At 70.6% G+C, this 57,290-nt stretch carries 53 protein-coding genes and 1 pseudogene (2 of these 54 cut by a window edge); 34 read left to right on the top strand and 20 right to left on the bottom strand.

Annotation, left to right across the window (positions count from 1 at the left end; genetic code table 11):
* Positions 1-444, top strand: the 3' portion of a protein-coding gene (locus KK087_RS04400; RefSeq protein ID WP_214564321.1) for a type 1 glutamine amidotransferase domain-containing protein. It extends 99 nt beyond the left edge of the window; only the last 444 of its 543 coding nucleotides appear in the window; its start codon lies beyond the left edge, outside the window; it ends in the stop codon at positions 442-444.
* 35 nt (positions 445-479) lie between these two features.
* Here the strand turns inward: KK087_RS04400 and KK087_RS04395 are convergent, their stop codons facing one another.
* Positions 480-1,097, bottom strand: a complete 618-nt coding sequence (locus KK087_RS04395) for a molybdenum cofactor biosysynthesis protein (RefSeq protein ID WP_214564320.1) — start codon at positions 1,095-1,097, stop codon at positions 480-482.
* A 226-nt stretch (positions 1,098-1,323) separates the two neighbouring features.
* Here KK087_RS04395 and KK087_RS04390 point away from each other — a divergent pair, with 226 nt between their 5' ends.
* Genes KK087_RS04390 through KK087_RS04375 form a run of 4 tightly spaced genes read left to right on the top strand, consistent with a single transcriptional unit; the run spans position 1,324 to position 3,962 of the window.
* On the top strand, positions 1,324-2,907 hold the full coding sequence (locus KK087_RS04390; RefSeq protein ID WP_214564319.1) for an AlkA N-terminal domain-containing protein: 1,584 nt from the start codon (positions 1,324-1,326) through the stop codon (positions 2,905-2,907).
* Positions 2,904-3,416, top strand: coding sequence for a methylated-DNA--[protein]-cysteine S-methyltransferase (locus KK087_RS04385; protein WP_214564318.1), 513 nt, complete (start codon positions 2,904-2,906; stop codon positions 3,414-3,416). Before KK087_RS04390 ends, KK087_RS04385 begins: the two co-directional genes overlap by 4 nt.
* A gap of 28 nt (positions 3,417-3,444) precedes the next feature.
* Complete coding sequence (locus KK087_RS04380; protein ID WP_071250100.1) at positions 3,445-3,705, top strand: type II toxin-antitoxin system prevent-host-death family antitoxin; 261 nt, start codon at positions 3,445-3,447, stop codon at positions 3,703-3,705.
* A complete protein-coding gene (locus KK087_RS04375; RefSeq protein ID WP_071250103.1) occupies positions 3,702-3,962 on the top strand; it encodes a type II toxin-antitoxin system RelE family toxin in 261 nt (86 codons plus the stop codon). Before KK087_RS04380 ends, KK087_RS04375 begins: the two co-directional genes overlap by 4 nt.
* Before the next feature lie 4 nt (positions 3,963-3,966).
* Here the strand turns inward: KK087_RS04375 and KK087_RS04370 are convergent, their stop codons facing one another.
* Together KK087_RS04370 and KK087_RS04365 are read right to left on the bottom strand one after the other, a co-directional pair.
* Entirely contained in the window at positions 3,967-4,560 is a 594-nt protein-coding gene (locus tag KK087_RS04370) for a TetR/AcrR family transcriptional regulator (RefSeq protein ID WP_214564317.1), read from the bottom strand.
* Between the two features lie 9 nt (positions 4,561-4,569).
* Positions 4,570-5,136 (bottom strand): hypothetical protein, encoded by a 567-nt coding sequence (locus KK087_RS04365; RefSeq protein ID WP_214564316.1) that lies wholly within the window; start codon positions 5,134-5,136, stop codon positions 4,570-4,572.
* 211 nt (positions 5,137-5,347) lie between these two features.
* Here KK087_RS04365 and KK087_RS04360 point away from each other — a divergent pair, with 211 nt between their 5' ends.
* From KK087_RS04360 to KK087_RS04350, 3 genes are all read left to right on the top strand, one after another.
* Positions 5,348-6,169 carry an alpha/beta fold hydrolase gene (locus tag KK087_RS04360; RefSeq protein WP_214531066.1) on the top strand — a complete coding sequence of 274 codons (822 nt, stop codon included), beginning with the start codon at positions 5,348-5,350 and terminating at the stop codon, positions 6,167-6,169.
* Between the two features lie 18 nt (positions 6,170-6,187).
* Positions 6,188-7,060 carry an HAD family hydrolase gene (locus KK087_RS04355; RefSeq protein WP_214564315.1) on the top strand — a complete coding sequence of 291 codons (873 nt, stop codon included), beginning with the start codon at positions 6,188-6,190 and terminating at the stop codon, positions 7,058-7,060.
* Between the two features lie 238 nt (positions 7,061-7,298).
* Complete coding sequence (locus KK087_RS04350) at positions 7,299-8,774, top strand: APC family permease (RefSeq protein ID WP_214543375.1); 1,476 nt, start codon at positions 7,299-7,301, stop codon at positions 8,772-8,774.
* Positions 8,775-8,906: 132 nt separating this feature from the next.
* Here KK087_RS04350 and KK087_RS04345 read toward each other — a convergent pair whose 3' ends face one another.
* Positions 8,907-9,659 (bottom strand): LysE/ArgO family amino acid transporter, encoded by a 753-nt coding sequence (locus KK087_RS04345; RefSeq protein ID WP_214564314.1) that lies wholly within the window; start codon positions 9,657-9,659, stop codon positions 8,907-8,909.
* A 70-nt stretch (positions 9,660-9,729) separates the two neighbouring features.
* On the opposite strand from KK087_RS04345, the gene KK087_RS04340 reads away from it, so the two are divergent.
* Positions 9,730-10,644, top strand: a complete 915-nt coding sequence (locus tag KK087_RS04340) for a LysR family transcriptional regulator ArgP (RefSeq protein ID WP_214564313.1) — start codon at positions 9,730-9,732, stop codon at positions 10,642-10,644.
* Here KK087_RS04340 and KK087_RS04335 read toward each other — a convergent pair.
* On the bottom strand, positions 10,635-11,414 hold the full coding sequence (locus KK087_RS04335) for an Fpg/Nei family DNA glycosylase (protein WP_214564312.1): 780 nt from the start codon (positions 11,412-11,414) through the stop codon (positions 10,635-10,637). The genes KK087_RS04340 and KK087_RS04335 overlap by 10 nt on opposite strands.
* Before the next feature lie 50 nt (positions 11,415-11,464).
* Positions 11,465-16,222, bottom strand: a complete 4,758-nt coding sequence (locus KK087_RS04330; protein WP_214564311.1) for an ATP-dependent helicase — start codon at positions 16,220-16,222, stop codon at positions 11,465-11,467.
* A gap of 160 nt (positions 16,223-16,382) precedes the next feature.
* Between KK087_RS04330 and KK087_RS04325 the strand changes: the two genes are divergently transcribed.
* Complete coding sequence (locus tag KK087_RS04325) at positions 16,383-17,057, top strand: PadR family transcriptional regulator (protein WP_027466765.1); 675 nt, start codon at positions 16,383-16,385, stop codon at positions 17,055-17,057.
* A gap of 154 nt (positions 17,058-17,211) precedes the next feature.
* On the opposite strand, the gene KK087_RS04320 is transcribed toward KK087_RS04325, so the two are convergent.
* Complete coding sequence (locus tag KK087_RS04320; protein WP_214564310.1) at positions 17,212-17,832, bottom strand: alpha/beta hydrolase; 621 nt, start codon at positions 17,830-17,832, stop codon at positions 17,212-17,214.
* A 73-nt stretch (positions 17,833-17,905) separates the two neighbouring features.
* On the opposite strand from KK087_RS04320, the gene KK087_RS04315 reads away from it, so the two are divergent.
* A complete protein-coding gene (locus KK087_RS04315) occupies positions 17,906-18,448 on the top strand; it encodes an NUDIX hydrolase family protein (RefSeq protein WP_214564309.1) in 543 nt (180 codons plus the stop codon).
* A gap of 88 nt (positions 18,449-18,536) precedes the next feature.
* On the opposite strand, the gene KK087_RS04310 is transcribed toward KK087_RS04315, so the two are convergent.
* Together KK087_RS04310 and KK087_RS04305 are read right to left on the bottom strand one after the other, a co-directional pair.
* Positions 18,537-18,740 carry a CsbD family protein gene (locus KK087_RS04310; RefSeq protein WP_111234610.1) on the bottom strand — a complete coding sequence of 68 codons (204 nt, stop codon included), beginning with the start codon at positions 18,738-18,740 and terminating at the stop codon, positions 18,537-18,539.
* 280 nt (positions 18,741-19,020) lie between these two features.
* Positions 19,021-20,628 carry a DEAD/DEAH box helicase gene (locus tag KK087_RS04305; RefSeq protein WP_214564308.1) on the bottom strand — a complete coding sequence of 536 codons (1,608 nt, stop codon included), beginning with the start codon at positions 20,626-20,628 and terminating at the stop codon, positions 19,021-19,023.
* A gap of 289 nt (positions 20,629-20,917) precedes the next feature.
* On the opposite strand from KK087_RS04305, the gene KK087_RS04300 reads away from it, so the two are divergent.
* Positions 20,918-21,751, top strand: coding sequence for an endo alpha-1,4 polygalactosaminidase (locus KK087_RS04300; RefSeq protein ID WP_214564307.1), 834 nt, complete (start codon positions 20,918-20,920; stop codon positions 21,749-21,751).
* Positions 21,752-21,866: 115 nt separating this feature from the next.
* Here KK087_RS04300 and KK087_RS04295 read toward each other — a convergent pair whose 3' ends face one another.
* From KK087_RS04295 to KK087_RS04280, 4 genes are all read right to left on the bottom strand, one after another.
* Positions 21,867-22,226: a GntR family transcriptional regulator gene (locus KK087_RS04295; protein WP_225558240.1), complete on the bottom strand. Its 360-nt coding sequence runs from the start codon at positions 22,224-22,226 to the stop codon at positions 21,867-21,869.
* A gap of 10 nt (positions 22,227-22,236) precedes the next feature.
* The gene (locus KK087_RS04290; protein ID WP_214564407.1) at positions 22,237-22,809 is read right to left on the bottom strand and encodes a DUF1684 domain-containing protein; all 573 of its coding nucleotides are present in this window, start codon (positions 22,807-22,809) and stop codon (positions 22,237-22,239) included.
* A 132-nt stretch (positions 22,810-22,941) separates the two neighbouring features.
* Positions 22,942-23,424, bottom strand: a complete 483-nt coding sequence (locus KK087_RS04285; protein ID WP_214564306.1) for a hypothetical protein — start codon at positions 23,422-23,424, stop codon at positions 22,942-22,944.
* Between the two features lie 69 nt (positions 23,425-23,493).
* Entirely contained in the window at positions 23,494-24,132 is a 639-nt protein-coding gene (locus KK087_RS04280; RefSeq protein ID WP_214543368.1) for a GNAT family N-acetyltransferase, read from the bottom strand.
* A gap of 90 nt (positions 24,133-24,222) precedes the next feature.
* Here KK087_RS04280 and KK087_RS04275 point away from each other — a divergent pair, with 90 nt between their 5' ends.
* On the top strand, positions 24,223-24,828 hold the full coding sequence (locus KK087_RS04275; RefSeq protein WP_214564305.1) for a 2-phosphosulfolactate phosphatase: 606 nt from the start codon (positions 24,223-24,225) through the stop codon (positions 24,826-24,828).
* Positions 24,829-24,864: 36 nt separating this feature from the next.
* Positions 24,865-25,173, top strand: a pseudogene (locus KK087_RS04270) (DUF427 domain-containing protein); the annotation flags it as partial.
* Positions 25,174-25,202: 29 nt separating this feature from the next.
* On the opposite strand, the gene KK087_RS04265 reads toward KK087_RS04270, so the two are convergent.
* The 6 genes from KK087_RS04265 to KK087_RS04240 form a co-directional block, all read right to left on the bottom strand.
* Positions 25,203-26,462, bottom strand: a complete 1,260-nt coding sequence (locus KK087_RS04265) for an Nramp family divalent metal transporter (protein WP_214543365.1) — start codon at positions 26,460-26,462, stop codon at positions 25,203-25,205.
* Positions 26,463-26,880: 418 nt separating this feature from the next.
* Positions 26,881-27,576, bottom strand: a complete 696-nt coding sequence (locus KK087_RS04260; RefSeq protein ID WP_214529472.1) for a CGNR zinc finger domain-containing protein — start codon at positions 27,574-27,576, stop codon at positions 26,881-26,883.
* 47 nt (positions 27,577-27,623) lie between these two features.
* Positions 27,624-28,115, bottom strand: coding sequence for a SprT-like domain-containing protein (locus KK087_RS04255; RefSeq protein ID WP_307859971.1), 492 nt, complete (start codon positions 28,113-28,115; stop codon positions 27,624-27,626).
* A complete protein-coding gene (locus KK087_RS04250) occupies positions 28,112-28,942 on the bottom strand; it encodes a hypothetical protein (RefSeq protein ID WP_214529471.1) in 831 nt (276 codons plus the stop codon). The genes KK087_RS04255 and KK087_RS04250 overlap by 4 nt, the downstream gene beginning before the upstream one ends.
* Positions 28,943-29,083: 141 nt before the next feature.
* A complete protein-coding gene (locus KK087_RS04245) occupies positions 29,084-29,884 on the bottom strand; it encodes a cell division FtsX domain-containing protein (RefSeq protein WP_214564304.1) in 801 nt (266 codons plus the stop codon).
* 110 nt (positions 29,885-29,994) lie between these two features.
* Positions 29,995-30,837, bottom strand: coding sequence for a spermidine synthase (locus tag KK087_RS04240; RefSeq protein ID WP_214529468.1), 843 nt, complete (start codon positions 30,835-30,837; stop codon positions 29,995-29,997).
* 335 nt (positions 30,838-31,172) lie between these two features.
* Here KK087_RS04240 and KK087_RS04235 point away from each other — a divergent pair, with 335 nt between their 5' ends.
* The 3 genes from KK087_RS04235 to rpoC all read left to right on the top strand — a co-directional run bounded on the left by KK087_RS04235 (position 31,173) and on the right by rpoC (position 39,602).
* A complete protein-coding gene (locus KK087_RS04235) occupies positions 31,173-31,772 on the top strand; it encodes a hypothetical protein (RefSeq protein ID WP_214564303.1) in 600 nt (199 codons plus the stop codon).
* A gap of 415 nt (positions 31,773-32,187) precedes the next feature.
* On the top strand, positions 32,188-35,676 hold the full coding sequence (gene rpoB, locus KK087_RS04230; RefSeq protein WP_214529465.1) for a DNA-directed RNA polymerase subunit beta: 3,489 nt from the start codon (positions 32,188-32,190) through the stop codon (positions 35,674-35,676).
* 44 nt (positions 35,677-35,720) lie between these two features.
* Positions 35,721-39,602 carry a DNA-directed RNA polymerase subunit beta' gene (rpoC, locus tag KK087_RS04225; protein ID WP_214529463.1) on the top strand — a complete coding sequence of 1,294 codons (3,882 nt, stop codon included), beginning with the start codon at positions 35,721-35,723 and terminating at the stop codon, positions 39,600-39,602.
* A gap of 129 nt (positions 39,603-39,731) precedes the next feature.
* On the opposite strand, the gene KK087_RS04220 is transcribed toward rpoC, so the two are convergent.
* Entirely contained in the window at positions 39,732-40,127 is a 396-nt protein-coding gene (locus tag KK087_RS04220; RefSeq protein WP_214529461.1) for a VOC family protein, read from the bottom strand.
* Between the two features lie 410 nt (positions 40,128-40,537).
* On the opposite strand from KK087_RS04220, the gene KK087_RS04215 reads away from it, so the two are divergent.
* The 17 genes from KK087_RS04215 to fusA all read left to right on the top strand — a co-directional run.
* Positions 40,538-42,205 (top strand): GspE/PulE family protein, encoded by a 1,668-nt coding sequence (locus KK087_RS04215; protein ID WP_214529459.1) that lies wholly within the window; start codon positions 40,538-40,540, stop codon positions 42,203-42,205.
* Positions 42,206-42,225: 20 nt separating this feature from the next.
* Entirely contained in the window at positions 42,226-43,803 is a 1,578-nt protein-coding gene (locus tag KK087_RS04210; RefSeq protein ID WP_284730928.1) for a type IV pilus twitching motility protein PilT, read from the top strand.
* Positions 43,803-45,035 (top strand): type II secretion system F family protein, encoded by a 1,233-nt coding sequence (locus KK087_RS04205; protein ID WP_214564302.1) that lies wholly within the window; start codon positions 43,803-43,805, stop codon positions 45,033-45,035. The genes KK087_RS04210 and KK087_RS04205 overlap by 1 nt, the downstream gene beginning before the upstream one ends.
* 185 nt (positions 45,036-45,220) lie before the next feature.
* Complete coding sequence (locus KK087_RS04200; protein ID WP_214564301.1) at positions 45,221-45,688, top strand: type II secretion system protein; 468 nt, start codon at positions 45,221-45,223, stop codon at positions 45,686-45,688.
* Between the two features lie 71 nt (positions 45,689-45,759).
* The gene (locus KK087_RS04195; protein ID WP_214564300.1) at positions 45,760-47,097 is read left to right on the top strand and encodes a prepilin-type N-terminal cleavage/methylation domain-containing protein; all 1,338 of its coding nucleotides are present in this window, start codon (positions 45,760-45,762) and stop codon (positions 47,095-47,097) included.
* Complete coding sequence (locus KK087_RS04190; RefSeq protein ID WP_214564299.1) at positions 47,097-47,759, top strand: PulJ/GspJ family protein; 663 nt, start codon at positions 47,097-47,099, stop codon at positions 47,757-47,759. Before KK087_RS04195 ends, KK087_RS04190 begins: the two co-directional genes overlap by 1 nt.
* Entirely contained in the window at positions 47,756-49,651 is a 1,896-nt protein-coding gene (locus KK087_RS04185) for a pilus assembly PilX family protein (RefSeq protein WP_214564298.1), read from the top strand. The genes KK087_RS04190 and KK087_RS04185 overlap by 4 nt, the downstream gene beginning before the upstream one ends.
* A complete protein-coding gene (locus KK087_RS04180; protein WP_214564297.1) occupies positions 49,648-50,511 on the top strand; it encodes a prepilin peptidase in 864 nt (287 codons plus the stop codon). Before KK087_RS04185 ends, KK087_RS04180 begins: the two co-directional genes overlap by 4 nt.
* 59 nt (positions 50,512-50,570) lie before the next feature.
* Complete coding sequence (pilM, locus tag KK087_RS04175) at positions 50,571-51,623, top strand: type IV pilus assembly protein PilM (RefSeq protein WP_214564296.1); 1,053 nt, start codon at positions 50,571-50,573, stop codon at positions 51,621-51,623.
* Complete coding sequence (locus tag KK087_RS04170) at positions 51,620-52,396, top strand: PilN family protein (protein ID WP_214564295.1); 777 nt, start codon at positions 51,620-51,622, stop codon at positions 52,394-52,396. Before pilM ends, KK087_RS04170 begins: the two co-directional genes overlap by 4 nt.
* 1 nt (position 52,397) lies before the next feature.
* The gene (locus KK087_RS04165) at positions 52,398-53,093 is read left to right on the top strand and encodes a hypothetical protein (RefSeq protein WP_214564294.1); all 696 of its coding nucleotides are present in this window, start codon (positions 52,398-52,400) and stop codon (positions 53,091-53,093) included.
* A gap of 161 nt (positions 53,094-53,254) precedes the next feature.
* Positions 53,255-53,878, top strand: coding sequence for a CBU_0592 family membrane protein (locus KK087_RS04160; protein ID WP_214564293.1), 624 nt, complete (start codon positions 53,255-53,257; stop codon positions 53,876-53,878).
* Between the two features lie 27 nt (positions 53,879-53,905).
* Positions 53,906-54,433, top strand: a complete 528-nt coding sequence (locus KK087_RS04155; RefSeq protein ID WP_214564292.1) for a DUF6121 family protein — start codon at positions 53,906-53,908, stop codon at positions 54,431-54,433.
* Between the two features lie 36 nt (positions 54,434-54,469).
* Complete coding sequence (locus KK087_RS04150; protein ID WP_214564291.1) at positions 54,470-55,621, top strand: hypothetical protein; 1,152 nt, start codon at positions 54,470-54,472, stop codon at positions 55,619-55,621.
* Positions 55,622-55,849: 228 nt separating this feature from the next.
* The gene (rpsL, locus tag KK087_RS04145; protein ID WP_017885540.1) at positions 55,850-56,218 is read left to right on the top strand and encodes a 30S ribosomal protein S12; all 369 of its coding nucleotides are present in this window, start codon (positions 55,850-55,852) and stop codon (positions 56,216-56,218) included.
* A gap of 5 nt (positions 56,219-56,223) precedes the next feature.
* Entirely contained in the window at positions 56,224-56,694 is a 471-nt protein-coding gene (rpsG, locus tag KK087_RS04140) for a 30S ribosomal protein S7 (protein ID WP_017885539.1), read from the top strand.
* An 87-nt stretch (positions 56,695-56,781) separates the two neighbouring features.
* Positions 56,782-57,290: the 5' portion of an elongation factor G gene (gene fusA, locus KK087_RS04135; RefSeq protein ID WP_214529442.1), read on the top strand. It continues 1,609 nt past the right edge of the window; the window shows 509 of its 2,118 coding nt (coding positions 1-509); it begins with the start codon at positions 56,782-56,784; the stop codon falls past the right edge of the window.

Genomic DNA, 57,290 nt, shown 5'->3' with positions numbered 1-57,290 from the left:
GGCGCCTCGGTGACCGTGGCGGCGAAGGAGACCGGCACGATCCAGACCCTGGTCGGCGACAAGGACCCGGGGCAGACGCTCGACCCCGACACCACCATCGCCGGTGTCGACGCGAAGGACTTCGACGCCCTCGTGATCCCCGGCGGCACGATCAACGCCGACACGCTGCGCCAGGAGTCCCGCGCGGCGACGCTCGTACAGGCCTTCGCCGAGGCGAGCAAGCCGGTCGCGGCGATCTGCCACGGCCCGTGGACGCTCGTCGAGGCGGGTGTGCTGTCCGGCAAGACCGTCACCTCGTTCCCGTCGCTGCGGACCGACCTGCGCAACGCCGGTGCCGAGTGGGTCGACCAGGAGGTCCAGGTCGACGGCGGCTTCATCACCTCCCGCACCCCGGACGACCTGCCGGCGTTCGTCGACGCGATCGAGAGCGCCCTCACCGCCTGAGCGTCGGGCAGCCGCCGCGCCGACCGGCGACCGTGTCAGTCGAGCGCAACGGGGCGGGCCGTGCGGAGCACCGCGGGGCCGAGGGTGAGCACACCGTCGGACTCCGGGTCGCACCGCACGCCGCCCCGACCGCGCATCGCCCGGAAGGCCCCGGGTGCCACCTCGTGGTCCATCCAGGCGCAGGGATTCGCCGCGCGGTAGCCACGGAACCGGACGGCACGACCGAGGGCGTCGCTACCGTCGCCACCGGGGAGCAGGCTCTCCAGCGAGAACGGCTCGCCCCGCAGCGCCTCGACGTCGGCACCCCGCAGGAACACGTTCCGCCGGGTCGCAGCGGGGTCGACGGTCGCCCCGATCGCCGTGCCGACGGCTTCGAGCCCCTCCAGGCTGATCACCGTGACCGAGGCGTGCACGTGCGCCCGGGCCGCGAAGTACCGGTCGCCGACGATGCCCAGCCCGGCCCGCAGCTCGATCCGGTCGCGTGACTCGTCCGGATCGTCCGCTCCCACGGGCCGTGCGCCGTCCGTCGGGCGTCCCTCGTACCGGTGCCGCGGCGAGACGAGCAGCAGCGCGATCTCGACCTCGGTCCGGAACGGCAGGTCGTCGAGACCGACCCGGTCGCCGGGACCGGCCACGTCGTCTGCGGGAGTCATGCGGCCAACGCTAGCCGGGCCTCCAGATCGAGCGGTTCTGTGTGGACACGGTGAGACGCCGTCGTGTCCCTGGGACGCCGCGCGCTCCGCGAGACGCCGCGAGATTCGGAGGCGTCTCGCGCACATGGAGGCGTCAGGATGACACGCCGGCGTCTTCTGCCCGACCGCGCACCGCCCCGTCCGATTCCCGCCAGTCGACGTCGGCGGCGCATGTCAGGCTGAGCCCATGACCAGCCCGGACACCGACGCGCAGCCGGACGCGCTGCACGCCGAACGGCACCGCGCCGTCGCCTCGCGCGACGCACGCTTCGACGGCCAGTTCGTCACCGCCGTGCACTCCACCGGCATCTACTGCCGACCGAGCTGCCCGGCACGCACGCCGAAGGTCACCGGCGTCACCTTCTACCGGACGAGCGCCGCGGCGCACCTCGCGGGCTTCCGTGCCTGCAAGCGCTGCCTGCCCGAGGCGACTCCCGGCAGCCCCGAGTGGGACCTGCGCGAGGACGTCGCCGGCCGAGCGATGCGACTCGTCCTCGACGGTGTCGTCGAGCGCGACGGCGTCCCCGGGCTCGCCGCGCGTGTGGGGTACTCGGAGCGGCAGCTCAACCGCATCATGACGGCCGAGCTGGGCGCCGGGCCGAAGGCGCTCAGCCGGGCGCACCGGGCGCAGACCGCGCGGACCCTGCTCACCTCGTCCGACCTGCCCGTCGCCGACGTCGCGTTCGCCGCGGGGTTCGCCAGCGTCCGACAGTTCAACGACACCGTGCGCGAGGTCTTCGCCGTCACCCCGACCGAGCTCCGCGCACGACGGTCCGGGCGAGGCGACGGTGCCACGGACGGTGCACTCCACGTCCACCTGCCGGCACGGGCGCCCTTCGACGCGCAGGGCCTGCTCGACTGGCATGCGCTGCACGCCCTGCCGGGAACGGAGCAGGTGGACACCGACCCCGCCGGCCGGGTCACGTCGTACGGACGGCTGCTCGACCTGCCTGGAGGCCCGGGCTGGTTCAGCGCGTCGGCCGCAGTCCCCGACACGGCCGGGCGGGGCACCGGCATCGACCTGCGCGTGCGGGTCACCGACCTCTCCGACCTGCCGGCGCTCGTGGCCCGTGTCCGAGCACTGTTCGACCTCGACGCCGACCCGGTCGCCGTCGACGCCGTCCTCGGAGCCGTCCCCGAACTCGCCGAGCGCGTCGCCCGGGTGCCCGGCCTCCGACTCCCCGGCGCGGTGGACGCGCACGAGGTCGTGTTCCGCACCCTGATCGGCCAACAGGTCTCGGTGGCCGCGGCGCGCACCGCGCAGACCCGGCTCGTGGCCGCACTCGGTGCGCTGGCACCGGACGCGATCCGGCCCGGCGGGCTGCTGTTCCCGTCGGCGGCGGTGATCGCGGCCCGTGGGCACGAGGTCCTGCGTGGTCCGGCGGCGCGTGTCGACACGATCCTGCGGGTGGCTGCGGCGCTCGCCGACGGGTCCCTCGTGGTGGACGGGGCGCAGTCCCTCGGCGACCTGCGCGACGGGCTCCTCGCGGTGAAGGGCATCGGGCCGTGGACCGCCGACTACGTCGCGCTGCGGGTCCGGCACCACCCCGACGTCTTCCTCCACAGCGACCTCGCCGTGCGGAACGGTGCACAGGAACTCGGCCTGCCCGGTTCGGCGCGTGAGCTCTCCCTATGGTCGGAGCAGGTGGCCCCCTGGCGGAGCTACCTCACGATGCACTGCTGGCGACCGATCGTCGACCGCGCGATGACCGCGACCGCCAGCCCTCGTGCGCCCCGTGCCACCAAGGAATCCCGGAAGGACGACCGATGACCGACGCAACCATCCAGACCCTGGACACCCCCGACGGGCCCTTCACCGTGCTCGAGGACGGCGAGGGCCGGGTCCTCGCCGCGGGGTGGACCGACTCCGTCGAGCGGATCCTCGCCCGCCTGGCCGACCGGCACCGTCCCGACCGCGTGCTCGACGGCGTGGTGGCCTCGGCCGACGCGGTCGACGCCTTCTACTCGGGCGAGGTCGAGCACGCCATGCAGGTACCGGTCCGGCAGTTCGGCACCGAGCTCTTCACCGAGGGGTGGCGACAGCTCCGCCGGATCCCCGCCGGCGGCACCCTGACCTACACCGGGTTCGCGGCGGCGATGGGCCGGCCCGACGCCGTGCGGGCGGCGGCGAGCGTGTGCGCCCGGAACGCCCCGGCGCTGTTCGTCCCGTGCCACCGGGTGCTGCGCTCGGACGGCACACTCGGGGGCTTCGCCTGGGGGCTCGACGTCAAGCGGTCCCTGCTCGAACGGGAGTCGGTCGGTACCACGGCACTCGTCTGAATTGTACAAAACGCTCTAGAATGTACAGGTGAGCGAAGTGTCGATCTCCGAAGCCCGTGGCCGTCTGGCGTCGATCATCGACGACGCCCGACACGAACCCGTCTACCTGACCCGGCGCAACAAGCGCGTCGCGGCCGTGGTCGACGCGGCCGTCCTCGACCGGTTGCTCGAGGCGGCTGAGGACTTGGACGACCTGAAGGCGGTGGAAGAGGCCCGACTCGAGAACGAGCGCATCGGCGGCGAGAACGTCAAGTGGGAGGACCTCAGGCGCGAACTCGGTCTGGGATGACCTACGACATCGAGTTCGAACCGAGTGCGGGGCGTGCCATCCGCAAACTACCGCCACATGCCCGACGACTCGTCGAAGGGGTTCTCGCGATCCTGGCTGACGAGCCACGTCCACCCGCGGCTCGTCGACTCGTCAACAGCCCGGAATGGCGTGTCCGGGTCGGTGACTACCGCGTGATCTACCTGATCGACGACGGGCGGCTCGTGGTCGTCGTCGTGCGCGCCGGGCATCGGCGTGAGGTCTACCGGGGTCGCTGAGGCATCAGGCGATCGCGCCGCGCAGGCTGTCCACGTGCAGTTCGACGAGCGCCAGGACGCGCTCGGGCGCACGTGCCGTCGGATCCCACGTGTGCTCGATCGCCAGCCCGTCGATCAGCGCGTGCAGCCGGTCGGCCTCGTCGGTCAGGTCGCGATCGGCGCCGAAGCTGCCGTCCTCACGCAGGACCTCCAGCGCCCGGGTGCACACCCGGCGGACCCCGTCGTTCAGCCGTCGGGCGCTCGCGGCCAGGTGTTCGTCGGTACGCGCGAGCACGCCGAGCTGCACCTGCGCCAGGATCTCGGTCGTGCGCTCGGCGTCGAGTGGCAGCACCTGGGCGAGGACGTCCAGCGCGCGGGCACGGCCGGTCGAGCGCAGGGCCGTGAGCCGAGTGATGACGCGCTCCTCGATGATCGTCAGGCAGTGCTCCCGCAGTGCGTGCTGCGTCGGGAACACCCGCCGGAGTGACGCCGGGGCGATGCCGGCCTCGTCCGCGACGTTCCGCACCGACAGGGCACCCAGGCCGTCCCGCTCCAGGATCCGCAGGCAGGCCGCGGCCACCAGGGATCCCCGTTCCTCGAGGTCGACACGGCGGGGCACCGGGTCAGCCTACGGCCGGCTCGACGGTCCGGCCGGGCTCGCGGCTGCGGTGGCGGTCCGGCGCGGCCAGATCGTGTAGCTGATCGCCCAGAGCAGTTCGATGCCCAGGATCACCCCGAGCAGCGCGACCGTGCCCTGCAGTTCGCTCGTGCGTTCCGGGTCCCCGACCACGAGGACGAGCGCACCGATGACCCCACCGGCGATCAGCACAGCGAGCCCGGTCCGCAGCACGTCGCCCCAGCACCGGGCCGTGTGCCGCCGTCCGCTCAGGCGTTCCGGTGCCGGGCCACCGGCGAACCGGTGCGTGAACCGGACGTCGGCCCAGGCGATCATCCGGTGCCCGTACGCGACCGAGAAGCCGATGTAGATCGCCGCGAGTCCGTGGTGCCACGACGCGGTCCCGCCACCGAGCAGGTCGACGGTGACGACCGCGAGCAGCACGAGGTCGATCACGGGCGCTGCGACGAGCAGCGCCGCCCCCAACCGAGGACGTCGCAGCAGGTACCGGGTGGTCAGACCGCCCAGGATCGCCACCCAGAAGGCGATCTCGCAGACGATGATGGCGATGAGCGTCACGGGGTCCCCGATGCAGTGGCGTTGGCGTATGAGTACAGGTGTACTCAAACAGCATGGCACGGCGACCCACGCGGTGTCGAGCGGCGGTGTTCTGCCCCTGGAAGCGGGGGGAGACACGGACTCCCACGCCTGCGACACTCGGAGGACCGGTAATCCGCACGGTCCCCTCCGAGGCCCGACGCATCGCCGTCGACAGCCCGCAAAGGACCCCATGCTCCCTCCCGTCGACCGAACGGTCGTCTCCTCCGACGGCACAGCCATCGCCGTCTCCGAGGCCGGGGACGGACCGGCGGTCGTCGTCGTGGGGGGCGCCTTCGACCACCGGGGGACCCCGTACCTCGACCGCGTGGTCGCCGAGCTCGGATCCGCCCACCGCGTCGTGACCTACGACCGCCGTGGCCGCGGTGCGAGCGGCGACTCGGCGTCGTGGGCGATCGAGCGTGAGGTCGACGACCTGCGCGCCGTCGTCGAGAGCATCGGCGCACCGACCACCGCCGTCGGCATCTGTGTCGGCGCCGGTGTCGTGCTGCACGGGCTCGCCACCGGACTGCCCGTCGACGGTGCCGTCCTGTGGGAGCCGCCGTACCGCGCCTCGGTCGACCCGCACGCCGACGACGTCGTCTTCGCCGACCTGCTCGACGAGCACGTCGGTGCCGGCCGCCGCGCCCAGGCCGTCCGCGGCTTCCTGACCCAGGTGCTCGGCGTCCCGATGGGCCAGGTGACCGCACTCCGGCTCAAGGGCTCGCTCTGGAGGTCCCTCGTCGTCGACGCCCACGTGCTCAGCCGCGATGTCCGGGTGCTGAACGGCCTCGCCGTCCCCGAACGGGTCGCCGCCGCGGTCGGGGTCCCGGTGCTCGTCGGTGCCGGTGGCGACGGCCTCGAGTGGATGCGCCGTGCGGCCCGTGCCGTCGTGGACGCCGTCCCGGGGTCGGAGTACGCCGAGGTGCCCGGACAGGGACACGTGCCCGACCCGAAGGCCCTCGGGGCGCTGGTCGACCGCGTCCGCGACCGGATCGTCTCGCCCAGCAGCTGACTGCGAGAGGATGGACGGGTGAACGCACCCCGCCTCGGTCTCCTGCTCGACGTCGACGGGCCCATCGCCAGCCCGGTCTCCCGCACCATCGCGATCCCGAGCATCGTCGCGGACCTCGTGGCGCTCGCCGCCGAGGGCATCCCGATCGTCTTCAACACCGGTCGCAGCGACGCGTTCATCCGCTCCGAGGTCGTCGGCCCGCTGCTCGCCGGTGGGCTCGCCGAGGGCGGGCGGGTGCACGCGGTCTGCGAGAAGGGCGCCGTGTGGTGCTCGATCGGCCCGCAGTACGACGGCGGCATGGGCGAGCTGACCGTCGCCGAGGACCTGGCGCTGCCGCGTGACTACGCCGACGAGATGCGCGAGCTGGTCCGCGCCGAGTACGCCGACCTGGTGTTCTTCGACGAGACGAAGCGCGCCATGGTGTCGATCGAGCAGCGCGTCGAGGTACCGAACGCCACGTACCTCGCCCGCCAGCCGGAGTTCGACGCGAAGGCGATGGCCGCGCTCGAGCGTCGGGGGCTCGGCGTCCGACGCCTCGACGACGTCCGACCCGATGCTGACGGTGCCGTGCAGTGGCGGATCGACCCGACGATCATCTCGACCGACGTCGAGTCCGACCGCAGTGGCAAGGACCTCGGCGCCGAACGCTCGCTCGAGCTCCTCGCGCAGGACGGCGAACTCCCCGTCGCCTGGCGCACCATGGGTGACTCCCGGAGCGACTACGCGATGGCGGACTGGCTGCACGAGCACGGCCACGACGTCGCGCACGTCGACGTGCGTCCCGCCGACGGTGTGCCGGTGACGCCCTACCCGGTACTCACCGCGCCCGACGGCGTGATCCACGACGAGGCCGGCGCGCGGTTCCTGTCGGACTGGCGCGCCGGCCGCTGACGCAACCCGTGGCCCGCTGACGCAACCCCTGGCCGGCTGACGCAACCCGCGGCCCGTTGACGCAACGCGCGGCCGTCGACGTGACCGCAGGTCGACCGCAGGCTGCGCGCCGGACCGGTGCCGGGCCTCCCGTCCGTCGCCGGACCGAGCCACCGTCCGGCCGGACGCTTTGCGTGACACGCTGGCACACCAGTACCCTTCCGAGGTCCGCCGCCCAGCCGATGACGGGATCCACCCCATGGCAACGAAGCTCCGCATCAAGTCGATCGAGGCCTCCCTGGCCGATTCCGAGGAGCAGGGCAGGTCCCTGAAACGCTCCCTGAAGACGTTCGACATCGCCGCGATGGGGATCGCGGTCGCCGTCGGTGCGGGCATCTTCTCGGTCGGCGCCAACGCCGCCGCGAACTTCGCAGGGCCCGGCGTCATCATCTCCTTCCTGCTCGCCGCCGTCACCTGCGGCCTGGCGATCATGTGCTACGCCGAGTTCGCGTCGACGATCCCCGTCGCCGGCTCCGCGTACACGTTCACCTACGCCACGATGGGCGAGCTGCTCGCCTGGATCGTGGGCTGGGACCTCATCCTCGAGACCCTCACCGCCAGCGCCGTGATCGCGAAGTACTGGGGCATCTACCTCAGCGAAGCGTTCGGGGTCTTCGGCGTCGACCTGCCGAGCACGATCCAGCTCGGCCCGATCCCGTTCACCTGGGGGCCGGTGCTCATCGTGGGCATCTTCACGGTGCTCCTCGCCTTCGGTACCCGCCTGTCGTCGCGGGTGTCGGCCGTCATCACGGTCATCAAGGTCGCCATCGTCGTGTTCGTGATCGTCGCCGGTGCGTTCTTCGTCAAGGCAGCGAACTTCACTCCCTTCATCCCGCCGGCGGAGCCGACCAAGGGTGCCGAGGGCAGCGTGTGGACCCAGTCGCTCGTGTCGTGGTTCACCGGTGCGGAGCCCGCGCAGTACGGCGTCTTCGGCCTGCTCGCCGCGGCGTCGCTGGTGTTCTTCGCCTTCATCGGGTTCGACGTCGTCGCCACCAGTGCCGAGGAGACCGAGAACCCGCAGAAGACGCTGCCCCGCGGCATCTTCATCGGCCTCGGCATCGTGACGCTGCTCTACGTCGGCGTCAGCATCGTCATCACCGGCATGGTCTCCTACCAGCGCCTGGCCGAGGAGGACACGCCGTCGCTGGCCTCGGCGTTCACCATCGTCGGGCTGCCGTGGGCCGCCGGCATCATCGCCATCGGTTCCCTGATCGGGCTGACCACCGTCGTCATGGTGCTGCTGCTCGGTCTGTCCCGCATCGTGTTCTCGATGAGCCGCGACGGCCTGCTGCCGCGCTGGTTCTCGAAGACGAACCCGAAGACGCAGACCCCGGTGCGCGTCCAGGTGGTCGCCGGTGTCGTCGTCGCCCTGCTGGCCGGGTTCACCGCGGTCGACAAGCTCGAGGGCATGATCAACATCGGCACACTGTCCGCGTTCGTCCTGGTGTCGATCGGCATCATCGTGCTGCGTCGTTCGCGGCCGGACGCCCCGCGGGCCTTCCGGGTGCCGTGGTCCCCGGTGCTGCCGATCATCTCGGCGGTGCTGTGCTTCTGGCTGATGCTGAACCTCGAGGTCGAGACCTGGCTCCGGTTCGTCGTCTGGCTGGCGATCGGCTTCGTCATCTACTTCGGCTACAGCCGTCGCCACAGCCGCGTCGGCCAGGGCATGCAGTAAGGGCCGTTCCGCGGGTCGGCCTGGCCCGCTGAACACCGGTGTTCGCACGTTGCACACCCGCAGACCGCGGAGCGACGTGTGGACACCGGTGTTTTGCATCCACCGCCCGCCGCGCCGCCCGCCGCCGCGCCGCTACGCGCCGACGAGCAGCAGCACGCCGAACGCGAGCATCACGACGGCGACCAGGCCGTCGAACACCCGCCAGGTCAGCGGCTTCTCGAACAGCGGCCGGAGCAGCCGCCCGCCGAACCCGACGCCGGCGAACCACAGGCAGCTCGCCGCGACGGCACCGATCGTCCACAGCCACCGGTGGTCCGCGCCCTGCTGGTTCGCCACCGACCCGAGGAACACCAGCGTGTCCAGGTAGACGTGCGGGTTGGCCCACGTGAAGACGAGCATGGTCAGCACGGCCGTCCGCATGGTCACCACCTGGCCGGGAGGCGCGGTGCGCGTCCGCCCCGTCGCCACCGTCCCGGCACGGTCGCCACCACTGCCCGCAGCAGCCCCTGCGCGGGCGGCGTCGCCACCGGCTGTCCGCTCCGGAACACCGTCGTCGGCGGCCTCGTCCGCGACCCGCATCGCATCCCCCGAGGGCCGCAGCGCCCGCCGCGCCGCGAGCACCCCGTAGGTGAGCAGGAACGCGGCACCGACGAACCGGATCACCAGCAGCGCCACGGGGAACCGCTCGACCACGGCACCGACGCCGAGCACCCCGGCGACGATGAGCAGCGCATCCGACAGGGCACACACCACGACCGCAGCGGCCACCACCCGGAGCCCGGCACTGACGGCGAGGCGGAGCAGGTAGGTGTTCTGCACGCCGATCGCGACGATGAGGGCGAGCCCGGTGCCGAGGCCGGAGAGCAGGGGGAGGAGTTCCGTCACGTCCCCGACGCTAGGCCCCGGGCGGCGTCCAGTACAGCTCATGTTCCTGCACCGCCGTAAGCTCAGCTGCATGCCACGGTTCCAGCGCGAACACCTCGAGACCCTGCTCGCGGCCGTCGACCACGGCACGCTCGACGCCGCGGCCCGCGCGCTGGCGATCACCCCGTCCGCGGTGTCCCAGCGGATCAAGTCGATGGAACAGCAGGTCGGACGGGTCCTGCTCCAGCGCACCACCCCGGTGCGCCCGACCGCCGACGGCGAGGTGGTCCTCCGGCACGCGCGACAGGCCCGCCTGCTCGACGAGGAGACCTCCCGCGCACTCGGCGGCGGATCGTCGCTGGTGCCCTCGATCCCGCTGGCCGTGAACGCCGACTCGCTCGGCACCTGGTTCCTCGACGCCCTCGCCCTCGTGCGGGCCGACACCGAGGTGGTCTTCGACCTGCACCGTGAGGACCAGGACCGGACCGCCGAGCTGCTCCGCGCCGGCACGGTGATGGGTGCGGTGACGGCCGAGGCGGACCCGGTGCAGGGCTGTTCGTCGGTGCCGCTCGGCATCGACCGCTACCGGGCGGTGGCATCGCCGACCTTCGTCGCCCGGTACCTCGGCGACACGCGGACCGAGCGGCGGATGCTCCGACGGCTCGACGAGGTGCCGCTCGTCGACTACGACCGTGACGACGACCTGCAGCAGGGGTACCTGCGCCAGGTCCTCGGGCACGCCCCCGGAGGCCCGCGCCACTTCGTCCCGACCTCGGCGGACTTCGCCCGAGCCGTCACGCTCGGCTTCGGGTGGGGGCTGCTGCCCGAGGCGCAGTGCCTCGAGGCGATCGACCGCGGTGTCCTGGTGGAGCTGGCTCCGGGCCGGCACGCCGACGTGGCGCTGTGGTGGCAGCGTTGGAACCTGGCGTCGCCGCTGCTCGAACGGGTCACCGACGCCGTCCGAACGACCGCGGCGTCGCGCCTGCACCCGGCGCGTCAGCTCTGACAGCGCGGACACCAGTAGGTGTCGCGCAGGGTGAGCTCCGAGTCGCCGAGTTCGCCGTGCCGGATCGGGGTCCCGCACCGAAGACAGGGCTTGCCGGCGCGGCCGTAGACCCAGAACCGCCGGCCCGGGCGGTCGACGCCGGTGGTCACGCGCGCACTGCGGTCCCGGTTCGCCAGGATCAGCCGACTGGCGAGTGTGATCGTCCGCGCCGGGTCGGGAACCTGTCCCACCGGACGCGTCGGCAGCACGCCGCGCAGGAAGCAGAGTTCGTTCCGGTACACGTTGCCGAGCCCGGCGAGCACCCGCTGGTCGAGCAGCGCCAGCCCGACCGGGCGCTCCGGGTCGGCCGTGAGGTTGGCGAGGGCCAGGTCGGCGTCCCAGTCGGGCCCGAGCAGGTCCGGCCCGAGGTGTCCGACGACCTCGGACTCCTGGTCGCGTGGGACCACTTCGAGCACCCCGAGCGCGAAACCGACGGTGGAGACCCCTTCGGCGCCCAGGACCGCCCGCGCCTGGTGTGCCGGCCGTCGCCAGCGGTCACCCGGCGCGTAGACGTCCCACCGGCCCTCCATCTTGAGGTGCGAGTGCACGGTCAGGTCGCCGATGCGGTGCAGCAGGTGCTTGCCGCGGGGGATGACCTCGTCGACGGTGCGGCCGACCAGGTCGAGGGTGGCGAACGCGGGCACACGGAAGTCGCTCGTGGTCAGGACCTTGCCCGCGAGCGCGGTGTGCAGGCGACGGGCCGCCCGGTAGACGGTGTCGCCTTCAGGCACGGGTCACCTCCGGCACGTGGTCGCTGCACTGCCGGGAGGCGCGGCTCGCCTCACACACGGAGCCGCAGTCCCTGCGGGGTCGCCGTGAACCCCGCCTCGCGGAGCGCGCCGCCGAGGGGCGTCTCGAGCACGAAGTCCCCGTCGACCCGCTCGACCGAGAGCTTCCGCAGCCCGGTCCGGACGATGCCGGCGATCGAGGCGGCCGCGGCAGCGAGGTCGGCGGCGTCGTCGGTGAAGGTCAGCACCGACTTGCCACCGCGCTCCACGTACACGGTGAGCTTGCCGTCGACGGTCGTGACGAGGGCACCCGCCTTGCGCCCGGGCCGGTGGCCCCGAGCGGTCTTCGCGCCGCTGCCGACCGCAGTCCCCGACGGTGCGGCTTCGACATCGTCGGCCGCGACACCGGAGTCTGCGTCGCCCGTCGGCCACGGCAACGAGGCCCCGAACGGGTTCGCCGGGTCGGTCGCGGCGAGCGTGAGTGCCTCGCGCTTCCGGTCCGGGTCGTCGCGTTCGTCGTCGCCGAGGTCGCGGGCGTAGGTGCGCAGCCGGTCGACGGTCGGGCCGGTGGCGAACTGCGCGGCTCCGAGCCCCTCGACGAAGTACCCGCGACGAGCCCGGCCGGACTCCTCGAAGCGCGAGAGCACCCGGTACACCCCGGCGAAACCGCCCCGGACGCCCTCGACCTGCACGGCACCGCGGGTGACGACGCCGTAGCGTTCGAGCAGCTGCTCGGCGGTCGCGGCGGCCCGCACGGTCGAGTCGGACTCGGCCAGCGGCAGGAGCGACCAGCGCCCCCCGACGGACGGCGGCCCGGACTGCGTCGGCATCGTCGGACGCCGTCGGCCGCGGTACGCGCGGGATCGCGGTGCACTCGAGCTCTTCGCCTTGCCGCCGAGCATCGACCGCAGCGGGGCGAACGTGTCGTTCGTGATCTGCCCGGCCCAGACCAGGTCCCACAGCGCGGTGGTGAGCGCCTGGTCGTCACTGCTGCCGACGGCCTGGCCCAGCTGGCGGAAGAAGTACGCGCCACCGCCGGCGAGGGCCCCGAGCACGTCCCGCTGCAGCTCGGTCGTCTCGTCGCCGGAGGGCTCGGCGAGCGTCGTCGCCGCGGTGTCGGCCAGGTGCAGGCGCACCCAGCCGTCGTTGCCGGGCAGGGTGCCCCCGCCGGACCACAGGACCTCGCCCGTGGCGGTCAGTTCGTCGAGCATGCTCGTCGAGTAGTCGGTGACGCGCGACGGCAGCACCAGGGTCTCCCAGGCGCTGGCGGGCAGGGCCACCCCGGCGAGCTGGTCGATCACCTGCAGGACGCCGTCGACGCCGCGGAGCCCACCGCGGGTCCCGGGGGTCTGCACGTGCTGCCACGCGGGCAGGAACCGGGCGAGGGTGTCCGGCGAGACCGGTTCGACCTCGTGTCGCAGGGCGGCGAGGGACTTCGTCCGGATCCGGCGCAGGACCTCGGCGTCGCACCACTCGGCACCCTGGCGGTCGGGGCGGAACTCGCCCTCCACCACCCGGCGGTCGGCGACGAGCCGGCGCAGGGTGTCCTGCACGACGGCGATGCCCAACCCGAGGCGACCGGCAGCCTCCTGTGCGGAGAACGGCCCGTGCGACCGGGCGTAGCGGCCGATCAGGTCACCGAGGGGATCGGCGACGGGCTCGATGAACGCCGTGGGCACGCCGATCGGCAGCGGCACCCCGAGGGCGTCCCGCAGGCGCGCGGCGTCCTCGATCACGGCCCAGCGTGTCGCGCCGGCGTGTGAGAAGGACAGGACCCGGCGGTCGCGCTCGAGCACTTCGAGCGTGCTGCGCAGTTCCGCGGTGGCCGCTGGGCGGTCGGCGGTGTCGGCGAGCCAGCTCCGGTCGACCGCCTCGTCGAGGTCGAGCGCGCCGACGAGCCGCAGCACGTCCACGAGGCCCTCGGTGTCACGGGCACGGCGGTCCGGGGAGAGCCGCTGCAGGTCGCGCTCCACCGAGGCGATGACCGCGGGGTCGAGCAGTTCGCGCAGTTCGGCCCGACCGAGCAGCTCGCCGAGCAGCGTCGAGTCGAGCGACAGCGCCGCTGCCCGACGCTCGGCCAGCGGGGAGTCGCCCTCGTACATGAAGGCGGCGACGTACCCGAACAGGATCGACCGCGCGAACGGTGACGGCTGCTCGGTCTCGGTCTCGACCAGACGGATCCGGCGTCCGGCGATGTCGTCGGCGATCCCGAGCAGGGCCGGTACGTCGTAGACGTCCTGCAGGACCTCGCGCACGGTCTCGAGCACGATCGGGAACGTCGGGTACTTCTGCGCGACCTCGAGCAGCTGCGAGGCCCGCTGCCGCTGCTGCCAGAGCGGCGACCGCTGCCCGGGGTTCCGTCGGGGCAGCAGCAGCGCCCGTGCCGCGCACTCGCGGAACCGCGCGGCGAACAGCGCCGAGCCGCCGACCTCGTCGGTGACCAGGGCCTCGAGGTCGTCGCGCTCGAACACGAAGAGGTCGGCGCCCGGCGGCTCGGCGTCGGTCTCGGGGATGCGCACGACGATGCCGTCGTCGGCGGCCATCGCGTCGCCGTCGATGCCGTGCCGTTCGCGCAGCCGGGCGGCAACGGCCAGGGCCCACGGCGCGTGCACCTGCATGCCGTACGGCGAGTGCAGGATGAGCCGCCAGTCCCCGAGCTCGTCGCGGAACCGCTCGATGACGAGCGTGGTGTCGTTCGGTACGTGGCCGGTGGCCGCACGCTGGTCGCGCAGGAAGGTCAGCAGGTTCGTGACGGCGCGCTCGTCGAGGCCACCGGCGGCGACGCGGGCACGGGCGTCGTCGTCCGAGGCGCCCTCGACCTCGCGCACGAACGCACCGGTCGCGCGCCCCAGCTCGGCGGGCCGGCCGATGCCGTCGCCCTTCCAGAACGGCACGCGTCCGGGCTGCCCGAACGCGGGGCTCACGACGACGCGGTCGTGGGTGATCTCCTCGATCCGCCAGCTCGTCGCTCCGAGGGCGAAGACGTCGCCGACGCGCGACTCGTAGACCATCTCCTCGTCGAGCTCACCGACGCGGGACGCCTTCTCGCCGACCATGAACACGCCGAACATGCCGCGGTCCGGGATCGTGCCACCGCTCGTCACCGCGAGTCGCTGGGCGCCGGGTCGTCCGGTCAGGGTGCCGTGCACGCGGTCCCAGACCAGGCGGGGCCGCAGTTCGGCGAACTCGTCGCTCGGGTACCGGCCCGTGACCAGGTCGAGCGTCGCCTCGAACGCCGACCGGGGCAGGCCGCTGAACGGAGCACTCCGTCGCACGAGCTCGAACCAGTGCTCGACGTCGAGGGTGTCGATCGCCCCCGCTGCCACGGTGTGCTGCGCCAGGACGTCGAGCGGGTTCGCCGGCACCGAGATCGACTCGATCTGCCCGGCGACCATCCGCTCGACCGTGACCGCGCTGTTGACCAGGTCGGCGCGGTGCTTCGGGAACAGCACGCCCCGGGAGATCTCGCCCACCTGGTGTCCGGCGCGACCGACGCGCTGCAGGCCGCTCGCGACCGACGGCGGCGCCTCGACCTGGACGACCAGGTCGACCTCGCCCATGTCGATGCCGAGCTCGAGCGAACTCGTCGCCACGACGCACCGCAGCCGACCGGACTTCAGGTCGTCCTCGATGATCGCGCGCTGGTCCTTCGAGACCGATCCGTGGTGCGCACGCGCGAGCACCGGCACGGAGGCGTCCGAGCCCCCGCCGCCCGTCTGCCCGGACCCGCCGATCATCTGCGCCGGCGGCCGTTTCGTGCCCTGGGGAGCGACGGCGTGCGCCGAGGTGCGGGCCGGTGACTGTGGTCGGCCCCGCGCCGCGGGGAGCCCGTCGTCGTCCGTGGACGCACCCGCCGGCACCAGCACGCCGTCACCGGCCGCCGCCAGCACGCGCTCCTCGTGGATCTCGTTGAGCCGCGCCGTGAGCCGCTCGGCCAACCGGCGCGAGTTCGCGAAGACGATGGTCGACCGGTGCTCCTCGATCAGGTCGACGACGCGCTCTTCTACGTGCGGCCAGATCGACCCGTTGGTCGGCGACTCGGACGCGTCCGCGCCGACCGGCGGTGCACCGAGCTCGGTCATGTCGTCGACGGGGACGACGACCCGCAGGTCGAAGGTCTTCTGCGCGGGCGGCGCGATGATCGTCACGGGTGCTCGGCCGCCGAGGAACCGCGCGACCTCTTCCGGCGGGCGCACCGTGGCCGAGAGCCCGATGCGCTGCACGGGCTTGTCGAGCAGGTCGTCGAGACGCTCGAGCGACACCGCCAGGTGTGCTCCGCGCTTGGTCGAGGCGACCGCGTGGACCTCGTCCACGATGACGGTGTCGACGTTCACGAGGGTCTCGCGCGCCTGCGAGGTGAGCATCAGGTAGAGCGACTCGGGCGTGGTGATGAGGATGTCCGGCGGCTGGCGCAACAGCTTCTGCCGGTCGGACGACGGGGTGTCGCCGCTGCGGACGCCGACCGTGACGTCCGGCGGTTCGGTGCCGAGTCGGCGGGCGGTCTGGGTGATGCCGACGAGCGGGCTCCGCAGGTTGCGTTCGACGTCGACGCCGAGGGCCTTGAGCGGCGAGACGTAGAGCACCCGCGTGCGCTGCTTGGCCGGCGGGCGGTCGGTCGCGCTGATGAGCCGGTCGATCGACCACAGGAACGACGCCAGGGTCTTGCCGGAACCGGTCGGGGCGATCACGAGCGCGTGTTGCCCGGTCGAGATGGCGTCCCACGCCCCGGCCTGTGCGGGCGTCGGTGCGTCGAAGGCGCCGCGGAACCACTCGGAGGTGGCGGGAGAGAAGCGCTCGAAGACGTCCGTCATGGTCCGTCCCATCCTGCCCGCCACCACCGACAGCGGGCCGAGCGCTCGCACCCCTTGACAGAGCGATAGTTAGCGACCTATCGTAAACACATCGCGATACGACGAAGATGATCAGGTCAGACCGGTCGCGAGCCGACTCAGCACGAAGAAAGGACTCCTCATGCGCCCCTCGTATGACGACGACAGCAACACGTCCCCCCGCGACCAGCGCGGGTTCGGCCCGCGCGGCCCCCGCTTCGGCGGCGCGCGGCAGCACCACGGCGCCGGCTTCCCCGGCCGCGACCGCGGTGACCACGACCACGGCGGCCGCGGCTTCGGTGGCCGGGGGTTCGGTCCCGGCTTCGGCCCGGGCATGGGCTTCGGCCCCGGTTTCGGCGGCCCCGGCTTCGGCCGCGAACGCCGTCGCCGCGGCGACGTCCGTCTCGCGATCCTCGGTCTGTTGGCCGAAGGTCCGCAGAACGGGTACGCCGTGATCAAGACCATCGCCGAGCGCACCGGCGGCGCCTGGAAGCCGAGCCCCGGCTCGGTCTACCCGACGCTCCAGCAGCTCGTCGACGAAGACCTCGTGGTCTCGTCGGGCGACGGCCGCAAGACGCTCTTCGAGCTCACCGACGCCGGCAAGGCCGAGACCGAGGCCAAGGCCGACGAGATCGCCGCAGCCCTCGACGGGGCCCCGGGCATCCCGGACGCCCAGCGCGAGTTCTTCGAGGCGCTCCGCAAGACCATGGGCGTCCTGCAGATGTACCGCAGCACCGCGACCGAGGAACAGGCCAAGGCCGCCACGGCCAAGGTGGACCAGCTCCGCAAGGACCTGCTCCAGATCCTCGCCGACTGACGGACGTCACCGCGTGACGGACGTCACCCCGTGACGGACAGGAGGCCCGGTGCCAGCTGGCACCGGGCCTCCAGCCCGTCCGCACATCGTGAGCAGCAACGGTCGGGTCCGCACGTCGGACCCGACCGTTCGTGCTCACGAAGCGCGCTCCGCGCTACCCGGCGTCGATGAACGCCGCCACGTCGGCCAGCTCCGCCGTCGACACCGCGTGCGGCAGACCCGCGTAGCTGCGGTCGGTCACGTCGGTGTGCGCCGCGGCCCACGCCTGCGTCCGGGCGGTGGCATCGGCCGGGATCACCGGGTCGAGGTCGCCGTGCCCGAGGAACACCCGCGGGCGCACGGCCGACACGGCCTCGTCGCGGGAGTCCGTGACGCCCGGCACCACGAACCCCGACAGCGACACCGCGAACGCGAAGGCCGCCGGCCGTGCCCGCAGGAGCTGGAGCGCCATCGAGCCGCCCTGCGAGAACCCGAGCAACCCGATCCGCGGGTGGTCGGCGGCGACGGAGTCGATCCAGTCGAGCACCTCGCCGACCGCTGCGTCGACCGCCTCCGGGTCGGGGGAGCCCGGCGTCCCGAGCGGGTACCAGCTGAACCCGGGCCCCCACGGCATCGGCGCTCGCAGCGACGCGACGGTCCAGGCGGGCGGCAGCGCGGGCGCCAACCCGAGCAGGTCCTGCTCGTTCGATCCCACCCCGTGCATCGCCACGAGCAGTGGCGTGCCGCTCCGGTCCACGGCACTCCGGGTCCACTGCACCAGTTCCGCATCGATCATGTGGACAACGCTAACCATCCCCAACTCCCGCGCCGTTCGCCGAACTCGCCACCGTCCCTGGTAGACACGGTGCATGTCCTCGCTGCGCACCCCCGATCCCGACTCCGGCTGGCTGTCCGACGAGGAGCTCGCGAACGTCCGCCGTCGTCTGCCGATCTGCTACGTCGAGGCGGTCCCCGTCCGCACCGACGGACTCGGCGTCGTGACCGAGGTCGGCGTGCTGCTGCGCGTCTCCCCGAGCGGTTCGATCGCGCGCACCCTGGTGTCCGGCCGGGTGATGTTCGGTGAGTCGATCCGCACCGCACTGTTCCGCCACCTCGAGAAGGACCTCGGCCCGATGGCGTTCCCGCAGCTCCCCACGAGCCCGACGCCGTTCACCGTGGCGGAGTACTTCCCGCTGCCCGGCGCCTCGGTGTACACCGACGAACGGCAGCACGCCATCTCCCTCGCCTACGTCGTCCCGGTCACGGGCACGTGCGAACCCCGTCAGGACGCCCTCGAGCTCACGTGGATGAGCCCGATGGAAGCCGCGTCCGACGCCGTCGCCGACGAGATGGAAGGCGGTCGCGGCGCACTGCTCCGTGCAGGCCTCGCCTCGGTCGGCGCCCTGCACTAGCCCGACCAGGGCGCTCCACGCAGCGCACACGACGAAGCCCCCGGATCCGATCGGATCCGGGGGCTTCGCAGCGCGGTCGCGAACCGGCTTAGTGCTTGTCGTCCTTGAAGCTGTCGGCGACGCCGTGCGCGGCGTCCTTGACGTCGGTGACGCCCTGCTTCGCCGAGGCCTTGCCCTGGTCGGTCTGACCTTCGGCCTTCAGCCGGTCGTTACCGGTCGCGTTGCCGGTGGCTTCCTTGACCTTGCCAGCCGCTTTCTCAGCGGCGTTCTTGATGTCATCGATGCCAGCCATGGGCACTCCTTCCAGAAGCGGACGTGTTCCCCGTCAGCCGCTTGCACGGCCTCTGGTGCACCAGACCGTACGCCCGCCGGAGCACACGGCCCCCAGCCCCCGCCAAGGTTCGCCCGGGTCCGCACGCCTCGGCACAGCAAAACACCGGTGTCCACGCAACACACCGCGGGATGCGTGTGTTCGGCGCGTGAACACCGGTGTCTTGCGAGCTCAGACCGACCGGGCTCAGACCGACCGAGCTCAGACCGACCGGGTCAGACCGGCCGGCTCAGCGCGCAGGTCAGTGGCGGTCGGCAGCGCCGGCCGGACGGGAGGCGCGGCGCGAGCTGCCACGACGGTTGCCGCCCGACTCGTTGCCGGACCGACCGGCGGCGTAGCCACCCTCGGAGGACCAGACGGCCGACGAGCCGCCGCGCACGACGTCGCTGCTGCCCGAGCGACGGTTGCCGCCGCTGCGGCGACCACCCGTCGAGCCGGCGGCTGCGACCCCGGAGCGCCCGGCACCCTCGGAACGTGCGCCACGGGCCGGACGGCCCTGACGGCCCCCGGCCGAACCGGCGGACTCGCCAGCGGAGCCGGAGCGCGCGGGCTGCGCCGCGCCTCCCGACCGACCGCCGCGACCACGGCGACGACCGCCGTCACCGGCGGACTCGGCCGAGCGCTGCTTGGGCTGACGCTGCTGGGTGGGCTGCTCCTCGGCGACGTGGCGGATCGGAGCGACCTCGCCGACGAGTGCGGTGACGGCCGGGGAGGTCGCCGTGACGTGCTGCGGCGTGACCTTGATCGCGGCCGCACGCATCATCTGCGCGACGTCGCGACGCTCGGCGGGCATCGTCACCGTGACGACGTCACCCGACGAACCGGCACGCGCCGTGCGACCCGAGCGGTGCAGGTACGCCTTGTGCTCGGTGGGCGGGTCGACGTGCACGACGAGCTCGACGTTGTCGACGTGCACACCACGGGCGGCGACGTCGGTGGCGACGAGCACGAGGGCCTCACCGGAGGAGAACTTCGCGAGGTTGCGCTCGCGGGCACCCTGCGACAGGTTGCCCTGCAGGTCGACGGCCGGGATCCCCTGGCTGCTGAGCTGCTTGGCGAGGCGCTTGGCGTGGTGCTTCGTGCGCATGAAGAGGATGCGGCGACCGTTGCCCGAGGCGAGGGCGCTCACGAGGTGCTTCTTCGCGTCGGCGTCGGCGACCTCGAACAGGTGGTGGGTCATCGCCTCGACGGGGCTGTTCGCCTCGTCGACGGAGTGCATGACCGGGTTGTGCAGGAACTTCTTGACGAGCTTGTCCACGCCGTTGTCGAGCGTCGCGGAGAACAGCAGGCGCTGTCCCTGCTCCGGCGTCGCCTGCATGATCTTGGTGACACCGGGCAGGAAGCCCATGTCGGCCATGTGGTCGGCCTCGTCGAGGACGGTGACCTCGATGTCGCCGAGGTTCACGTGGCCCTGCTGCATGAGGTCGGCGAGGCGACCCGGGCAGGCAACGACGACGTCCACACCGCCGCGGAGGGCGTCGACCTGCCGACCCTGACCCACGCCACCGAAGATGGTGGTGGTGTTCAGGCCCATGGCCTTGGCGAGCGGGGCGAGGGCGACGTCGATCTGCGTCGCGAGCTCACGGGTCGGCGCGAGGACCAGGGCGCGGGGGCGGCCGGCGCGGCGCTTCCGGCCGCTGGCGGCGAGGCGGGCGACGAGCGGGATCGCGAACGCGATCGTCTTGCCGGAACCGGTGCGGCCACGGCCGAGCACGTCCTTGCCCTGCAGGGAGTCGGGGAGGGTGTCCGCCTGGATGGGGAACGCCATGTCCTTGCCCTGGTCGGCGAGGACGGAGACCATCGGCGCGGGGACGCCGAGGTCGGAGAAACGGATGTCTTCGGTGGTCATGGTGACCTTTCGAGCCGGAGGAGTCCGGCTGTGGGCGCGCTCTGAGGCAGCGCGCGGGCGGGATGCGCGCCAACGGATGTGGCTGGCGCAGTCGCCGCAGCAGAGAAGCCTGGGCACCTTCGTGAGGTGCTCGATCATCGACCGGAGTCTGGAGACAGGTGGTCGGGAGTTCGGGGCGTCCGTACGACGCACGAGGCGATCGGCGCCTCGAGTACGACCAGCATAGCGTGCGCGTCCGCCGAACGGCCAGGGCAGGGGCGGTGCGCTCTCGGCGTGGGAGGATTCCGGGGTGCGCATCCGATCCGTCCTGTTGACCACCGCCATGGCCCTGGTGGCCGTCCTCGGCACCGCTGGTTGCGCCGAGGCCGCGACGACGAGTGCGGCCGCGGGCTACACGAACCTGCCGACCTCGGGCCGTCCCGACTACCAGCTCGGCGGCGCGTACACCCCGGCCAAGGGCGTGACGATCGTCGAGCGCGACAGCACCGACCGCCCGGCGAAGGGCAAGTACAACATCTGCTACGTCAACGGGTTCCAGACCCAGCCCGGCTCCGCCCGCACGTGGACGAAGTCCTACCCGTCCGCGATCCTGCGCGACCGTGCCGGCAAGCCCGTCGCCGACCCGGGGTGGCCCGACGAGATGCTCCTCGACACCCGGACCGCGGCGAAGCGCGCACTGATCACGAAGGTGCTCGCGAAGACCATCGCCCGCTGCGGTGACCGCGGGTTCGACGCGGTCGAGTTCGACAACCTCGACTCCTGGACCCGCAGCGGCGGTCGGCTCACCCGCGCCGGCAACCTGGCGCTCGCGAAGTCACTCGTCACCAAGGGACACCGGCACGGCATGGCCGTCGGGCAGAAGAACACCCCGCAGCTCGGGGCGTCGGGTCGGAAGCAGACCGGGTTCGACTTCGTCGTCGCCGAGGAGTGCGTGCAGTACCGCGAGTGCGCCGCGTACACGAAGGCCTACGGCAAGCGGGTCATCGACATCGAGTACCCGGACACCCTCGAGCGCTCGTGGGCGTCGGTCTGCACGCTGAAGAGCCGCCCGGCGATGACGATCCTGCGCGACCGTGACCTGGTGGTCCCGACCGACGAGGCGTACGTCTCGAAGCACTGCTGAGCGTTCCTTCCCAGAACGCGTGCGATGCCTGGTCGAATCGGGCATACCGGGTCAGAACTTTCGACCGGGTACGCCCGGAACGACCAGGTACGCCCGGAAGCACCGACCCGCAGCGCTACGCCGGCCAGGCCTCCCGCAACGCGGTCGCCGCCTGGTCCGCCGACAACCCGGCCGACCGTGCAGCAGCGGCCAGGGCCCGAGCAGCGTCCGCGACGGCGTCCGGTACCTCGGCGGGGCGCACCACCCGGGTGCCGGCACCCCGCGCGGTGTGCACGAGCCCGGCCTCCTCGAGCAGCTGGTAGGCCTTCGCGACGGTGCCGGCTGCGAGGCCCAGCTCGTCCGCCAGCCCCCGCACGCTCGGCAGCCGTTCGCCGTCCACCAGGTACCCGGCGGTGATCTGTGCGGCGATCTGCGATCGGACCTGCTCGAACGGCGGCACGCGACCGCCGGCGTCGAGGGCGACGAGTCCTGTCATGCGTTCCACCCTAGAAGTCGTACTGCTCGCCGACCGGGATCGGGACCGGCACGGTGTTGCCCGGGGGCGCGAGCGGGCACGCCCACGCCGGGTCGTACGCGCACGACGGGTTGTAGGCGAAGTTGAAGTCGAGCACGAGTGACCCGGAGTCGTCGCCGCCCAGGTCCGAACCCTTGATGGTGTCGAGCAGGTAGCGCCCGCCGCCGTAGGTGCCGCGGGCCTTGCCGGCGCTGGCGTCCTTGACCGGCACGAACACCCCGCCCGCGTAGCCGCCGTGCTTCCAGACGTCGAGGGTACCGACGCCGGGGACCCGCACGACGCCGAGCCGGTCGAAGTGGACGACGCCGTCGGTGCCGGTCTCGAAGTCGAACTCGGCGGGCTCGGTGGCCTCGATGCGGACCTGGAAGCGCCAGGCCGGGTCGTAGTCGGGCACCGGCAGGGACTCGAAGTCGTGGGCGTCCTCGTCGAGCAGCGGTGACGCCGGGTGCTCCGCGAACATCGCGTCGCGCGTCTCGCGCCAGAGCGCATGCGCCGTCTCGGGGTCGGGGGTGGCGCGGACGCGGCGGTACAGGTCGAACGTCATCCGCCGCCAATCCGCGGTCGCGAGCGTGCTGTGCACGCGGTCGTCGGTCGTCGGCTCCTGGGGACGCGTCTGGCTCACGTGGTCGAGGCTACGCCCGCTCCGCGGTGGACGGGAGGCCCGACCCGCGTCGCGTCACGCGCCGTCGGTCCGCCAGGTGGGTGCGAGGACGCGCATCCGGAACGCCCGCCACTGCCAGATGACCCACATGCCGGGCCACAGGGCGAGGCCGAGCACGGCGGGGCGCATCCGGTAGGTCAGGCGGTCGAGCAGCAGGGTCCGACCACCCGGTGCGGCGACGACGGCCATCCGGTGTGACATCGTCATCCGCCCGAACAACCCCGACGTCCCGCCGCCGTTGTCGCGCTGCACGGGGACCCCCTCGACCTCGTACAGGTCGAGGTCGACGTGCGTGTCGCCACTCGGCACCAATCCGAAGGCGTCCGCGGTGATCGGGTGCGGGTGCCCGGGCTCCCAGCGCTCCGGGAACCCCTGCGGGTCGCGCGAGCGGTACGCCAGGAACGGCTTCGTCACCGCCACCATCACGGACGGGGACAGCAGGGCATCGCGCACGGCGTCGACCGGCGCATCGAGGACGATCCGGAGGCCGACGTGCATGCCGGTGACGCTACGCCCGCGGGCTGGACGACGCGCCGTGACCCGGCGGCCCCGACCACGTGAGACGACTCAGGCGTGCCGGGCCGACCGGCGGCGGGACCCCTCGGCGCGGTCGTGGCGCCGGAGCCGCTCGGCCAGCGAGAGTCGGACGGCCGGCCACTCCGACGCGATGACCGAGAAGACCACGGTGTCGCGGAGGGTGCCGTCACGGCCGATCGCGTGGTTCCGGAGCACGCCGTCCTGCTTCGCACCGAGGCCCGCGATGGCCGCCCGAGACTGCAGGTTGTGCCAGTGCGTGCGGAACTCGACCGCGATGCACTGCCACGCCTCGAACGCGTGGGACAGCATGAGCAGCTTCGACTCGGTGTTGATCCCCGAGCGCTGCGCCGACTTCGCCAGGAACGTGTGCCCGATCTCGACGTGACGGTTGCCCGGGTCGATGTTCATGAAGGTCGTCGCACCCACCACCCGGCCGGTCGGACGGTCCCGCACGGCGAAGGGCACCATGCGCCCGGCCTCGTGCTCGGCGAGCCGCCGGTCGATCTCGGCCTCGACCTGTGCCGGGGCGGGTACCGAGGTGTACCAGGTGCGCCACAGATCGCCGTCCGCGACCGCCGCCCGCAGGTCTTCCGCGTGCTCCTGCCCGAGGGGCTCGAGGGTCACACGGTCGCCGGTCAGGGTGGGCACGGGGGCGATCTCCATGGACATGCATCCTAGGGTCGCCGACCCGGGTGGAGCCCGGTCGGACGCAGACCCTGTGGAGAGGGACGGCATCGCCCGGGCGGCTATCGTGAACCAGTGGCAGAACGCACCCAGGAGAAGTACCAGGTCCGGTTCGCGTGGGGTCCCGGAGGCGCGGCTCGGATCGCGCACGGTGCCCACCTGCTCGTCTGGGTCGACGCTCTGCCGTCGACGCCCGACGCCGCCGCGCAGCGGCGCGCGCTGCGGAACGTGACCGCGCAGCTGCCGCAGGGTCCGGAGGTCGTGCTCGGCCACCTCGGCAACGCGGCAGCGGTCGCGGAACGGGTGACGGGCCTCCAGGCCGCACGCGGTGACCGGTGCGTCGTCGCGATCGTGGCCGCCGGGCTGCACCACACCGCAGCCCTCGACGCCGCCGCCGAGGCGGCGGGGGAGTCCGTCGACGTCGCCGACGCACCCGACTTCGCCGTCGAGGACCTGCTCGCCGCCGGCGCCGTCGTCGACGCGCTCACCGAGGTCGGCATCGACCACACCTCGCCCGAGGCCGCTGCGGCCAGCGCGGCGTACACGGGGCTGCGCCGTGCGGTGCGGCACCTGGTCAGCGCTTCCGAGGGAGCGGCCGTCCTGAGCCGTGACGACGTGCACGCGGCGCTCGCCGCGGGGCCCGACCTGACCGTCCTGCGGGAATCGGGGGAGCGCGCGTAGCGTTCGCACCATCACGGAACCAGCGAGCGAAGGAGCAACGCCATGAAGGCAGTCGTCGGCGACACGGTGATCGCGGAGGCCCCCGAAGAGGACCTCATCAAGATCGAGGGCAACTGGTACTTCCCGCCGTCGAGCGTGAAGACCGAGCTCTTCACCGAGAGCCCCACCCAGTACCACTGCCCGTGGAAGGGCGACACGCAGTACTTCACGGTGAACGTCGACGGGCAGGCGCTGCAGGACCGCGCGTGGTCGTACCCGACGCCGATCCCGTCGTCGTTCGACCGCGTCGGCAAGGACTACTCCGGCTACGTCGCGTTCTGGAAGGACGTGCAGGTCGTCGCCTGACGACTGGTCCCGCGACCGTCCGGCTGGCCTCAGCCGGTCACGGTGAGCACGACCAGCGCGACGTTGAGCGTCACGATGACCGCCGCGATCACCCACGCCACCACGCGGGTGGTCGCGGCGTTCACGTCCGTGCCCATCACGCTCCGTCGTGACGTGTAGACCACGAGCGGCACGATCGCGAAGGCGATCCCGAAGCTCAGCACCACCTGGCTGACGACGAGCAGCATCGTCGCGTCGGCGTTCAGCGCGAGCAGCACGATCGCGGGCACCAGGGTGATCGCGCGCCGGGCGACGAGCGGGATCCGCACGTGCAGCAGCCCCTTCATGATCTCGGCCCCGGCCATGCAGCCGACCGAGGTCGAGGCCAGGCCCGACGCGAGCAGACCCACGGCGAAGAGCACCCCGACGACCGGTCCGACGTTCTCGGCGATGGCCCGCTGCGCGCCGGGGATGGAGTCGGTGCCCGCGACGCCCGGCAGGGTGGCCGCGGCGAGGACGAGCATCGCGATGTTCACCCCACCCGCGACGACCAGCGCGAGCCCGACGTCCCACCGGGTCGCGACGAGCACCCGGCGACGCTCCGGCCCGGCGGGGACGTCCCCGTGGCGGTCCCGGGCGAGCGCCGAGTGCAGGTAGACGGCGTGCGGCATCACGGTGGCGCCGAGCATCGACGCGGCGAGCAGGACCGACCCGGAGCCCTCGAAGCGCGGCACCAGCCCGGCGACGAGGTCGGTCGGCGACACCCGGGCGAACAGCAGGCCGGCGCAGAAGCCGATCGTCAGGATCGCGAGCATCGCCGTGACGACGGTCTCGAACAGACGCGTGCCCCGACGGCTGTGCAGCGTCAGCAGGAGCATCGAGACGAGCCCGGTGATGATCCCGCCGACCACGAGCGGCAGGTCGAAGAGCAGGTACAGCGCGAGTGCGCCACCGATGACCTCGGCGATGTCGGTCGCGGCGGCGACGATCTCGGCCTGGCCCCAGAACAGCAGGCGCGGGGTGCGTCGCATCCGCAGGCCGAGGTGTTCGGGCAGCGACTTGCCCGTCACCACGCCGAGTTTGGCGGACAGGTACTGCACCACGACGGCACTCGCGTTCGCGGCCACGAGCACCCAGAGCAGCAGGTACCCGTACTCGGCTCCCGCGGTCAGGTTCGCGGCGACGTTGCCGGGATCGACGTACGCGATGGCCGCCACGAACGCCGGTCCGAGCAGGGTGAGGCCGGCTGCACGACGACGCGGGGCACCGGATGGATGCTCGTCGAGCCGGGGGCTGGCAGTGTCGGTCATGCACCGATCCTGCCAGAGAATTCGGCAAGCCGAATCTTTTTCTTCGCCGTTACTGCGTGAGGCGGCCTGGACCCCCGCGTGGGGGCGTCGAGTGGTCGCGATCTGTCGGCTGGGACGCCGCCAGCAGACGGTCAGTGACCGCTCGGCGGGGGTGAGCGGGGTGTCGTGACCGCTCGCGGAAGGCGGACGGGAGGCCCGTGGCGGCGCGGCCACGCGCCTCCTGTGCGGTCGAGTGGTCGCGACTCGTCGCTTGCTTTGCGTCGGGTGGTCGCGATCTGTCGGCTGGGACGCCGTCGGGCGACGGTTGGTGACCGCTCGGCGGGGGTGAGCGGGGTGTCGTGACCGCTCGCGGGCCCGACACCGTCCGGATCACGCGCCGGGGCGCAGGTCTGGGCGTCCCGCCGCGGTCAGCCCGAGCTCACTCCGCGGCGCGGCGGGCCCGGTGCGCCCGGACCTTCGCCCGGTTGCCGCACCGCTGCATCGAGCACCAGCGCCGGGTCCCACCGCGCGACGAGTCGTAGAACACCAGGCCGCAGTCCTCGGCCGAGCACCGGCTCAGTCGCGTCGGCCGGCCGTCGGCCTCGACGTCGTCGAAGCCGACCTCGGTGAGGAGCGCGACGGCGTCGCGCGCGACGCTCGACAGGGCCTGGGCCAAGCGGACGCGGTTGGCCCCGGCGCGGCGTCGGCCACCCGGGAGGCTCGGGGGCACGTCCGGCAGGGCGGCGAACAGGTTGACGGTGTCGATGTCGTCGGGCGCGGGGCGCGTGCGGCCGGCCCCGGCACGCAGGCCCGCCGCCACGGCGGTGCGCTCCGCCGCGGTGCTCGCCGGAGCGGGGGCGGCGGCCACGGCGAGCCGGGCGATCGCTGCACGGAGGGCACGGGCGTCCTGCAGCTCACGGGCGCTGGCGCCGACGTCGATCGGTTCGGTGTGCTCGCTGAGCCACTCGTCCAGGTCGGCCGGGCTCGCGAGGAGCTCCCCGAGCTGCGACCGTGGACGTCGGCCGGCCGGGTCGTCGGCGAAGCCGCCCGTGTGCGCGAAGTCGAGCGCGATCCGACCGGCGTCGAAGAACCAGGTGGAACCGGCGTCCGTGCGGATGTGCTGCCCCGTGTGCATCCGCCCAGGCTAACGGGTTACCGGCGCGCCTCCGTGCGTCGGGACCGTCATGCGGTAGTCGACGCCATCGTGGCCGCGTCGTCGTCCGCTGTCCGGCGCCGCCAGGTGATGACGTTCCGGGCGTCGAACCGCCGGGAGCAACGGGCACAGGCCAGGGGACGGGTGGGCGTGCGGTACCGGAAGTGCTCGTGTCCGGCGGGGCAGGTGCCGATCCAGGGTGCGAGCTCGCTGGCGATCGGGCCGTCGTGCAGCCGGGAGCCGGTGTACCCGATCGACGCGGCGGTGCGCTTCCACTTCGGTCCGTGTGCCGCCCGCGCACCGGCGAGGGCGTGCGCGACCTCGTGCAGCAGGACCTGCTCGACGTCGTCGTCGGAGAACCGTGTGGCCAGGTGCCGACTCACCGTGATCCGTCTGCGCGCGAAGTCACACTGACCGGCGCGGGTCTTCGCGCGGTCGAACCCGAAGGTCCACGTGCCGGCGCCGAGGTGCTCGGCCATGAGTGCCTCGGCGCGGAGCCGGACGGCCTCGAGCGCGGTCACTGCTCGGCGCGGGGGTCGGCCTGGCCCTTCTTCGCTGCCCGGGCCGCGATCCGGCCCCAGATGTCGTCGGCCTCGGTCCGGGCGGCGTCGGGCGCGCCCAGCACACGGCGGCGGATCGGCGGGACTTGCTTCACCGGCTCGGCGACACGGGTCGTCGGCTCGTCGTCCTCGGCGCGGCGGGCGGCGACCTCGCGGGCCGTCCGCGGCTTGTCGGAGGGCTCCGCCGGGTTCGTGATGGCAGCGCGCATCGCGGCCTCGACCGCAGTGCGCAACGCGTCGGTCCGCTCGGACGGTGCGCCCGCCTGGCGGAAGGCCTGGTACGCCCGCGACAGTGCTGCGCGGGCCTCGTCGAAGCGGTCGTTCTCGAACAGCGACCAGCCCTCGATCTCGGCTGCTGCGCCCTCGAGCTCCGGCCACTCCTCGGTGGCCGCGGTATCGCGGGCCAAGGCGGCCTCGGAGGCGGCCCGGTCGTGCCGACCGAGGTCGTGCAGGACGTGCGCGCGACGGATCCGTGCGGCGACCTTGTCCTGGCGCTCCCCGGTGAACATCGCGAGGCGGAACACCTCTTCGGCGATGACGAGCGACTCGTCCAGACGACCGAGCAGGCGGAGCAGCTCGGCCCGTTCGGCGAGGGCGTCGGTGCTGCGGCTCTGGCCGAGGTCACGGAGCCGCTGGTGCACGGCGTCGACGTCGACCGCGGGTCGCAGGCTGATGGGCGCGAAGGTACTGCCCGGGCTGACGCCGGCCGTCACGGGAGCCGCGTGGCGCGGTTCACGGGAACGGTCGGACAGGTCGGGCTGCTGGCGGTCGTCGGGCGGGAGGGACATCGGTTCGAGGGTAGCCGCGGTCTGCCGGGAGCCGTCGGTGCGACGCGCTCAGGTTGCACGGGTGCGGCCGTCCGCGCGTGCCCCCCGGAGCGACGAACGGCCCGCCGTGCCGGAGCACGACGGGCCGTTCGAGGGGTTCGGTCAGGAGCCGGCGTTCGCCACGGCGGCGAAGGCGACACCGGCGTACGTCACGATGGTCGCGATCGTGGCGACGACGGCCAGGACGATGGCGAAGATGCCCCAGCCCCGACCGCGCTTGGTCACGGCGGCGATGATGCCCTGCACGAGTGCCCAGAGGCCGAGGATCGCGGCGACGCCGGCGATGACCGCACCGACACCGATCTGCGAGACGACGGCCGGGTCTTCCATGAGCTGACGCTGCAGCTCCTGCTGGTCCGGGGTCGCTCCGCCGCTCGGCACGAGGTTGTTGATCGCGTCGCTGTTCGCGAGCGCCGAGCCCATCACGTAGCCGCCGATGACGCCGATGACGAGCGCGGCCAGCCCGAGGACGAACGCCACGACACCGAGGGTCTTCTTCTTGCGCTTCGGCTCGTCGTGGGCCTGCCATGCCGGGGCGCCGGAGTGCGCGGACGCTGCGGCGTACGGCTGCTGGTCGTGGCGCTGGCCCTGGTCGTGGCGCTGCTGGTCGTTCCAGCTCGGCGTGCTCGACGGCTGCCCGTACTGGCTGTTCTGCTGCTGGCCGTACTGGCCCTGCTGCTCGCCGTTCTGCTGGCCGTATTGCTGCTGGCCCTGGCCCTGGCCGTACTGCTGCTGGCCCTGCCCGTACTGCTCGCCGTACTGCGGGGTCGAGGTCGGCGCGGGGTCCACCCGCTCGCCGTACCGCGGGGCGTCGGCGTCGGGCCGCTGCTGCGGGGCCTCGCCCCAGCGCGGCTCCTGGCCGTCGCCCGTCCGGTCCTGGTCGTTCCGGTCGTCGTTCGTCATCAGGGTTCCCATCGCTCGGTCGCGCACCTGCGCGGTCGTTCACTCCATCCTGACAGCCGGACCCGCCGAGTGCCCGAAGTCCGTCACCGGGAGTGCGACGCGGGCGGGCATCAGCCCCCGAACACGCTCCGGTTCGGCTCCGGCGACGCGACCGCCGTCTGGTCGGTGACGATCGGTGCCCCGGCGATGAACGACCGGAGCTCCGCACCGTGCACGACCTTGGCCGGCATCGGGTCGGACGAGTACCGCCTGGGCATGTCCGCCACCGGCAGCTCCGACGGCGACCCGAGCAGCACGATGTTCCCGAACCGCCGGCCCTTGAGCATCCCGGTGTCCGCGACCGCGGCGACCGACGGCAGCACCGACTGCAGGGTCGAGGCCTGCCCACGGGCGAACGCCAGACCCGCACCGTCGGCAACGTTCACGGCGACGATGCCCGTCGGTGACAGGAACGCGGCGACCTCGCGGTAGAACTCGACACTCGTCACGTGCGCGGGGATCTGCGAACCGCCGAACACGTCCACCACCGCCAGGTCCACGGTGCCTCGCAGGCCGGCGGGCAGCTTGCCGAGGACCTCCCGGGCGTCGCCGTACCGCACCCGGATCGACGCTCCGCGGGGGAACGGCAGGACCTCGCGCACGTGCTCGACCAGGTCGCGCTCGAGCTCGATCACCTGCTGCCGCGAACCCGGGCGGGTCACCGCGACGTAGCGGGGCAGGGTCAGTGCGCCCGCGCCGAGGTGCAGCGCCGTGATCGGGCCGTCGGGCAGCAGGTCGATCGCGTGCCCGATCCGCCGGATGTACTCGAACGCCAGGTGCGTCGGGTCCTCGAGGTCCACGTGCGACTGCGGGGTGCCGTCCACCACCAGGGTGAAGGACCCCGGTCGGTGCCGGTCCGGCTCCACCACCGAGTACCCCGCACCGATCCGGAACCCGTCGAACGCATCAGCCATGCGGTCAATGGAACACCACCGCGATCCCCGCGCGGGACGGCGCGCTCGTGAATGCGTACACATGAACAGCCAGCGGACGCCAAGACTCGGCCCGTATCGTCGACGGCTGTCGTCACGACGCGTGAGCGTCGATGCGTGCGGTGCCCCACACACCACGCGTCCGCCCGTGCACCGTGACCACGACGTGCCCGTGAGCGTCCCCACCGCTCGAGCGTGCGCGCCGTCGGCGTGCTGCTGCGCGCCGCCCCTCCGGCCACCCGTGCGCGCTGGCCGTCGAACGCACCGCACCCGACGTCGAGTGCACCACTGCAGATCCGCCGCAGGAGACCTCCGTCATGACCGCCGACACCATGAGCGTGCCCACCGCACACTCCACCGCACCGACCACCCATCGGACCGCCGCCCGACCCACCCGGGTGATCCGGGCCTCCCGGCCGTTCCACGCCGACCGCGAGACGGCGCCCACCTGGATGCGCGTCGTCGGGGTCGCGCTGCTCGTCGGCGGAGCAGGCCTGACCGCCGCGGTGCTCGGCTGGCCGGGCGACGCACCGGAGATCGCGCTCCTCGTGCCGGGCCTGCTCGCCGTCACGGTCGGACTGTTGCTCGTGCTCGCCCGCGCCGGGTTCACCGTCACGGAGCGGCACGTGACCCTGCACTTCCGCCCGCTCCCGCCGCGGCGCATCCCGCGCCGGCGGATCGCGGACGTCCGACTGGTCGAGGCGGACGCCGCCACCTACGGCGGGGTCGGCCTGCGGATCCGTCGGGGTGTGCGGGCGCTCATCCTCACGCCCGGGCTCGGGATCGAGCTCACCGACGACCGGGGGCGGGTCACGTTCGTCCGCACGCGCCGTCCGGAGGACGCGTTCCGGGCGCTGGCCGGACTGCCGGGCGGGCCGGGAGGCGCGGGGCACGTCGAGCGCGAACGCCTCAGCTGAGCGGGGGCCGGGCTGCGTCCTGCCCGCGTCCGGAGTCCTGCGTGCCCGCGGGAATGGAAGCGGGGTGCGGCGGCTTATACACGCCACTGCCGAATCCGGTCAAGCCGGGACTGGACAGCCCGCCACGGAGCGAACTATGATGACAGTTCGCGCTCCCTGGCATCCGTGTCGTCATATTGCGGTCGACGCAGAGTTCTGAGACAGAAACTCATCTCGCCCTGGTGCAGCCGGACCCGTATATGGCGGCGGGTACCGCTCACGGAGATCATCCCACACGTACACCGACGTTCCGCGTCGCGCACGTGTCGGCGTGGTCACAGGGCATGAATTCTCGGGGTTCGCCGAGCGATCAATCCACTCACCTACACACTGCTCGTCAGTGTCGGCCCGACGGGGCCTACCGGAGGTCACACCCTTGGCTGCTGCGCCCAACGCATCCACCAACCCCAAGAACGGTCGCAACCACTCGCGACTCTCGTTCGCCAAGATCACGGACACCCTCACGGTTCCGGATCTGCTCGCACTCCAGACGGAGAGCTTCGACTGGCTCGTCGGCAACGACGTCTGGAAGGCCCGCCTCGCCGAAGGGCAGGAGCAGGGTCGCACCGACCTCGCGCTGCACTCGGGGCTCGAGGAGATCTTCGAGGAGATCTCCCCGATCGAGGACCTCGGCGAGACCATGCAGCTCTCGTTCACCGCGCCTGAGCTCGAGGACCCGAAGTACTCGATCGACGACTGCAAGGAGCGCGGCAAGACCTACGCCGCTCCGCTGTACGTCAACGCCGAGTTCATGAACCACATGACGGGTGAGATCAAGACGCAGACGGTCTTCATGGGCGACTTCCCGCTCATGACCGAACGCGGCACGTTCATCATCAACGGCACCGAGCGCGTCGTCGTGTCGCAGCTCGTCCGTTCGCCCGGCGTGTACTTCGAGCGCCAGCAGGAGAAGACCTCCGACAAGGACATCTACTCGGCGCGGATCATCCCGTCGCGTGGTGCCTGGCTCGAGTTCGAGATCGACAAGCGCGACCAGGTGGGCGTGCGCATCGACCGCAAGCGCAAGCAGTCCGTGACCGTCTTCCTCAAGGCCCTCGGCCTGACGAGCGAAGAGATCATGGACGAGTTCCAGGGCTTCGCGTCGATCGAGTCGACCCTCGAGAAGGACGCCGTCCTCACGAAGGAAGAGGCGCTCAAGGACATCTACCGCAAGCTCCGTCCGGGCGAGCAGGTCGCTGCCGAGGCCGCACGTGCGCTCCTCGACAACTTCTACTTCAACCCGAAGCGCTACGACCTGGCGAAGGTCGGCCGCTACAAGGTCAACCGCAAGCTCGGCATGGACGCCCCGCTGTCCGACTCGGTGCTCACCGTCAAGGACATCGTCGCGACGATCAAGTACCTCGTGTCGCTGCACGCTGAGCGCACCACGATCGACGGCGTCCGTGACGGCGAGCCGGTGCAGCTGCGCCTCGACGTGGACGACATCGACCACTTCGGCAACCGTCGCATCCGTGCCGTCGGCGAGCTCATCCAGAACCAGGTCCGCACGGGTCTGTCCCGCATGGAGCGCGTCGTCCGCGAGCGCATGACCACGCAGGACATCGAGGCGATCACGCCCCAGACGCTCATCAACGTGCGTCCGGTCGTCGCCGCGATCAAGGAGTTCTTCGGGACGTCCCAGCTGTCGCAGTTCATGGACCAGAACAACCCGCTCGCGGGCCTGACGCACAAGCGTCGTCTCTCGGCCCTCGGCCCGGGTGGTCTGTCCCGTGAGCGCGCCGGCGTCGAGGTCCGTGACGTCCACCCGTCGCACTACGGCCGCATGTGCCCGATCGAGACCCCGGAAGGCCCGAACATCGGCCTGATCGGTTCGCTCGCGTCGTTCGGTCGGATCAACTCCTTCGGCTTCATCGAGACCCCGTACCGTCGCGTCGTCAACGGCGAGGTCACGAAGACCATCGACTACCTCACCGCTTCGGAAGAGGACGAGTTCGTCGTCGCGCAGGCCAACGCCCCGCTGACGAACGACTTCCACTTCGCCGACGACAAGGTGCTCGTCCGCAAGAAGGGTGGCGAGGTCGAACTCGTCGCCAAGGACGAGGTCGACTACATGGACGTCTCGCCGCGCCAGATGGTGTCGGTCGCGACGTCGCTCATCCCGTTCCTCGAGCACGACGACGCGAACCGCGCCCTCATGGGTGCGAACATGCAGCGTCAGGCCGTCCCGCTGCTCCGTTCCGAGTCGCCGCTCGTCGGCACCGGCATGGAGGGCTACACGGCCATCGACGCCGGCGACGTCGTCACCGCCGACAAGGCCGGTGTCGTCTCCGAGGTCTCGGCCGACGCCGTCACCCTGCAGCTCGACGAGGGCGGCACGCAGACCTACTACCTGCGCAAGTTCGACCGCTCCAACCAGGGCACGAGCTACAACCACCGCGTCATCGTCTCCGCTGGCGAGCGCGTGGAGCAGGGCGAGGTCATCGCCGACGGTCCCGCGACGGAGAACGGCGAGCTCGCGCTCGGCAAGAACCTCCTCGTCGCGTTCATGCCGTGGGAGGGCTACAACTACGAGGACGCGATGATCCTGTCGCAGAACCTCATCAAGGACGACACGCTCTCCTCGATCCACATCGAGGAGTACGAGGTCGACGCCCGCGACACCAAGCTCGGCAAGGAGGAGATCACCCGTGACCTCCCCAACGTCAGCCCGGACCTGCTGGCCGACCTCGACGAGCGCGGCATCATCCGCATCGGTGCCGAGGTCCGCCCCGGCGACATCCTCGTCGGCAAGGTCACGCCGAAGGGCGAGACCGAGCTGAGCGCCGAGGAGCGCCTGCTCCGTGCCATCTTCAACGAGAAGTCGCGCGAAGTCCGCGACACCTCGCTCAAGGTGCCCCACGGTGAAGAGGGCACGATCATCGGCGTCAAGGTGTTCGACTCGCAGGACGGCGACGACGAGCTCGGCTCGGGCGTCAACCAGCGTGTGGTCGTCTACATCGCCCAGAAGCGCAAGATCACCGCGGGTGACAAGCTCGCCGGTCGTCACGGCAACAAGGGCGTCATCTCGACCATCCTCCCGGTCGAGGACATGCCGTTCCTCGCCGACGGCACCCCCGTCGACATCGTCCTCAACCCGCTCGGCGTCCCCGGCCGCATGAACTTCGGCCAGGTGCTCGAGATCCACCTCGGGTGGCTCGCCAAGCAGGGCTGGAACGTCGAGGGCATCCAGGAGTGGGCCTCGGCCCTGCCGGAGGCAGCGCGCAGCGCCGAGCCCGGCACCAAGGTCGCCACCCCGGTGTTCGACGGTGCGTACGAGCGCGAGATCGAGGGCCTCCTCGACTCGACCCTCCCGAACCGCGACGGCGAGCGCCTGATCGGCTCGTCCGGCAAGGCGCAGCTCTTCGACGGTCGCTCCGGCGAGCCGTTCCCGGAGCCCGTCTCGGTCGGCTACATGTACATCCTCAAGCTGCACCACCTGGTCGACGACAAGATCCACGCGCGTTCGACCGGGCCGTACTCGATGATCACGCAGCAGCCGCTGGGTGGTAAGGCGCAGTTCGGTGGACAGCGATTCGGTGAGATGGAGGTGTGGGCGCTCGAAGCGTACGGCGCCGCCTACGCCCTCCAGGAGCTCCTGACGATCAAGTCCGACGACATCCTCGGCCGCGTGAAGGTCTACGAGGCGATCGTCAAGGGCGAGAACATCCAGGAGCCCGGTATCCCCGAGTCCTTCAAGGTCCTCATGAAGGAGATGCAGTCGCTCTGCCTGAACGTCGAGGTCCTCTCGGCCGACGGCCAGGCTGTCAGCCTGCGCGACAACGATGACGAGGTCTTCCGCGCTGCGGAGGAGCTGGGCATCAACATCTCCTCGCGGTTCGAGTCGTCCTCTGTCGACGACATCTGATCCCGCCCGTACATCGAAGCCTGAATCAGCAAGAGAGAAGAACATTGCTCGAAGCAACTTCCTTTGACGCCATTCGGATCGGCCTCGCAACCGCCGAGGACATCCGTCAGTGGTCGTACGGCGAGGTCAAGAAGCCGGAGACCATCAACTACCGCACCCTGAAGCCCGAGAAGGACGGTCTGTTCGGCGAGCAGATCTTCGGGCCGTCCCGTGACTGGGAGTGCGCCTGTGGCAAGTACAAGCGTGTCCGGTTCAAGGGCATCGTCTGCGAGCGCTGCGGCGTCGAGGTCACCAAGTCCTCGGTCCGCCGTGAGCGCATGGGCCACATCGAGCTCGCTGCCCCCGTCACGCACATCTGGTACTTCAAGGGCGTCCCGTCGCGCCTCGGTTACCTCCTCGACATGGCGCCGAAGGACCTCGAGAAGGTCATCTACTTCGCGGCGTACATGATCATCGACATCGATGAAGAGGGCCGTCACGCGGACATGCCGGGTCTCGAGAACGAGATGCGTCTCGAGATCAAGACCCTCGAGGGCCAGCGTGACTCGATCATCGCCGACCGCCTCAAGAAGCTCGAGGACGACCTCGCAGCCCTTGAGGAAGAGGGTGCGAAGGCCGACGTCAAGCGCCGCACCAAGGACACCGCCGAGAAGGAGATGTCCCAGGTCCGCAAGTCGTTCGACGAGGACATCACCCGTCTCGAGCGTGTGTGGGAGGACTTCCGCAACCTCAAGGTGGGCGACCTCAAGCCCGAGGACGCCGTCTTCCACGAGCTCCAGGACCGGTTCGGGATCTACTTCGACGCCTACATGGGCGCCGAGGCGATCAAGCTCCGGCTCGAGGCGTTCGACCTGGCCGCCGAGGCCGAGGCGCTGCGCCTGCAGATCGCCGAGGGCAAGGGCCAGAAGAAGATCCGCGCGATCAAGCGTCTGCGCGTCGTCAGCTCCTTCCTCGCCACCGGCAACTCGCCGGCAGCGATGGTGCTCGGCGTCGTGCCGGTCATCCCGCCGGAGCTGCGCCCGATGGTGCAGCTCGACGGTGGCCGCTTCGCCACGTCGGACCTCAACGACCTCTACCGTCGTGTGATCAACCGCAACAACCGTCTCCGCCGCCTGCTCGACCTCGGTGCCCCCGAGATCATCGTGAACAACGAGAAGCGCATGCTGCAGGAAGCCGTTGACGCGCTGTTCGACAACGGTCGTCGTGGACGTCCCGTCACGGGTACCGGCAACCGCGCCCTGAAGTCCCTGAGCGACATGCTCAAGGGCAAGCAGGGTCGTTTCCGCCAGAACCTGCTCGGCAAGCGCGTCGACTACTCGGGCCGTTCGGTCATCATCGTCGGCCCGCAGCTGAAGCTGCACCAGTGCGGTCTGCCCAAGCAGATGGCGCTCGAGCTCTTCAAGCCGTTCGTGATCAAGCGCCTCATCGACCTGTCGCACGCGCAGAACATCAAGTCGGCCAAGCGCATGGTCGAGCGTTCGCGTCCGCAGGTGTGGGACGTGCTCGAGGAGATCATCCGCGAGCGCCCCGTCCTGCTGAACCGTGCGCCGACGCTGCACCGCCTGGGCATCCAGGCGTTCGAGCCGCAGCTCGTCGAGGGCAAGGCCATCCAGCTCCACCCGCTCGTCTGCGCTGCGTTCAACGCGGACTTCGACGGTGACCAGATGGCCGTGCACCTGCCGCTGTCGGTCGAGGCCCAGGCCGAGGCCCGCATCCTGATGCTCGCCTCGAACAACATCCTGAAGCCGTCCGACGGCCGCCCGGTGACCCTGCCCGCACAGGACATGATCATCGGTCTGCACCACCTCACGACCGTCCGCGAGGGCGCCGTGGGCGAGGGCCGTGCGTTCTCGTCGGTGGCCGAGGCGATCCTGGCGAACGACCAGCACACGCTGCACCTCAACGCGATGGTGAAGATCCGCATGACGGGTGTCCACTTCGCCGAGGGTGAAGCACCCGAGGGCTACGAGCAGGGCGACACGCTGCTGCTCGAGACGACCCTGGGCCGTGCGCTCTTCAACGAGACCCTCCCGGCGAACTACCCGTTCGTCCAGAAGGTCACGGACAAGGGCGTGCTCTCCGCGATCGTCAACGACCTCGCCGAGCGCTACTCCAAGACCGAGACGGCCGCTGCGCTGGACCGGATCAAGGACGCCGGCTTCTACTGGGGCACCCGCTCCGGTGTGACCGTCGCCCTGTCGGACGTCGTGACGCCTCCTCGCAAGAAGGAGATCATCGCGGGCTACGAGATCCAGGCCGCCAAGGTGCAGGGCGAGTTCGACAAGGGTCTGATCACCGACTCCGAGCGTCGCGCCGACCTGATCAAGATCTGGACCGAGGCCACGAACGAGATCGCGCAGGAGATGCGCGACAACTTCCCGGTCGACAACACCATCAACCGCATGGTGTCGTCCGGTGCTCGTGGTAACTGGCTCCAGGTCCGCAACATCGCCGGTATGCGTGGTCTGGTGAACAACCCGAAGGGCGAGATCATCGCCCGCCCGATCATCAACTCGTACCGCGAGGGCCTGACCGTGGCGGAGTACTTCATCGCCACCCACGGTGCTCGTAAGGGTCTTGCCGACACCGCGCTCCGTACCGCGGACTCCGGGTACCTCACCCGTCGTCTCGTGGACGTCTCGCAGGACGTCATCATCCGCGAGGACGACTGCGGCACGACGCGTGGCCTCGAGCTGCCGATCGCGACCGTGGACGCCGACGGCAAGCTCGTCCGCGACCCCCGCGTCGAGAACACCGTGTACTCCCGCACCCTGGCCACCGAGGCCGTGGACGCACAGGGCACGGTCGTGGCAGAGGCCGGTGAGGACGTCGGTGACGTGCTCATCGACAAGCTGCTCGCGGCCGGTGTCGAGAGCATCAAGGTGCGCTCGGTCCTGACCTGCGAGTCCGCCGTCGGTGTCTGCGCGAAGTGCTACGGCCGTTCGCTCGCCACGGGCAACCTCGTCGACATCGGCGAGGCGGTCGGCATCATCGCCGCCCAGTCCATCGGTGAGCCCGGTACCCAGCTGACGATGCGTACCTTCCACACGGGTGGTTCGGCCTCGGCCGACGACATCACCCAGGGTCTGCCGCGTGTCACGGAGCTCTTCGAGGCACGTACCCCCAAGGGCGCGTCCCCGATCGCCGAGGCCCCCGGCCGCGTCGTGGTCGAGGACACGGACAAGGGTCGTCGGATCATCCTCACGCCGGACAACGGTGACGAGCCGTTCATCTACCCGGTGCTCAAGCGTGCGACGCTCCTCATCGAGGACAACCAGCACGTCGAGCTGGGCGAGCAGTTCATCGCCGGCACCGTCGACCCGAAGGAAGTCCTCCGGGTCAAGGGTGTCCGAGAGGTCCAGAAGCACCTGGTCAACGGTGTGCAGGACGTCTACGGCTCGCAGGGTGTGCCGATCCACGACAAGCACATCGAGGTCATCGTCCGCCAGATGCTCCGCAAGGTCACCGTCGTCGACCACGGCGACACCGACCTGCTCCCGGGCGAGCTCGTCGACCGGTCGCGCTACAACGCGCTGAACCGTGCGGCGCTGCAGGAGGGTCGCAAGACCGCCTCGGCTCGCCAGGAGGTCATGGGCATCACGAAGGCGTCCCTCGCGACCGAGTCGTGGCTGTCCGCCGCGTCCTTCCAGGAGACCACCCGCGTGCTCACGCAGGCGGCCATGGAGGGCAAGCAGGACCACCTCGTCGGCCTCAAGGAGAACGTCATCATCGGTAAGCTCATCCCCGCCGGGACGGGCCTCAGCCGGTACCGTGACGTGGACGTGAACGCGACCGAAGAGGCGAAGGCGGAGCGGTACCCCAACCGCATCTTCGCTGACGACTCGTCGTTCTCGGACGCCGACCTGAGCTTCGTCGACTTCGACAGCTTCTCGTCGGACGACTTCACGCCGGGCACCTACAACTGAGTCTGATGTGATCCCACGAAGGCCCCGTCTCCGCAAGGAGGCGGGGCCTTCGTCGTGTCGTCACCACGTGACGGCCTGGAGGCGCGGTGCCCGGCCGCCACGGGCCTCCCGTCCGCCGTGGGGTCGCGGCTAGAGCGCGCGGCCCGCGCCGTTGTCGCGGCCGGATCCGCGACCGGTCTCGTCGACCAGCGAGAAAAGGCTCAGCACGTTGCCGTCGGGGTCGCGGACGTCGAACCAGTCGACCGCCCCGTCGACGCACTCGACGGGGCCGATGTCGATGCCGAGCGCGCCGATGCGCGCGTGCTCGGAGGCGACGTCGTCGACACCGAAGCGGACGCTGACCGGGTTCTCCTCGGCCTGTTCGTCGACGTAGAGCTGGATCCAGATGCCGCCGACCTCGTACTCGGCGACGCCGTCCTCGGGCTCGAGGTCCGGCTCGGTGCGCTCGAAGACCGCGCCGTACCAGAGGCAGGACGCCTCGAGGTCGGTGACGGGCAGCCCCACGGTCACGCTGGTGATGTCCATGTCTCATGATGTCCCCGGGTGGGGGCGCGCGTCGAGAGGGATTCCGCGGTGCCGCGCTGTCCGGCCCGGTCGCCGCCACGCGTCCTGTCCCGGCGTTCCTCCACAACGCCCCTCCTCGCCGGCGCTCTCCACCGACTCCCTCCGGTGCCTCCGGGGGTGCCGTGTCGTCCGGGAGGCTGGCGGACATGCGCACCCGAACAGCCCCGCCGACCCGGCGCCGATGTCCCCCTGACCGGGGCGGAACCGGCCGTGGACCCCAGTTCTGGGTGCAGTCGGACCCCCTCCGCCCCCTCCTTCTGGGACTGCGGTCGCCGCACGACCCAGAAGTAGCGTGGTCGGGCGCCACATCCCTGGTGGCGCATCACCCGACGACGTCTCGCCGCGCGCGAGTCCAAGGAGGCACAGGACGCATGGCGACCCTGTCCGAGATCCTCATCCTGAACGGCGCCCTGCCCATCGAGCACCTCGATGCGATGACGGGTGACGAGGAACTCGACGAGCGCGCTATCCGCGGCCTGGTCGACCAGGGCGTCGTGAGCGAGGCCCAGTTCATCACCGCCCGCGCAGCCTCGAACAACTCCCGCACCGTCCCGTTGAGCGACTACCCGGTCGACGGCACCGCGGTGTCGATCCTGCCGGCCGCACTGTGCCGTCGCCACGGGGTCCTCGGGGTCGGGTTCGAGGGCGACCTGCTCATCCTCGCGATGGTGAACCCCACGAACGTCCTCGCGATCGACGACGCCCGGACGGCATCGGGTCGGTCGATCAAGCCACTGCAGGTCGAGGAGCGGGACCTCGTCGCGGCGCTCGACCGGTACCTGCGCGCCGACGACGAGCTGAACGACCTGACGTCGTCGCTGGAAGAAGAAGCGTCCGCCATCTCGAGCGCACAGGTCGACATCACCGACGGCGCCCTCGACGACGTGCCGATCGTGCGCTTCGTGAACCTGCTCGTGTCGCAGGCCATCCAGGACCACGCCTCCGACATCCACATCGAGCCGGGTGAGCACGAGGTTCGGATCCGGTACCGCATCGACGGCGTCCTGCACGAGATGGCGCCGGCGCCGAAGAACATCCAGAACGGCGTGATCAGCCGCCTGAAGATCATGAGCGACATCGACATCGCCGAGCGGCGCAAGCCGCAGGACGGCCGGATGTCCGTGCGGCACGGCGGCCGGCAGATCGACCTCCGCGTCGCGACCCTGCCCACCGTGTGGGGCGAGAAGGTCGTCATGCGGATCCTCGACAACACGAACACCTCGCTGACCCTCAAGGACCTCAACCTCCTCGAGCAGAACTTCCAGGCCTACCAGCGGTCCTACTCGAAGCCGTACGGCATGATCCTGGTGACCGGGCCGACCGGTTCGGGCAAGTCGACCACGCTGTACACGACCCTCAACGCGGTCGCGAAGCCCGAGATCAACGTCATCACGGTGGAGGACCCGGTCGAGTACCGGATGGCCGGCATCAACCAGGTGCAGGTCAACCCGAAGGCCGGGTTGACGTTCGCGTCCGCGCTCCGTTCGATCCTCCGCTCCGACCCCGACGTCGTGCTGCTCGGTGAGATCCGCGACCACGAGACCGCACAGATCGCGATCGAGGCATCCCTGACCGGGCACCTCGTGCTCTCGACCTTGCACACCAACGACGCCCCGTCGGCCGTGACCCGCCTGACCGAGATGGACATCGAGCCGTTCCTCGTCGGGTCGGCCCTCGACTCCGTCGTCGCCCAGCGACTCGCACGACGTCTGTGCGACCGGTGCAAGGCGCCCGCGGTGTACGAGATCGAGCAGCTGCAGGCGCTCGGCTTCCTGGCCCCCGGTGACGAGATGCCCGCGTTCTTCGCCCCGGTCGGGTGCGCCGTCTGCTCGAACACCGGCTACCGCGGCCGCATCGCCCTGCACGAGGTAATGACCGTCACCGAGGAGATCGAGCGGCTCGCCGTCGGCCGCGCCTCGAGCGCCGAGATCAGCCGCGTCGCCCAGCAGCAGGGCATGCTCACCCTCCGACAGGACGGCTTCGAGAAGGTCAAGCTCGGCATGACGAGCGTCGACGAGATCCTGCGCGTCGTCGCGTGACCGGGGAACAGGACGAGCAGATGACCGATTCCGTGTACGACATCACCATGCCCGGTGACGAGCCCGTCGCCGGGTGGCACCCCGGAACCCCGGGCGCCGAGGTCGGTTCCCGCCGTGCCGCACGTCTGGCCGCCGCGGCTGCCGCTCCGCCCGAGCAGGTCTACGACCTCGCCGACGACTCGGCGGGGTGGCCGGCACCGGCCGGTGCGCCGGTGGCCGGCTCCGTTGCTGGCCAGGTGGCGGCGCCCGTCGCGCAGTCCGCCACCGCTCCGGCGACGCCGCCCGCCGCGGTCCCGTCCTCGACCGCCACCTACGGGTACGCCGACCCCGCGACCCAGCAGCTCCCGGCCGTGCCGTACAGCGGCGCCCACTACGCGGCTCCGGCTCCCGCGCCGGCACCGGTCGCCAACTCGGCCAGCGACATCGACTTCGCGCGGCACGCGCGCGAGGTCGCCGACCCCGACCTCATCACCGCGCTGGCACAGGTCGTCTACCAGGGCGCGTCCGACCTGCACGTCACCGCGGACGCTCCGCCCACCGTCCGCGTCGACGGCGCACTCCGTCCGGCCGTTCCCGGAGGCGCGTGGTCGCGCGGCAAGGTCATCGCGGCGCTCAAGACGCTGCTGTCCGTCGAACAGGCCGGGCAGTTCGACCACGACCAGGAACTCGACTTCGCGTACTCGCTGTCGCCCGAGTACCGCTTCCGCGTGAACTACTACCAGCAGCGCGGCAACTGGGGCGCGGCGTTCCGCATCATCCCCACCAGGATCAAGACGCTCAAGCAGCTCGGCATCCCCGAGTACGTCGGCGACTTCGCCGGCCTGCCCCGTGGCCTGGTCCTCGTCACCGGCCCGACCGGTTCGGGCAAGTCGACCACGCTCGCCGCGCTCATCGACCTGGTGAACGAGAGCCGCTCCGACCACATCGTCACGGTCGAGGACCCGATCGAGTTCATGCACGAGCACAAGCGGTCGATCATCAACCAGCGCGAGGTCGGTGCCGACACACGCTCCTTCGCCTCGGCGTTGAAGCACGTGCTGCGACAGGACCCCGACGTCATCCTGATCGGCGAGCTGCGCGACCTCGAGACCATCTCCGTCGCGCTCACCGCCGCCGAGACCGGCCACCTGGTGTTCGCCACCCTGCACACGCAGAGCGCGCCCGGCACCATCGACCGCGTCATCGACGTCTTCCCGCCGCACCAGCAGGGGCAGATCCGCACCCAGCTCGCGGCGACCCTGCAGGGCGTCGTCTGCCAGACCCTCGTGCCCAAGGCCAACGGCGTCGGCCGGGTCGTCGCCACCGAGATCATGACGATCACCCCGGCCATCGGCAACCTCATCCGCGAGGGCAAGACGTACCAGATCACCTCCGCCATGCAGGCCGGCCGTGACCTCGGCATGCACACCATGGACCAGGACCTCGCCGAACTGGTCAACGTCGGCACCATCTCACGGAAGGCCGCGATGGAGAAGGTCCACGACGAAGAGGGCTTCGACCGGCTCGTGCAGCGTGTCGAATCCCCGTCCGACTCCTCGGCCGCCGCGATCGCCGCCAGCGGCATCGACTTCGGCGACAAGTTCTCCGGAGGCCACTGATGTCACTCGCGTTCGACTACCGCGGCCGTGACGGCGCCGGCAAGCTCGTCAAGGGCCGCCTCGACGCCGCGTCCGAAGGGGCCGTCGTCCAGCGCCTCCGGGGCATGGGCGTCTCACCGATCGCCATCACCGAGGCCAAGGCCGGCACAGGGCTGCAGACCGAGATCAAGATCCCCGGGTTCGAGAAGGGTGTCGGACTCAAGGACCTCGCGATCATGTCGCGGCAGGCCTCCACGATGCTCACCTCGGGCCTCGCACTGCTCCGGACCCTGACGATCCTGTCGGACCAGACCGAGAACAAGAAGCTCAAGGACATCATCGGGAAGGTCCGCGACGACGTGGAGCGGGGCGTCTCGTTCTCCGACGCCGTCGCGAAGTACCCGGTCGACTTCCCGCCCATCATGATCAACATGATCCGTGCGGGGGAGACCGGCGGCTTCCTCGACCAGGCCATGGACTCCATCGCCACGAACTTCGAGAAGGAGCACAAGCTCCGCTCGACGATCAAGTCGGCGATGACCTACCCGGTGGTCGTGCTCGTGATGTCGCTGGTGGCGGTCACCATCATGCTCATCTTCATCGTGCCGATCTTCCAGGACATGTTCTCGTCGCTCGGCGGCACGCTCCCGCTGCCGACGCAGATCCTCGTGACGCTGTCACACGCCATGCGGTACGTCGCGATCCCCCTCGCCGTCGTCGTCCTGCTGAGCTGGCTGTGGTGGCGGGCGAACAAGAACACCGAGCGGGTGCGCGCGTTCATCGATCCGATCACCCTGAAACTGCCGGTGTTCGGACCCTTGCAGAAGAAGATCGTCATCGCTCGGTTCGCGCGGAACTTCTCGAACATGATCGGTGCTGGCGTTCCTATTCTGCAGGCATTGCGCATCGTCGGTGAAGTGTCGAACAACTTCGTCGTGAAGCGCGCGCTCGACAATGTCGCGGAGGCTGTTCGGAAAGGCGAATCGATCGCTGTCCCGCTCGCCGCGCAGGCAGTTTTCCCGGCAATGGTGACGCAAATGGTCGCGGTGGGTGAAGACGCCGGTTCCCTCGAGATCATGCTCGAGAAGATCGCGGTGTTCTACGACGCCGAGGTCGAGGCCACCACGGACGCCCTGACCTCGCTGATCGAGCCGCTGCTCATCGCGTTCCTCGGAGTGGTGGTGGGCGGGATGATCATCGCGCTCTACATGCCGATCTTCCAGATCACCAACGTCGTGCAGAACGCTTCCTAGTCATTCCACCCCCATGCGGGGGCAATTGGGATATCGAGCAGCCCCCGCACTGGGGGTGTTCCGCGCCCATGATGGCCCCCGTTCTCGGGATTGGCCGGTCGAAGCGTGCCGAATACGCTGTTCTGCGGCGGCCGAGCAAGCCCCGAAATCATTTCCCCGACATTCCCCGCAGAATGGAAACAACCATGTACTTCGCTCTCATGGGCAAGCTCGACGCTCGCCGCAAGGGTCTCCTCAAGGACGGCGAGAAGGGCTTCACGCTCATCGAGCTCCTCGTCGTCGTCATCATCATCGGCATCCTCGCCGCGATCGCCATCCCGGTGTACATCAGCGTGCAGAACAACGCGAAGAACTCGGCCGTCAAGTCCGACATCTCCAACGCGAAGACCGCCGTCGTGACCGTGGTCACGCAGTCCGACTCCGGGACGCTTCCCGCTTCGATCAGCGCCGCCCAGTTCGCGGCAGACCCGTACAAGGCCGCTGGGAGCACCGCGGGCACGGACACGACGCTCACGTACACGGTGAACGCCGACAAGTCCGCGTTCTGCATCCAGGGCAAGAGCACTGCAACGAACAAGACCTTCGGCGCGACCGATGCTTCCGGCGTCGCCGAGGGAACGTGTTCCGCGGGCGTGTTCACGAAGGCCTCCTGACTTACGGAGCCGGGGCACCAGGGCGAGTCGGCCCTGGTGCCCGTTGACCAGCACGAGCAGAAGGGAACGCCATGATCTCGCGCATCGCCGAGCGACTGCGTTCCGCACGTGCGAACGAGGACGGGTTCACGATCATCGAGGTGATGGTCGCCATGACCATCTTCGCGCTGATCGCCGCCGGGATCGCGGCCGGCATCACCGCTTCGCTCGTCCTGTCCAAGGACACCCGTGCACGTGAGGTCGCGTCGACGGTCGCCATGGAGGACATCGACAACCTCCGGAACCTCCCGAGCATCTTCGACATCAAGAGCGGCACTGATTCCCCGACGGTCGGCAATCAGACGTTCGCCCTCACTCGGAAGGTGTCGTGGACCCGTTCCTCGAGCAGTGCAACGGCTTGCGGTACCGGGGACGGCACGTTGTCGTACAAGGCAGTCACGGTGACGGTCAGCTGGAAGACCAGCGCGTCGCCGTCCGGCTCGCAGCAGGTCACGATGTCGAGCGCGATCGCTCCGCTCACGAACATCAACTCCGACACCACCGGTTCGATCCTGATCGGCGTCACGAACGCGAACGGCATCGGTGTGTCCGGGATCGTCCCGACGGTCAGCGGTCCGGCCGGCGTCACCGTCCCGGCGACCGATGCCGAAGGGTGCACCTACGTCTCCGGGGTCGCTCCCGGCACGTACTCGGTGAAAATCGCCCGGAGCGGCTACATCGACTCGAACCAGCAGGTCAGCCCGTCGACGCAGACGATCACCGTCGCCGCAGGCTCCTCCGGAGCCGCTGCCTTCAGCTTCGACGTGGCAGCGAAGTACACCTTCAGGTACGCGTCCACTCCGGACGTGGGTGCGACGCTCCCGACCAACATGTCCACCACGCTGATCAACCCGACCTCCGGCACCACGCAACTCACCAACACCGCCGGATCGGCGTCGCTGTTCCCGTACGGGAGCTACCGGGTGGTCGCCGGGTCGTACGTCGTCGACGCGTCGGGTACCTCGTCGTCGACCTGTCTCAGCCCGGAGCCGGGGTCCTGGACGACCCCGAATGCGAAGTCGAAGGTCGGGACACCCTCGGAGCCCTTGAACAACAAGGCGACGATCACCGTGCAGATGGGGGCGGTCAAGCTCTCGGGCCTGACGGCGGGCAAGTTCCTGACCGCGAAGACGACGACGCCCGTGAACGGCGACCCGGGCTGTGCCGCAGGGATGACCCTGCAGTTCCCGAAGCTCGCAGCGGGCACTACGTCGATCGCGTTGCCGTGGGGGACCTGGAAGCTCTACTCGGGGGACACGGCCGGGTCCACCACGAACGCCCTCGCCCTCACGAACGAGAACGCCGCGATGGTCACGAACGGCGCCGTCCGGGGCGGTGCCGTGATGGTCGATCCCAGGCCGGTCAGCTGATGCGGGCGATCATCCGTCGTCTCCACTCGGAGCAACGGGGCATCACGCTCGTCGAGCTCCTCGTGGCGATGCTCGTCACGTCACTCCTGCTCACGTTGGTCGGGAGCTTCTTCGTCTCGATGATCAAGGCCCAGCGGACGGTCTCGTCGGTCAACGACAGCACGCGGCAGGGCACGACCTCCATGACGCAGGTGAGCCGGTACCTGCGTGAAGCGTCCCGCGTGCAGCTGACGAAGACGACGAACCTGGCGGCGTTCGAGAGTGCGACGGCGACGAGCATGCGGTTCTACTCCGGCGTCGACCTCTCCACGTCCCGGGCCGGGCTCACCAAGGTCACGATCGACACGCAGGGCACGAAGCTCCGCATGCAGCTCCAGCGTGGCGACTGCCCGGCGAACGGGTACTGCACGTTCACCGGCACGACGAAGACCATCGTGCTGGCCGACGTCATCCGGACGAGCGCCGGCAGCAGCCCGCTGTTCAGCTACCGGAACGCCGCCGATGGCGTCGTCACCCCGACAGCCGCAACCCTCGACTCGATCCGATCGGTCGACGTGACGCTCACGGTCGGATCCGTGACGGGGACGACCGCGAACGACACCACCTTCCAAGCGAACATCAACCTGCGCAACCTCGACTACGGCGCAGCGACGGAGTCATGATGCTCATCCGACTTGTCCGTGCCCTCCGCAGCCGTGACGACGAACGTGGCGTGGCGCTCGCGGCCGTCATCGGCCTCGGCGCGGTGCTCATGATCGTGCTCTCGCTGGTGGTCGCGACCGCGACGAGCGGCGCGACGAAGGCGTCGAACGACGACGACTACAACAAGGCGATGGCTGCGGCGTACGCCGGCCTGTCGGACTACCAGGGACGTCTCGCGGCTGACAACGCGTACGTGAAGTACGGGGTTCGGACCCCGTTCTCGGGTGAGAGCACGTACTCCACCGACACCGCGAACAAGGCCTTCGGAACGACCGTGGGCGGAACCTGGGCACCGGTCGTGGGGAGCACCGATCAGTTCTACCGGTACGAGGTCGACAACTCCGCCTACGCGAACACCGGCAAGGTCCGTCTCCGTGTCACCGGCAAGGCGGACGACGCGACCCGGACGCTCGTCGTCGACCTGCGCGGTGACGGCTTCGTGAACTACCTCTGGTTCACGAACTACGAGTCGCAGGACCCCGGCCTCACCGGTGAGACCACCACGACGACGAGTGGCGCTCCGACGACGACGCGGTGTACTTCCGCACACCGCAACGACAGCAACTGGAACTACTACACCAGCTGCGACGCGGTGCAGTTCGGTGCGGGTGACACGCTCGACGGCCCCGTCCGGACGAACGACGTCATCACCGCATGCGGTGCGACGTTCAACCAGGCCGTGTACGACACCGGAGCAGCCGACTTCTTCTACACGAGCAAGGAGACGAAGGTCGACTCGTCGTGCCGGACCTCGACGAAGTTCAACGGCGGTCTGATCCAGACCAGGGGCACCCTCCCGATGCCGAGCACGAACGCGAACATGAAGCAGGAGGCACGGACGGACATCCCCGACAAGGTCGCGAAGCCCGGCTGCATCTACACCGGGCCGACGTCGATCACCTTCCTGTCCGGTGGCAAGATGCGCGTCGTCTCACCGTGGACGAAGAAGACGCAGCTCTCCGGCGCCGCGAACGGCACGATCACCAGCGGCAGCACGAACGACGCACTCTGTGGATCGGTCTCGGCGCTGACCGGAGCGGGAGCGGTCATCCCGACCCTGCCGTCGAACCTGGTCTTCGTGCAGACGGTCCCCAGCGCCAGCGGAGACCCCAACTACTGGGCGCCCAACACGACACCGCCCCCGGGCGGAACCGTGAACGGGACCGTGAACGCCGGTTCGCCGGTCTACTGCCAGCAGAACGTGAAGGACGCCAGCGGCAAGACCACCTCTGACTACGGGAACGGACTCGGCTACCCGAAGAGCAACGAGTTCACCGGCAGCCTCGGTGACTCCGGGTACTACGGATGCCGGAACGGCGACGTCTTCGTGTCGGGTTCGTTCGGAGGGCAGATGACCCTGGCCGCCGAGAACTTCGTCTACGTGACCGGGAGCATCGTCTACCAGAACGGGCGTGGCTCGGACGACATGCTCGGCCTCGTTGGGCAGCGAGCAGTGTCCGTCTACAACCCCATCTCGTGCTCCTCCGGGACGAGCAGCACGTGCGCCACTTCGTCGGGTTCGTCCGCCAACCTCGCCCCGACCCGGAACATCGAGATCGATGCCGCCATCGCGAGCAACCTCGGCACCTTCAACGTGCAGAACAGCGCGTTCGGGTCGAACCTCGGCGTCCTGACGATCTACGGTTCGATCGCGCAGCAGTTCCGCGGCTCGGTGCGGACCTCGTACGGTTCGTACCTCACCGGCTACGCGAAGGCGTACGCCTACGACACCAGGCTGAAGACCTCGGCCCCGCCGAAGTTCCTGCAGCCCGTGTCGACGACGTACGGCGTGACGACCGAGACCGAGTCGGCCACGGCGTTCCGCGCCGACGGCACCCCGACGGGGAAGTGACCGTGACTTCCCTCGCCGGTGTGGCGCCCCTCGTCGCCGTGCTGGTCGGTGTGCTCGGCCTCGCGATCGGGTCGTTCCTGAACGTCGTCGTCCACCGGGTGCCCGCGGGCATGTCCGTCGTCGTGCCGGCCAGCTCCTGCCCCGGGTGCGGCCACGAGATCCGTCGCCGCGACAACGTGCCCGTGGTCTCCTGGCTCGTCCTGCGGGCCCGGTGTCGCGACTGCGGCGCGCCCATCTCGGCCCGGTACCCGCTCGTCGAAGCCGCCACGGGCCTCCTCTTCGTCGCGGTGACCCTGCTCTCGGTACTCGCACCGTGGTCGACGTTGGCGGCACCGGACGGCGTCTCCGGAACGATCCGCGCTGCGATCCTGCTCGTCGCGCTCCTGTACCTGATGGCGATCAGCATCTCGTTGACGCTCATCGACCTCGACACCCACACGTTGCCGAACCGGATCGTGCTGCCGGCCTACATCGTGCTGCCCGTGCTCCTGCTGGCGGCGTCGGCGGTGTCCGACGACTGGGGTGCCGCGCTCCGGGGGCTCATCGGCCTGGTCGTCCTCGGTGGCACCTACCTCGCGCTCGCGCTGGCCGTGCCCGGCGGGATGGGGCTCGGGGACGTCAAGCTCGCCGGCGTGCTCGGCCTCGTGCTCGCGTACCTCGGATGGGGACCCCTCGCAGTGGGTTCTTTCGCGGCGTTCCTGCTCGGAGGTACCTTCGCAGTCGTCCTCCTGGTCGTGCGCCGGGCGGGCCGTCGCAGCGGGATCCCGTTCGGCCCCTGGATGCTCGCCGGTGCCTGGCTCGGCATCGCCGTCGGTGCCCCCGCCTGGGACGGCTACCTGCGCCTCCTCGGACTCGCCTGACGCCTCGTCGCGCGCTGACCCACCAGACCGACCCGAAGACGGTCACGGAAGGACCACCCATGTCGAAGAGCATCGTGGGCGTCGACATCGGCGCCGCCGCGATCCGTGCTGTCGAGGTCCAGGACGCCGACAAGCCGAGGCCGACGATCCTGCGGTTCGCCGAGGTCCCCGTGCCCCCGGGCGCGACGAAGCAGGGGGAGGTGCTCGAGCCGAACACCGTCGCGGGTGCGCTCCGACAGCTCTGGTCGCTCGGGCGCTTCCGTTCGAAGGACGTCGTGCTCGGCATGGGCAACCAGCGGGTGCTGTCGCGCGACCTGACGGTCCCGAAGGCCCCCATCGCGCAGATCCGCGAATCGTTGCCCTTCCAGGTGCAGGACATGCTCCCGGTGCCCGTGGGCGACGCCATCCTCGACTTCTACCCGACGAGCGAGGAGACGGGGGAGAACGGCCCCACCGTGAGCGGTCTCCTCGTCGCCGCGGTGAAGGACGCCGTGCTCGCCAACGTCCGTGCGGTGCAGAACGCAGGCCTCAAGCCGGTCGGTGTCGACCTCATCCCGTTCGCCCTGGCACGCGTGCTGGCGCCGGCGAACCGGTCTGGCACGGTCGCCATCGTCGAGTGCGGCGGCAACACGACGACCGTCGTCATCGTCACCGACGGCGTGCCGAAGTTCGTCCGGATCGTGCCGACGGGCGGCGACGACATCACGCGGCTGCTCGCCGGTCGCCTGTCGATCGACGAGGGGGCGGCCGAAGCCGTCAAACGGCACCTCGGCATGGACCCGGAGCGCGCGAAGACCGGCGACGATGCCCTCGCTGTCGCGGCGGTCCGCGAGACCATGGGCGAACTGCTCTCCAGCCTCCGCAACACCGTCAACTACTTCGTGAACACCCACCCCGCCGAGCCCGTCGCCGAGATCCTGCTCTGCGGGGCGGCGGCTGCGCTGCCGGGCTTCTCCGCAGCGCTCTCGGAGTTCACCCGGACGCCCGTCCGGTTCGGAGCGCCGTTCGCGAACGTCGCGCTCGCGAAGTCCATCCGGGTCGAGGACCTGCACGCCCACGGCGCGTCGATCGCGGTCGCGTGGGGACTCGCCGCGGGAGGGAAGGCAGCATGAGCCAGACGACCGAGTCGAAGGTCGCGCGCACAGGACGGAGCCGTCGCCGAGGGGCGGCGACCGACCCCGCCGTGCGCGTCGCCGCCGAGAGTGCCGAACGCGCCAAACGGCAGCGCCGCACGACCGCCAACGAGATCGTCGTGGGCGGTCGACCGAGCGTCGATCTTCTGCCGACCGAGGTGCTCGCCGACCGGCGCAGCCGGCGGGTGGTCCGCCGGTTGTGGGCTGGGGTCGTCCTCGTGGCCATCGTGGTCGGGATCGCCACCGCAGGAGCCAGCCTGTTGTCCAGCGAGGCGCATGACGACCTGACCCACGCGCAGAACGAGACCCTGTCGCTCCTGCAGCAGCAGGCGAACTACCGCGAGGTCCGGGACACGGAGGCCGGCACAGCTCTGCGGGAGGCAGCGCAGTCGGTCGGGGGGTCCACCGAGATCGCCTGGCAGCCGTACCTCGGCTCGCTGAAGGCTTCGCTCCCCGCCGGCGTCGAGATCACCGGTGTCGCGATCGACTCGGCCACTCCGCTCGAGACGTACGCACAGGCGGACAGCCCGCTGCAGGGCCAGCGGGTCGCGACCCTGACCATCGACGCCCAGAGCCCCACCCTGCCGTCGGTCCCGTCGTGGCTCGACGCGGTGAAGGGCCTCAAAGGCTTCGTCGACGCGACCGCGAACTCGGTGACGCTCGACGAGACGACCGGCACGTACACCGTGAACATGACGATCCACGTCGACGAGGCAGCCTACGACGGCAAGTACCAGGACAAGGGCGAGTGACATGACCCGCAACCGACTCAACATGCTCCTGGCCGTCGTGGCGATGGCCGTGGTGGCGCTCGCCGGGTTCTTCCTCGGCGTGCAGCCCCACCTCGCACAGGCGGCGTCCGACCGCCTCGACCAAGTGTCGGTGGACGCCACGAACCGGACGACGGCGGCGGAGCTCGCCCGACTCAAGGACCGGGCGAAGTCGTTGCCGGAGCTCAAGGCAGAGCTCGCGGCGCTCACCGCCTCGGTGCCGTCGAGCGCGAGCATGTCGTCGTTCTACGGCGCGGTCGACAGCGTTGCCGCCCGGGCAGGCGTCACGGTGTCGGCGATCACGACCTCGGACGCGGTGGCGTACACCGCTCCCGCACCAGCCGCCACGGACACGGCGGCGACGCCGACCGATGGTGCGACCGCCGAGCCGACCACAGGGGCAACCGACGCCGCGACTGCCCCGCTGACCGATCCCGCGATCTCGGCTGCGAACTTCTCGGCGATCCCGGTGTCGGTGTCGATCGACGGATCGTTCGACCAGGCCCTCGCGTTCGTCGGAGGCATGCAGGACGGGGCCCGACTGTTCCTCGTCACCACGGTGTCGTCCTCGGTGTCCCAGGACTCGACCGACCCGGCCGCAGCGGCTGCGACGACGTGGACCTTCGGCGGGTACGTGTACGTCCTGACCGCCGAGCCGGACACCGCCACGAAGGGCTGACCCGACCCCACGGACTGGGGGCGGCCGCGCCGCGCCGACCCCACTTCCGCGACACCCGTCGTTGTGATTACGATGCTGCTGAGCCCGTGATCGCGGCTGCTCATCCCCCTCGAACGGTCGGCTCGAACCGGCCGTTCCTCGTCGTGCCGGAGTCGCGCGTGTTGGTCGGAATCGTCGAATTCCTCGGTTGGTTCGGTGCTGTAACTGTTCTAGCCGGTTACGTCCTCTTCTCCACGGGCAAGATCCCGAACGGCCCGCTCTACCAGCTGTTCAACCTCGTCGGCGGCCTGGCTGTGGCCATCAACGTCGCCGCCCACCACGCCGTCCCCTCGACGATCGTCAACGGCATCTGGGCGGTCGTCGCCGTCGTCGTGCTGGTGAAGATGGGCCGAGCGCGGCGTGCGGCGAAGCGCGACGGAACCGCAGACGCCGAGGCGCCCGTCCTCCACGCGGAACCGGCGGCCACGACCGGGGTCCTGCCGGTCATCGGCCCGGCCCTGCGCAACCACGAGCCGGACGAGGCCGCCGAGGCGGGCGCGGCCACGGGCCTCCAGGCCGAACGCGGAACGGACGCGACGGACGCGACGGCCGAGACGGCCGAGACCGAGACGTCCGAGGCCGCCGCGAAGTCGCCGGGCACCGCGCCCGCCCCGATGACGGACACCGTCCCGATCATCACCGCGACGATCGCGCTCGCGCTGGTCGCGGCGGCGCAGGAGCAGTCCGAGCGGGCGGACCGTCGCGAGCACGCCGACGATGCGAACCACGCGGAAACCGCTCGCTGACCAGCCGCTCGGCGATACGATCGGCCCATGTCCCGGTGGTTGATCGCGACGATGACGTCGGTCCTCTTCATCGCGCTCGTGATCGCCGTCACGGGCTTCGAAGCGCTGCTCGCCGACGTCGAGGTCATCTCGCAACCGGACGCGACTCCGTACCTCGGCCCGGCGATGGTGGTCGCGGCTGCGATCGTCGTCTTCCTCGCGACCGCCGCCGGCGTGCGTGACGGCAACCCGGGGGTGACGGCCCTGGTCGCGGCGGCGACGGTCTACCTCGTGATGCTCGGCGTCGGAGCCGTGGGGTACGCGCTCGTCCGCTCGGACGCGACCGAGCTCCTCGTCTTCCCCGCCGGGTACGCCCTCGGCCCGTTCGTGGTCGGGTCCGTCGTGGTGGCGCTCCTGTCGGTCCTCGGCGGGATCGCGATGGCTCGCCACCAGGTGCGTGTGGCGGGCGGAGCCGGCGCGGTCGGTGGTGCCCGCACGGCGGGCGGCGCGGAAGCGGCGGACGAGCGTGCGCGACGGGACCGGACGATCACGGGCGAGGAGTCCGCCGGGCGGTAGTCTGCGGGGGCACGACGCACACGCAACGGGGGAACGATGAGCGACCAGCACGCGCAGGATCTGGACCAGCAGGGCGGCTGGGGAGCCGTCCCGGCGGTGGCGTCCATCCGTGGCACGACCGCGACGCCCGCGCCGGTACCAGGACCAGGGCCGCAGCGCCCCCGCCGGAAGCTCCGCCGCGGTCAGCTCGTCGGCATCATCTCGGGCGGCACGGCGGTCGTCCTGTTGCTCGTCGCCGGGGTCGTCGGGTACTCCGTCGGTTCCTCCTCGCACTCCGCCGACCGCCCGGTGCGGGCCTTCCTCGACGACCTGACAGCCGGACGCGTGGCCGACGCCCTCGACGACGCGGGCATCGAACGCGACAAGTCCGACGTGCTGCTCGGCGACGCTGCCTACGCGAAGGCGTCCGACAAGGTCACCGGCTACCGCGTCGCCGCGACGCGGACGGAGGGCGACACCGCGACGGTCCGCACGTACCTGCGACAGGGCGGGCAGGACGTCGCTGCGACCTTCACCCTCGACAAGACCGGGACGGACTGGGGTGTGTTCCCGATCTGGGAGCTGCAGGCCCCGGAGCTCGGCACGGTCGACGTCGCCGTGCGGGGGCCGTCCGGCGCCTCGGTCAGCGTCGCTGGTCGGAGTGCGAAGACCGCGAAGGACGGCACGGTGAGCCTCCGTGCGCTGCCCGGGACCTACGACGTCGCGTTCGACGGCGGCAAGTGGACCACGGCCCGCGGGGGCTCGGCGTCCGTGAACGGGTTCGGACGGTCGACCTCCACCCCCGTGCAGATGACAACGACCCTCACGACCGCGGGCCAGCAGGCCGCGAAGCGCGCGGTGGACGACTGGGTGGACGCCTGCATCGCCTCCACCGACGCCGCCCCCGCCGGGTGCAGCTTCTACGCGTACGGGCAGAACCCGGCCTACACGTACACGAACCAGAAGTGGACGCTCGAGACGCGGCCGACGGTCCGGGTCGGCAGCTGGACGACGAACGGCTGGCTCATCACGACGACGACGTTCGGCCGGGCCACGTACACGGCGGACATCTCGGGCGCAGCCGGCACCGGGACGGCTTCGGCCGGGCCCCTCAACGTGAACGCGAGCGGGTACGTGACGAGCTTCTCGTCCGACGGGGCCACGTTCCGCTCCGCGGTGGGCAACGGGTCCTCCGACACCAGCTCATGACGGTGTCCGTTCCCCGGGTGACCCGGATTGATTTCGTCCCGTTACGCGGGTAGTCTCTACCGGGTGTGCGCCCTCGGGCGCGCCCGAAAAGTCCGGCGAGCGGGATCGCCCAGCCGGACCACTCCGTCCCCCACTCGAACATCCGCCGTCCGGCGGTGATCAGCGTGGGACGAGGAAGCCGGCGGAACGCGCCGGCCAGAGAGCACGAGCGAAGAACCAGGAGAACAGTTGCCTACTATTCAGCAGCTGGTTCGCAAGGGTCGTACGCCGAAGGTCACCAAGACCAAGGCGCCCGCCCTGAAGGCGAACCCCCAGCAGCGTGGTGTGTGCACCCGCGTCTACACCACCACCCCGAAGAAGCCGAACTCGGCACTGCGCAAGGTCGCTCGTGTCAAGCTCTCGAACGGCACCGAGGTCACGGCCTACATCCCCGGTGAGGGCCACAACCTCCAGGAGCACTCGATGGTGCTCGTCCGCGGCGGTCGTGTGAAGGACCTCCCGGGTGTGCGGTACAAGATCATCCGTGGCGCCCTGGACACCCAGGCAGTCAAGAACCGTAAGCAGGCTCGTAGCCGCTACGGCGCGAAGAAGGGTTGAGTTAGATGCCTCGTAAGGGTCCCGCCCCCAAGCGTCCCGTCGTCGCCGACCCGGTCTACGGTGCGCCGATCGTCAGCCAGCTCGTCAACAAGATCCTGCTCGACGGCAAGAAGGGCCTCGCCGAGCGCATCGTCTACGGTGCACTCGAAGGCGTTTCCGCCAAGAACCAGCAGGACGCCGTCGTGACGCTGAAGAAGGCGCTCGACAACGTCCGTCCGACCCTCGAGGTCCGCAGCCGCCGTGTCGGTGGCTCGACCTACCAGGTCCCGGTCGAGGTCAAGCCGCACCGCGCGAACACCCTCGCGCTCCGTTGGCTCACCTCGTACGCCAAGGCCCGTCGCGAGAAGACGATGACCGAGCGTCTCATGAACGAGATCCTCGACGCGTCCAACGGTCTCGGTGCCGCGGTCAAGCGCCGCGAGGACACGCACAAGATGGCCGAGTCGAACAAGGCCTTCGCCCACTACCGCTGGTAGTCCCGGCACCGTCCGGGCGCCGGTGGTCAAGAACCCCGGCGCCCGGACGGCCGCCAACCTCTCCTACAACTCTTCCGGAGGAACCCTGTGGCACAGGACGTGCTCACCGACCTGAACAAGGTCCGCAACATCGGCATCATGGCGCACATCGATGCCGGCAAGACCACGACGACCGAGCGCATCCTGTTCTACACGGGCATCACGCACAAGATCGGTGAGGTCCACGACGGCGCTGCCACGATGGACTGGATGGCGCAGGAGCAGGAGCGCGGCATCACGATCACGTCGGCCGCGACGACCTGCTTCTGGGACAACAACCAGATCAACATCATCGACACCCCCGGTCACGTGGACTTCACGGTCGAGGTGGAGCGCTCGCTCCGCGTCCTCGACGGTGCGGTCGCCGTCTTCGACGGCAAGGAGGGCGTCGAGCCCCAGTCCGAGACCGTCTGGCGTCAGGCCGACAAGTACGACGTCCCGCGCATCTGCTTCGTCAACAAGATGGACAAGCTGGGCGCCGACTTCTACTACACCGTCGACACCATCGTGAACCGCCTCGGCGCCGAGCCCCTCGTGCTCCAGCTGCCGATCGGTTC

Origin of the sequence: Curtobacterium aurantiacum, assembly GCF_018598555.1 — a bacterium.
GTDB classification, from domain to species: domain Bacteria; phylum Actinomycetota; class Actinomycetes; order Actinomycetales; family Microbacteriaceae; genus Curtobacterium; species Curtobacterium aurantiacum.
Note: the sequence above shows the minus strand (reverse complement) of the source record. Positions and strands in the feature narration are given on the sequence as shown.

Coding starts and splice junctions, on each gene's coding strand:
- KK087_RS04395 (WP_214564320.1), bottom strand. CDS start 1,097: ATGACTCCCGCAGACGACGTGGCCGGTCCCGGCGACCGGGTCGGTCTC.
- KK087_RS04390 (WP_214564319.1), top strand. CDS start 1,324: ATGACCAGCCCGGACACCGACGCGCAGCCGGACGCGCTGCACGCCGAA.
- KK087_RS04385 (WP_214564318.1), top strand. CDS start 2,904: ATGACCGACGCAACCATCCAGACCCTGGACACCCCCGACGGGCCCTTC.
- KK087_RS04375 (WP_071250103.1), top strand. CDS start 3,702: ATGACCTACGACATCGAGTTCGAACCGAGTGCGGGGCGTGCCATCCGC.
- KK087_RS04360 (WP_214531066.1), top strand. CDS start 5,348: ATGCTCCCTCCCGTCGACCGAACGGTCGTCTCCTCCGACGGCACAGCC.
- KK087_RS04350 (WP_214543375.1), top strand. CDS start 7,299: ATGGCAACGAAGCTCCGCATCAAGTCGATCGAGGCCTCCCTGGCCGAT.
- KK087_RS04340 (WP_214564313.1), top strand. CDS start 9,730: ATGCCACGGTTCCAGCGCGAACACCTCGAGACCCTGCTCGCGGCCGTC.
- KK087_RS04330 (WP_214564311.1), bottom strand. CDS start 16,222: ATGACGGACGTCTTCGAGCGCTTCTCTCCCGCCACCTCCGAGTGGTTC.
- KK087_RS04325 (WP_027466765.1), top strand. CDS start 16,383: ATGCGCCCCTCGTATGACGACGACAGCAACACGTCCCCCCGCGACCAG.
- KK087_RS04320 (WP_214564310.1), bottom strand. CDS start 17,832: ATGATCGATGCGGAACTGGTGCAGTGGACCCGGAGTGCCGTGGACCGG.
- KK087_RS04315 (WP_214564309.1), top strand. CDS start 17,906: ATGTCCTCGCTGCGCACCCCCGATCCCGACTCCGGCTGGCTGTCCGAC.
- KK087_RS04310 (WP_111234610.1), bottom strand. CDS start 18,740: ATGGCTGGCATCGATGACATCAAGAACGCCGCTGAGAAAGCGGCTGGC.
- KK087_RS04305 (WP_214564308.1), bottom strand. CDS start 20,628: ATGACCACCGAAGACATCCGTTTCTCCGACCTCGGCGTCCCCGCGCCG.
- KK087_RS04295 (WP_225558240.1), bottom strand. CDS start 22,226: ATGACAGGACTCGTCGCCCTCGACGCCGGCGGTCGCGTGCCGCCGTTC.
- KK087_RS04290 (WP_214564407.1), bottom strand. CDS start 22,809: ATGACGTTCGACCTGTACCGCCGCGTCCGCGCCACCCCCGACCCCGAG.
- KK087_RS04285 (WP_214564306.1), bottom strand. CDS start 23,424: ATGCACGTCGGCCTCCGGATCGTCCTCGATGCGCCGGTCGACGCCGTG.
- KK087_RS04280 (WP_214543368.1), bottom strand. CDS start 24,132: ATGTCCATGGAGATCGCCCCCGTGCCCACCCTGACCGGCGACCGTGTG.
- KK087_RS04265 (WP_214543365.1), bottom strand. CDS start 26,462: ATGACCGACACTGCCAGCCCCCGGCTCGACGAGCATCCATCCGGTGCC.
- KK087_RS04260 (WP_214529472.1), bottom strand. CDS start 27,576: ATGCACACGGGGCAGCACATCCGCACGGACGCCGGTTCCACCTGGTTC.
- KK087_RS04250 (WP_214529471.1), bottom strand. CDS start 28,942: ATGTCCCTCCCGCCCGACGACCGCCAGCAGCCCGACCTGTCCGACCGT.
- KK087_RS04245 (WP_214564304.1), bottom strand. CDS start 29,884: ATGACGAACGACGACCGGAACGACCAGGACCGGACGGGCGACGGCCAG.
- KK087_RS04240 (WP_214529468.1), bottom strand. CDS start 30,837: ATGGCTGATGCGTTCGACGGGTTCCGGATCGGTGCGGGGTACTCGGTG.
- KK087_RS04235 (WP_214564303.1), top strand. CDS start 31,173: ATGACCGCCGACACCATGAGCGTGCCCACCGCACACTCCACCGCACCG.
- KK087_RS04220 (WP_214529461.1), bottom strand. CDS start 40,127: ATGGACATCACCAGCGTGACCGTGGGGCTGCCCGTCACCGACCTCGAG.
- KK087_RS04215 (WP_214529459.1), top strand. CDS start 40,538: ATGGCGACCCTGTCCGAGATCCTCATCCTGAACGGCGCCCTGCCCATC.
- KK087_RS04210 (WP_284730928.1), top strand. CDS start 42,226: ATGACCGATTCCGTGTACGACATCACCATGCCCGGTGACGAGCCCGTC.
- KK087_RS04205 (WP_214564302.1), top strand. CDS start 43,803: ATGTCACTCGCGTTCGACTACCGCGGCCGTGACGGCGCCGGCAAGCTC.
- KK087_RS04200 (WP_214564301.1), top strand. CDS start 45,221: ATGTACTTCGCTCTCATGGGCAAGCTCGACGCTCGCCGCAAGGGTCTC.
- KK087_RS04195 (WP_214564300.1), top strand. CDS start 45,760: ATGATCTCGCGCATCGCCGAGCGACTGCGTTCCGCACGTGCGAACGAG.
- KK087_RS04190 (WP_214564299.1), top strand. CDS start 47,097: ATGCGGGCGATCATCCGTCGTCTCCACTCGGAGCAACGGGGCATCACG.
- KK087_RS04185 (WP_214564298.1), top strand. CDS start 47,756: ATGATGCTCATCCGACTTGTCCGTGCCCTCCGCAGCCGTGACGACGAA.
- pilM (WP_214564296.1), top strand. CDS start 50,571: ATGTCGAAGAGCATCGTGGGCGTCGACATCGGCGCCGCCGCGATCCGT.
- KK087_RS04170 (WP_214564295.1), top strand. CDS start 51,620: ATGAGCCAGACGACCGAGTCGAAGGTCGCGCGCACAGGACGGAGCCGT.
- KK087_RS04165 (WP_214564294.1), top strand. CDS start 52,398: ATGACCCGCAACCGACTCAACATGCTCCTGGCCGTCGTGGCGATGGCC.
- KK087_RS04155 (WP_214564292.1), top strand. CDS start 53,906: ATGTCCCGGTGGTTGATCGCGACGATGACGTCGGTCCTCTTCATCGCG.
- KK087_RS04150 (WP_214564291.1), top strand. CDS start 54,470: ATGAGCGACCAGCACGCGCAGGATCTGGACCAGCAGGGCGGCTGGGGA.
- rpsG (WP_017885539.1), top strand. CDS start 56,224: ATGCCTCGTAAGGGTCCCGCCCCCAAGCGTCCCGTCGTCGCCGACCCG.